At 69.1% G+C, this 44,317-nt stretch carries 45 protein-coding genes and 1 pseudogene; 17 read left to right on the forward strand and 29 right to left on the reverse strand.

The features are described from left to right. The 18 genes and pseudogenes from D187_RS35260 to D187_RS35345 form a co-directional block, all read right to left on the reverse strand. Nucleotides 1-705, reverse strand: a pseudogene (locus tag D187_RS35260) (hypothetical protein); the annotation flags it as partial. Between the two features lie 19 nt (nt 706-724). Next, nucleotides 725-1,528, reverse strand: coding sequence for a hypothetical protein (locus tag D187_RS35265; RefSeq protein ID WP_002630200.1), 804 nt, complete (start codon nt 1,526-1,528; stop codon nt 725-727). Continuing rightward, on the reverse strand, nt 1,525-2,562 hold the full coding sequence (locus tag D187_RS35270; RefSeq protein ID WP_002630201.1) for a protein-glutamate methylesterase/protein-glutamine glutaminase: 1,038 nt from the start codon (nt 2,560-2,562) through the stop codon (nt 1,525-1,527). Before D187_RS35270 ends, D187_RS35265 begins: the two co-directional genes overlap by 4 nt. Next, on the reverse strand, nt 2,559-3,428 hold the full coding sequence (locus D187_RS35275) for a CheR family methyltransferase (RefSeq protein ID WP_245591904.1): 870 nt from the start codon (nt 3,426-3,428) through the stop codon (nt 2,559-2,561). Before D187_RS35275 ends, D187_RS35270 begins: the two co-directional genes overlap by 4 nt. A gap of 26 nt (nt 3,429-3,454) precedes the next feature. After that, nucleotides 3,455-5,434 (reverse strand): HEAT repeat domain-containing protein, encoded by a 1,980-nt coding sequence (locus D187_RS35280; protein WP_002630203.1) that lies wholly within the window; start codon nt 5,432-5,434, stop codon nt 3,455-3,457. After that, complete coding sequence (locus tag D187_RS35285) at nt 5,431-6,006, reverse strand: chemotaxis protein CheW (protein WP_002630204.1); 576 nt, start codon at nt 6,004-6,006, stop codon at nt 5,431-5,433. The genes D187_RS35280 and D187_RS35285 overlap by 4 nt, the downstream gene beginning before the upstream one ends. Then, on the reverse strand, nt 6,003-6,569 hold the full coding sequence (locus tag D187_RS35290) for a chemotaxis protein CheW (protein WP_043433086.1): 567 nt from the start codon (nt 6,567-6,569) through the stop codon (nt 6,003-6,005). Before D187_RS35290 ends, D187_RS35285 begins: the two co-directional genes overlap by 4 nt. 38 nt (nt 6,570-6,607) lie before the next feature. Then, a complete protein-coding gene (locus tag D187_RS35295; protein ID WP_002630206.1) occupies nt 6,608-8,896 on the reverse strand; it encodes a chemotaxis protein CheA in 2,289 nt (762 codons plus the stop codon). After that, complete coding sequence (locus tag D187_RS35300) at nt 8,893-9,267, reverse strand: response regulator (protein WP_002630207.1); 375 nt, start codon at nt 9,265-9,267, stop codon at nt 8,893-8,895. Before D187_RS35300 ends, D187_RS35295 begins: the two co-directional genes overlap by 4 nt. Nucleotides 9,268-9,317: 50 nt before the next feature. After that, on the reverse strand, nt 9,318-9,806 hold the full coding sequence (locus tag D187_RS35305) for a M17 family peptidase N-terminal domain-containing protein (RefSeq protein WP_002630208.1): 489 nt from the start codon (nt 9,804-9,806) through the stop codon (nt 9,318-9,320). After that, the gene (gene nusB / locus D187_RS35310) at nt 9,803-10,222 is read right to left on the reverse strand and encodes a transcription antitermination factor NusB (protein WP_002630209.1); all 420 of its coding nucleotides are present in this window, start codon (nt 10,220-10,222) and stop codon (nt 9,803-9,805) included. Before nusB ends, D187_RS35305 begins: the two co-directional genes overlap by 4 nt. 1 nt (nt 10,223) lies before the next feature. Then, nucleotides 10,224-10,715 (reverse strand): 6,7-dimethyl-8-ribityllumazine synthase, encoded by a 492-nt coding sequence (gene ribH / locus D187_RS35315; protein WP_002630210.1) that lies wholly within the window; start codon nt 10,713-10,715, stop codon nt 10,224-10,226. A gap of 66 nt (nt 10,716-10,781) precedes the next feature. After that, a complete protein-coding gene (gene ribB, locus D187_RS35320; RefSeq protein WP_002630211.1) occupies nt 10,782-11,978 on the reverse strand; it encodes a 3,4-dihydroxy-2-butanone-4-phosphate synthase in 1,197 nt (398 codons plus the stop codon). 26 nt (nt 11,979-12,004) lie between these two features. After that, entirely contained in the window at nt 12,005-12,652 is a 648-nt protein-coding gene (locus D187_RS35325) for a riboflavin synthase (RefSeq protein ID WP_002630212.1), read from the reverse strand. Nucleotides 12,653-12,759: 107 nt separating this feature from the next. After that, a complete protein-coding gene (locus D187_RS35330) occupies nt 12,760-13,857 on the reverse strand; it encodes a terpene synthase family protein (protein WP_002630213.1) in 1,098 nt (365 codons plus the stop codon). Between the two features lie 19 nt (nt 13,858-13,876). Continuing rightward, complete coding sequence (locus D187_RS35335) at nt 13,877-15,313, reverse strand: FAD-dependent oxidoreductase (protein ID WP_063725065.1); 1,437 nt, start codon at nt 15,311-15,313, stop codon at nt 13,877-13,879. Nucleotides 15,314-15,359: 46 nt separating this feature from the next. Continuing rightward, on the reverse strand, nt 15,360-17,180 hold the full coding sequence (locus tag D187_RS50855) for a methyl-accepting chemotaxis protein (RefSeq protein ID WP_155893820.1): 1,821 nt from the start codon (nt 17,178-17,180) through the stop codon (nt 15,360-15,362). A gap of 240 nt (nt 17,181-17,420) precedes the next feature. Beyond that, nucleotides 17,421-18,671 carry a cytochrome P450 gene (locus tag D187_RS35345; RefSeq protein WP_051256686.1) on the reverse strand — a complete coding sequence of 417 codons (1,251 nt, stop codon included), beginning with the start codon at nt 18,669-18,671 and terminating at the stop codon, nt 17,421-17,423. Nucleotides 18,672-19,155: 484 nt separating this feature from the next. On the opposite strand from D187_RS35345, the gene D187_RS35350 reads away from it, so the two are divergent. After that, entirely contained in the window at nt 19,156-20,583 is a 1,428-nt protein-coding gene (locus D187_RS35350) for a cytochrome P450 (RefSeq protein ID WP_081713990.1), read from the forward strand. A gap of 8 nt (nt 20,584-20,591) precedes the next feature. On the opposite strand, the gene ribD is transcribed toward D187_RS35350, so the two are convergent. The 9 genes from ribD to plsX form a co-directional block, all read right to left on the reverse strand. Further along, on the reverse strand, nt 20,592-21,767 hold the full coding sequence (gene ribD, locus D187_RS35355) for a bifunctional diaminohydroxyphosphoribosylaminopyrimidine deaminase/5-amino-6-(5-phosphoribosylamino)uracil reductase RibD (RefSeq protein ID WP_002630218.1): 1,176 nt from the start codon (nt 21,765-21,767) through the stop codon (nt 20,592-20,594). A gap of 6 nt (nt 21,768-21,773) precedes the next feature. Next, on the reverse strand, nt 21,774-22,271 hold the full coding sequence (nrdR, locus tag D187_RS35360; RefSeq protein WP_002630219.1) for a transcriptional regulator NrdR: 498 nt from the start codon (nt 22,269-22,271) through the stop codon (nt 21,774-21,776). 8 nt (nt 22,272-22,279) lie between these two features. After that, nucleotides 22,280-23,536 (reverse strand): serine hydroxymethyltransferase, encoded by a 1,257-nt coding sequence (glyA, locus tag D187_RS35365; protein ID WP_002630220.1) that lies wholly within the window; start codon nt 23,534-23,536, stop codon nt 22,280-22,282. Nucleotides 23,537-23,568: 32 nt separating this feature from the next. Further along, nucleotides 23,569-24,009: a ribose 5-phosphate isomerase B gene (rpiB, locus tag D187_RS35370; protein ID WP_002630221.1), complete on the reverse strand. Its 441-nt coding sequence runs from the start codon at nt 24,007-24,009 to the stop codon at nt 23,569-23,571. A gap of 75 nt (nt 24,010-24,084) precedes the next feature. Next, nucleotides 24,085-25,341, reverse strand: coding sequence for a beta-ketoacyl-ACP synthase II (fabF, locus tag D187_RS35375; RefSeq protein WP_002630222.1), 1,257 nt, complete (start codon nt 25,339-25,341; stop codon nt 24,085-24,087). Nucleotides 25,342-25,416: 75 nt separating this feature from the next. Continuing rightward, nucleotides 25,417-25,659, reverse strand: coding sequence for an acyl carrier protein (gene acpP / locus D187_RS35380; RefSeq protein ID WP_002630223.1), 243 nt, complete (start codon nt 25,657-25,659; stop codon nt 25,417-25,419). 104 nt (nt 25,660-25,763) lie between these two features. After that, complete coding sequence (gene fabG / locus D187_RS35385; protein WP_002630224.1) at nt 25,764-26,510, reverse strand: 3-oxoacyl-[acyl-carrier-protein] reductase; 747 nt, start codon at nt 26,508-26,510, stop codon at nt 25,764-25,766. Nucleotides 26,511-26,513: 3 nt separating this feature from the next. Next, nucleotides 26,514-27,449: an ACP S-malonyltransferase gene (fabD, locus tag D187_RS35390; protein ID WP_002630225.1), complete on the reverse strand. Its 936-nt coding sequence runs from the start codon at nt 27,447-27,449 to the stop codon at nt 26,514-26,516. Nucleotides 27,450-27,580: 131 nt separating this feature from the next. Further along, the gene (gene plsX, locus D187_RS35395) at nt 27,581-28,663 is read right to left on the reverse strand and encodes a phosphate acyltransferase PlsX (protein ID WP_002630226.1); all 1,083 of its coding nucleotides are present in this window, start codon (nt 28,661-28,663) and stop codon (nt 27,581-27,583) included. 199 nt (nt 28,664-28,862) lie between these two features. Here plsX and rpmF point away from each other — a divergent pair, with 199 nt between their 5' ends. Further along, entirely contained in the window at nt 28,863-29,048 is a 186-nt protein-coding gene (gene rpmF, locus D187_RS35400) for a 50S ribosomal protein L32 (RefSeq protein ID WP_043433090.1), read from the forward strand. 113 nt (nt 29,049-29,161) lie between these two features. Here rpmF and D187_RS35405 read toward each other — a convergent pair whose 3' ends face one another. Beyond that, the gene (locus D187_RS35405) at nt 29,162-29,740 is read right to left on the reverse strand and encodes a YceD family protein (RefSeq protein WP_043433093.1); all 579 of its coding nucleotides are present in this window, start codon (nt 29,738-29,740) and stop codon (nt 29,162-29,164) included. A gap of 162 nt (nt 29,741-29,902) precedes the next feature. Here D187_RS35405 and D187_RS35410 point away from each other — a divergent pair, with 162 nt between their 5' ends. From D187_RS35410 to D187_RS35470, 13 genes are all read left to right on the forward strand, one after another. Next, nucleotides 29,903-30,826, forward strand: coding sequence for a tetratricopeptide repeat protein (locus tag D187_RS35410; RefSeq protein WP_002630229.1), 924 nt, complete (start codon nt 29,903-29,905; stop codon nt 30,824-30,826). Further along, nucleotides 30,823-31,317 carry a hypothetical protein gene (locus D187_RS35415; RefSeq protein WP_002630230.1) on the forward strand — a complete coding sequence of 165 codons (495 nt, stop codon included), beginning with the start codon at nt 30,823-30,825 and terminating at the stop codon, nt 31,315-31,317. The genes D187_RS35410 and D187_RS35415 overlap by 4 nt, the downstream gene beginning before the upstream one ends. Before the next feature lie 83 nt (nt 31,318-31,400). Next, a complete protein-coding gene (locus D187_RS35420) occupies nt 31,401-32,081 on the forward strand; it encodes a winged helix-turn-helix domain-containing protein (protein WP_002630231.1) in 681 nt (226 codons plus the stop codon). A 21-nt stretch (nt 32,082-32,102) separates the two neighbouring features. Then, entirely contained in the window at nt 32,103-33,467 is a 1,365-nt protein-coding gene (locus D187_RS35425) for a sensor histidine kinase (protein ID WP_002630232.1), read from the forward strand. 12 nt (nt 33,468-33,479) lie between these two features. Continuing rightward, nucleotides 33,480-34,424: a metallophosphoesterase family protein gene (locus tag D187_RS35430; RefSeq protein WP_002630233.1), complete on the forward strand. Its 945-nt coding sequence runs from the start codon at nt 33,480-33,482 to the stop codon at nt 34,422-34,424. Between the two features lie 96 nt (nt 34,425-34,520). Further along, nucleotides 34,521-35,213: a response regulator gene (locus D187_RS35435; RefSeq protein WP_002630234.1), complete on the forward strand. Its 693-nt coding sequence runs from the start codon at nt 34,521-34,523 to the stop codon at nt 35,211-35,213. A 47-nt stretch (nt 35,214-35,260) separates the two neighbouring features. Further along, complete coding sequence (locus D187_RS35440) at nt 35,261-36,082, forward strand: phosphate ABC transporter substrate-binding protein (protein ID WP_002630235.1); 822 nt, start codon at nt 35,261-35,263, stop codon at nt 36,080-36,082. Nucleotides 36,083-36,141: 59 nt separating this feature from the next. Further along, a complete protein-coding gene (gene pstC / locus D187_RS35445; protein WP_043433095.1) occupies nt 36,142-37,158 on the forward strand; it encodes a phosphate ABC transporter permease subunit PstC in 1,017 nt (338 codons plus the stop codon). After that, on the forward strand, nt 37,155-38,066 hold the full coding sequence (gene pstA, locus D187_RS35450; RefSeq protein WP_043433098.1) for a phosphate ABC transporter permease PstA: 912 nt from the start codon (nt 37,155-37,157) through the stop codon (nt 38,064-38,066). The genes pstC and pstA overlap by 4 nt, the downstream gene beginning before the upstream one ends. Nucleotides 38,067-38,115: 49 nt before the next feature. Further along, nucleotides 38,116-38,859 (forward strand): phosphate ABC transporter ATP-binding protein PstB, encoded by a 744-nt coding sequence (gene pstB / locus D187_RS35455; protein WP_245591905.1) that lies wholly within the window; start codon nt 38,116-38,118, stop codon nt 38,857-38,859. A 20-nt stretch (nt 38,860-38,879) separates the two neighbouring features. Next, nucleotides 38,880-39,572 (forward strand): phosphate signaling complex protein PhoU, encoded by a 693-nt coding sequence (gene phoU / locus D187_RS35460; protein ID WP_002630239.1) that lies wholly within the window; start codon nt 38,880-38,882, stop codon nt 39,570-39,572. Nucleotides 39,573-39,716: 144 nt separating this feature from the next. Continuing rightward, nucleotides 39,717-40,967 (forward strand): ceramide glucosyltransferase, encoded by a 1,251-nt coding sequence (locus D187_RS35465; protein WP_002630240.1) that lies wholly within the window; start codon nt 39,717-39,719, stop codon nt 40,965-40,967. A gap of 86 nt (nt 40,968-41,053) precedes the next feature. Continuing rightward, entirely contained in the window at nt 41,054-41,890 is an 837-nt protein-coding gene (locus D187_RS35470; RefSeq protein WP_002630241.1) for a metallophosphoesterase family protein, read from the forward strand. On the opposite strand, the gene D187_RS35475 is transcribed toward D187_RS35470, so the two are convergent. Then, a complete protein-coding gene (locus D187_RS35475) occupies nt 41,891-42,472 on the reverse strand; it encodes a GNAT family N-acetyltransferase (RefSeq protein WP_051256688.1) in 582 nt (193 codons plus the stop codon). Nucleotides 42,473-42,838: 366 nt separating this feature from the next. On the opposite strand from D187_RS35475, the gene D187_RS35480 reads away from it, so the two are divergent. Continuing rightward, nucleotides 42,839-43,270, forward strand: a complete 432-nt coding sequence (locus D187_RS35480) for a carboxymuconolactone decarboxylase family protein (protein WP_043433100.1) — start codon at nt 42,839-42,841, stop codon at nt 43,268-43,270. A gap of 1 nt (nt 43,271) precedes the next feature. Beyond that, nucleotides 43,272-44,159: an RNA polymerase sigma factor SigJ gene (gene sigJ / locus D187_RS35485; RefSeq protein WP_002630245.1), complete on the forward strand. Its 888-nt coding sequence runs from the start codon at nt 43,272-43,274 to the stop codon at nt 44,157-44,159. Nucleotides 44,160-44,317: the final 158 nt, after the last annotated feature.

Below are 44,317 nucleotides of genomic sequence, written 5' to 3' on the forward strand. Positions count from 1 at the left end.
CTTCCACCGCGCGGACAATTCGCTGTACCGCCCGCCGTCACTCATCTGGCTGGTGGCGAGCGCATCCCGGGCCGCTCGGCCCAGCCCCCGCAGCACGTCACCGGGCCGCTCGGCCCGCTCCGCATGGGCCGACAGCGGCAAGCCTCGCCGCTCCAACTCCTCGCGCACGGTGGGCATCAGCCCCAGCGTCTGTCCCAACTGCTTGTCCCGGGCCAGCAGGCGCAGCAACGCGCCCACCTCGTCGTCATGGGCCGAGTGCAGCACGAAGAGGGCGAACACCTCCGCGTGGTAGTGCCCATAGCGCTCGGTGGCCTCGAGCAGGAAGGCGGCGCGCTTGCGGGTGAGGAGGTCGGCGGCGTCCGCGCGTATGGGCCCCAGGGCCCCCAGCCGCACGGCGCTCCAGCCGTCCAGCGCCTCCACCACCCGGGGCATGTCCACCCGCTCCTGCAACGCCACGTAGTCCCCGGGCGAGGCACATCGCAGGAAGGGGGCCAGCAACGCCTCGGCATCCCCCGCGGACAGCTCGGGCCACCCCGGAGGCAGGGCCTGCTCTCCACACGCGACAACTTCTCCCGAGGCGGCGCCGGACCCGCCTGTCCCCTCGGCCAGGACGAGCGCAGTGCTCGCGGCGCACCCCGCCAGCACGGCGACGGCCAGCAGCAACAACGCCACCCCGCCGCCCCACGTCGTGTCAGAAGTCCTCACGGGCACCCCCGAGGGCACTTCAGCGCCGCAGCAGCACGGAGGCGGCCGACACGGGGGGCGGCTCGACGGCGGTGCCCTTGCGGCGCTGCACGGGCGCGTCCAGGAAGGTGCCGAGCAGCACCCAGCGCCGTGCGTCCTCGTCGCGACCCGGCCGGGCCATGAGCGGCGTGGTGTAGTGCCAGAAGGGCAGCCGGTACACGGTGATGCCGCCCAGCGTGTTCACGCTCTTCATCTCCGAGAAGTGTCCCTTCTTCGAGTAGATGAGCCACTGGTGCGCCACCGCGGGCGTGGCGAACGTGAGGTGCATGTCCACGTAGCCGTCGCGTGCTTCCTCGTCCTCGGGGTGGTGATCGTTGTGCGGCCCCGCGTAGTCCCCCGGGCCGTAGCACAGCACCTGGATGCCCCACTTGCGCCGCAACGGCCGGCCACTCACCGCCGCCGCGAACGCCGCGAAGCTGTCCGAGCGCATCATCTCCACCAGCCCCACCCGCTCCGCGGCCGCATACGAGCGCGAGCGTCGGCTCTCCAGCATCGCCGTGCTCACCCGCACCGTCTTGGGCAGCAGCTCCTCGTAGTTCTCCGTCATCCCGAGGATGCTCTCGGGGGGGATGGGGTCCTCCATGGGCGAGAGCGTGCCCGGCAGCGCCGCCTCCAGTGCGTCCCGGCAGGCCGCCGCCTTGCGCGCGTCGATCACCCCGCCGAGCGCCACGAAGCGCTGGCCCGGCTTGAGGAGCGCGCCGCACGCCTCGTCGTCCCGGCCCTCCAGGATGCGCCGCCCCCGGGGCGTGAGCAGATCCGCGAACTGCGCGGGAAAGGTCTTCATGTCACCCGTCTCTTCCGTGCCAGTTCCACCAGCGCCGGGCCAATCTCCCCCAGCGGCAGCACCCGGCTCACCGCTCCGGTGGCCACCGCCTCCTGGGGCATTCCGTAGATGACCGCCGTGCGCTCCGACTCCGCCCACACCTCGCCGCCCGCCTTGCGGATGCTCTTGGCGCCCAGGGCCCCATCCGAGCCCATGCCCGTCAGTACCACACCCACCGCCTTGGAACCGAACACCTCGGCCAGGCTCATGAAGAGCCGGTCCACCGAGGGCGCGTGCTTGTCCTGCATCGTCGGCGGCGGTGTCCCGAGCGTGTACTGCCCACCCTGCCGGTACACCACGAGCTGCCGTCCACCGGGGGCGATGAAGACATGGCCCGGCTGGAGCGTGTCGCCCTCCTGTGCCTCGCGCACCGTGAAGGGGCCGAGCCTGTCCAGGCGCTCGGCGAAGGCGCGGGTGAACTGCTTGGGCATGTGCTGGCACACCAGCAGGCTCATCGACGGCTCGGGCGAGAGCGACTCCAACAGCCGCTGCACCGCGGGCGGTCCACCCGTGGAGGCCCCCACGCCCACCACGAACGAGGGCTCCAGGGGAATGACACGCGAGCGGCGCACCGCGGGCTGGAGCTCCGCGCGCACCCGCCGCGCGGCGTGGACCTTCTCATGCAGCTCCCGGCGCAGCCGCTCCAGCGCATCGGGCGTGGGCTTGGAGGGCTTGGCGATGAAGTCGAAGGCACCCAGCTCCAGCGCCTTGAACACGTCCGCCTTGTGCGCATAGCTGGAGATGACGATGACGGGCGTGGGCGCGGCGCTCTTGAGCAGGCGCAGGAAGGAATAGCCGCCCAGCCGCGGCATCTCCAGGTCCAACGTCACCACGTCCGGGTGCAGCGCCAGCACCTGACGCAGGCCCTCGTTGCCGTCGGCGGCGGTGCTCACCACGCGCACGTCCGGCGAGGACTCCAGCAGCTCCGTGAGCAGCCGGCGGTTGGGCGCCGAGTCGTCCACCACCAGGACCTTCAGGGGTTCCTCGGCGCTCATGTTCCCCCTCCCCCGCCCAGCTCGGGCCTGCGGTAGACGAGATCCCCGCGCAGGTGCACCAGCTCGAAATCGGCGCTCAGGTTGATGAGGTTCTCCGAGTGGCCCAGCATGAGGTAGCCGCCGGGCACCAGCTTGTCGTAGAGCAGCCGCAGCACGCGCTGGCGCGCGGGCGCGTCGAAGTAGATGAGCACGTTGCGGCAGAAGACGGCGTCCACGCGCGAACTCAGGGGGACGGAGTCCACGTCGCGCAGGTTGTGGTGCCCGAAGGACACCATGGCGCGCACGTCGTCGCGCACGCGCACGCGGTTGGGACCCACGTGGACGAAGTAGCGCGCGAGCTTGTCCGGGGACGTGGAGCGCAGGGCACTCGGTCCGTACTCGCCCAGGCGCGCCGCGGAGAGCACCCGGCGGGAGATGTCCGTGCCGTGCACCTCGAGATCCCACCCCTCGAAGCGCCCGCTCTCCAAGAGGAGCATGGCCACGGTGTAGGCCTCTTCCCCGGACGAGCAGCCCGCGGACCAGATGCGCAGGCGCCGCGAGCGCGCGTTGCGGCGCTCGAGCACCGGCAACACCTCCTCGGAGAAGGCCTTGAGCTGGCGCGGCTCGCGGAAGAAGTACGTCTCGTGGGTGGTGAGCGCCTCGACGGCCGTCTCCAGCTCCGAGCGGCGCTGGGCGTCGAAGCGCAGGTAGCGGTAGTAGGTGCTGAAATCCGTCAGGCCCAGGGCTTCCAGCCGGGGCCACAACCGGCGCTCCATGACGTACTTCATGTCGTCGCGGACCAGGATGCCGCAGTAGGCATACACGAAGTCCCGCAACAGGCGGAACTCCTCCGCGGTCATCTCCGGTCTGCCTGTATCGAAAGGCATCACCCGCGCGGCCCTCCCCCTTCCACTCAACGTCCCGACAAGCGTTCCACCGCGTCCACCAGCGCCCGGCGAGCCAGCGCATCCGTCTCGGATACCAGCGCGTTCATCAGCGGCGGCAGCAACCGCTCCTCGCGGGAGTCCGCCAGCACCCGGGCCGCCGCGGCACGCACGTCCCAGTGGGCATGGCCGAGCAGGCCCAGGGCCAGGGCTCCGCCGACCCCGGAGGCCGCGCCCGCCAGCAGCGCCGCCTTCACCACCTCGTGGTCCTCATGCGCCACCGCGTGTTGGATGACCTCGTCGCGCAGCACGCCCAGGCGAGCCAGCGAACGCACCGCCCGGAAGGCAATGGCTCCGTCCGGATGTCGCACCAATGCCTCCAGGTCCTCCGCGAGCGCCACCGCTCCGCACTCACCCACGGCCTCCAGGGCGGCGAGCCGCACCTCCAACGCGTCATCGGCCAGGGCCCGTTGCAGCAGCGGCGCCAGGGAGACGTCCCCCACCTGGCCGAGCACCCGCACCGCGGCGGCACGCACCCGGGGGGCCTCGTCCACCAGCGCCACGCGCGTCAGTTCCAGGCCCCCGGCGGGATCCACCGCGGCGAGCACCTCCACGGCGGTGGCACGCAGGGGCTCGGACCCCTCCCGGGCGATGCGCCGCACCAGGGGGAGCTGGGCCGTGCCGCCCACGCGCACCAGGGCGTTGAGCACCACGGGCTGAGCCCCCTGCTCCAGGGACGTCTGCAGCGCCTGGAGCACCCGCGCGCGAAAGCCCGCCGACAGCGCCACCAACGCGCGAGCGGCCACCCCGGCGAGCTCCGGGTTGGACAGGAAGCCCGCCAGCGGCTCCACGGCTTCCAGTGCCCCCGTGCGTCCGAGCGCCCGCGCCGCCACGCCCTTCAAATCCACCTCGCCCCAATCGAGCATCTGGACGAGCTCGGGCACGAAGGACTCGTCCACCATTTCCACCAGGACCTGTCCGGCCGCCTCGCGCGCCGGGAAGGACAGCCGGTCCATGCTCGCGAGCAGCTCGCGTCCCGTCTCCGGGCCGAAGCAGGCGAGCGTGCGCATGACCTCGGGCACCAGCCGCTCCTCCTGGGCCACCTCGGCCACCAGGGGCGCCAGCCGGGGCTCGCGCAAGGCCGCCGCGGCCACGAGCGCGCCGGTCTTCACCTCGATGTCTCCGGACTCCAGCGCGCTGGTCACCCAGCTCACCGCCCCGAGCAGCCGCCGGAGCGCCTCGCCCACGGCCGCGTACATGGCGGGACGCGAGCCATCCGCCATCCGCGCGGAGTGCTGGCCGAGCGCCACGAGCGCCGACTCCCGGGTGGAGCGCGACTCGGACGCCGCCAGGCCCCGGCACACCAGCGCCACGACCTCGGTGCGCTCGATGAGGCCCAGGACCCGGTAGGCGCTGCGCTTGAGCAGGGGGTTGTTGAGCAGGGGCACCACGTCGGCGAGCGGGGGCGGATGGCGCAGCGCCGCGAGCGACTCCAGGGCGCTCAGGCGCAGCAGGGGCTCGGGATTGGACAGCACGCGCTCGAGCGCGAACGCCGCGCCACGTCCCCCCACCCGGCCCAGGGCCTCCGCCGCCGCCACCCGGACGTTGAGATCCCCGTCCTCCAGCAGCACGGCCACCAGCGCGCCCTCCGCTTCGGGCAGCGCGAGCTGGCCGAGGATGTCCGCGGCGAACTTGCGCAGGTCCGGATCCGCGTGCCCGAGCAGGTGCACCAGGGGCTGCACCGCCGAGGCCCCCATGCCCGAGAGGGCCTCCGCCGCGGCGTTGCGCGCGCCCGTCTCGTCGCGCTCGCCCAGCACGGCGATGAGCCGCTCCACCACGGCCCCGCGTTCCGGCAGCCGCACGAGCCCCTCGGCCGCCGCGCGGCGCACCCGCCAGCTCTCGTCGTGCAGGCCGGTCACGAGCTCCTCTCGGGCCTCCAGGCGCGACACGTCGAGTTCCAGCAGGGCCCGGTAACGCACCTCCTCGGCGTTCCGTCCCTCCTCGCTCATCCGTTCACCCTTCGGTTGGAGTTGGAGTTGGAGTTGGATTCGGCCAGCAGCTCCGCCAGCAGCAGGGCCTTCACGTCCAGCAGCAGCTTGAGGCGCTCGCCGCCGGGCGCCGAGGCGTCGCGGCCCTCGGGCTCGCCATAGACGCCCACCACGAAGGGCGCCGGGCCCACCGCTCCGAGCGCGGGTTTGATGTCACTTCTGCGCAGCCGCACCACCTCGGACACCCGGTCCACGGTGAAGGCCACGCGCCGGCGGCCCAACCAGCACACCAACAGCCGTGTCTTGGGGGTGTCCACGGGGGAGGGCTGGCCGAGCAGCCGCTTGCGCAGGTCCACCACCGGGAGGATGGCGCCGCGCAGCCGGATGACGCCCTCGATGAAGGGAGGCGCGCCGCGCAGGGGCGTGAGGCGCTGGGGCTGGAGGATCTCCTCCACCCGCATGATGTCCACGGCGTATTCCTCGGTGCCCACGAAGAAGGCGCACAGTTGCACGAGCGGATCCCGCTCCGCCGCGGCCTCTTCCTCGGCGCGCGACTGCGTCACGCGGGTGAGGACGTTGATTCGCTGTCTCATGAAAGGGCCTGCCAGAGATCGAGCAGAATGAAGAGTTCCTGTTTGCGCCGCCCGAGCCCCACCACGCAGTCGCGCTCTCCGCCGCCCACGCCGGGCGGGGCCAGCTCCAGCATCGAGGGGCGCAGCCGCACCACCTCGTTGACGGCGTCCACCCAGATGCCGGCGAGCCCATCGGAGGCCTGCACGACGATGATGCGCGTGCCGCGCGGAGGCGTCACGGTGGCGTCCGGACCCGCCACCAGGGGTGCCTTGTCGGCCAGGCGCAGCCTCACCTTGATGTCGTAGACGGGCAGCACCTCGCCGCGCAGATACATGACGCCCAGCAGGTTGGGCGCGGCGCGAGGCACCTCGGTCAGGGGCGGCACCTTGACGATCTCCCGCACGCCATGGATGGGGACCGCGTAGAGCTCGCCCTCCAGTTGGCAGGCCAGATACTCCTCGGGCACCTCTTCGGCGACGGGCTCGAGCGACTCATCGGTCCCGGCCACCACTTCCTGGATGAGGCCCACGTCCTCATCGGGGCGGTAGAAGAAGCTGTCGAGCAGGACGGACAAGGAAGGCACGGCGCCAAGGATAGCAGGCCCACGGCCCCGGGAGCGATTCAGGCCCGACGGCGCTCGGAGCTCATCCCCTCTTCGAGCAGGGCACCCACATCCAGCACCAGCACGGTGCGCCGGTTGGCGAGGTCGGCGGCCCCCGAGATCCCCCGCACGCCCTGCAGGCGTCCACCCAGCGACTTGACGACGATGTCCTGCTGGCCCTGGAGCTCGTCCACGGCGATGCCCAGGCGCTCCTGGGCCAGCCCCGCCACCACCACGAAGTAGCGGTCCGCGGGACGCTCGGGGTGGTTGAACACCCGGGCCAGGCGCATGAGCGGCAGCGTGGTGCCTCGCAGGTCCAACACCTCGCGCCGCTCCACGGTGCGGATCTCCGCCGGCTTGACGGAGAGGATCTCCAGCACGCTGTTGAGGGGCACGGCGTAGGTGCGCCCGCTCACTCCCACGACGAGCGCGCGGATGATGGCGAGCGTGACGGGCAGCGTGATGTGGAAGGCGGTGCCCTTGCCGCGCTCGCTCCACACGTCGATGATGCCGGACAGGTTGCCGATGTTGTTCTTCACCACGTCCAGGCCCACGCCCCGGCCCGACAGCTCGGACACGCTGCGCGCCGTGGAGAAGCCCGGCAGGAAGATGAGGTTGAGCAGCTCGCGCCGGCTCATCTCGCGCGCCTGCGCCTCGGTGATGAGGCCCTTGCGCAGCGCGAGCTCACGCACCCCCAGCTCGTCGATGCCCGCCCCGTCGTCGCTCACCTTGATGAGGACGTGGTTGCCCTTCTGCTCGGCCTGCAGGGCCACCCGGGCCCGCCGTGACTTGCCCGCCGCCAGCCGGGCCTCGGGCGACTCGGCGCCGTGGTCGATGGCGTTGCGGATGATGTGCATGAGCGGATCGCTCAGCTCCTCGACGATGAGCTTGTCCAGCTCCACGTCGCCGCCGCCGATGACGAAGTCGATCTCCTTGCCCACCTCGCGCGCGATGCGGCGCACCAGCCGGGCCAGCCGGTCGAACACCTGACCCACCGGCACCATGCGCGCCTCGAGCAGGCCCTCCTGGAGCGCGTCCAGCTTGCGCTCGAGCTGCCGCGTCTCGCGCGACAGATCCTGGCCCCACATCTTGGAGAGCGTCACCCCGGCGTCCACCCGGGCGCTCTCCGCCATGCGCTGCAGGTTCGCCTTGATGAGCAGCAGCTCGCCCACGGTGTTCATCAGCGCGTCCAGGCGGCTGATGTCCACGCGCACCGTCTGCGTCAGGCTGCGCGCCGACTCGCTCTCCGCCTTGGGGCCGCGCGGCGCCGTTGGCTCCTCGGTCAGCGTGCGCACCGCGGGCAGGGAGGAGGTTTCGGGCGCGGGGAGCGCCGGAGCGACCGGCTCGACGGCGCGCAGGGGGGAGGCCTTCACCAGCGGCGCGTCCGCGGGCACCACGTCCTCCGCCGACGTGGACGTCCCCGCGCCCGTCTTGGGAGCCCGGGGCTTGCGCCGGGTTGTCTTCTTCGCCGCGGGCGCCTCGGCGGCTGGGAGCGCGAGGGGGAGCGGCGCGGCCGGCGTCTTCGGGGCGAGCCCGGAGGGGACCAGGGCCGTGGCGCTCGGACGGACGGTGAGCGCGAAGAGCTGCGCGGGCGTGCCTTGCAGCTTCGCCGCCAGCTCCGCTTCGGACACCCGGGAGCCGAAGATGAGATCGAACGCGATGCCCGACAGCCCTCCGGGCTCCGACGAGGGCAGCGTGCTGACGACCTCGCCCAGGGGCTTGAGGCGCACGTTGAGTTCGGTGAGCCCGGTGTCGAAGTCGGACAAGTCGAACGCGGCCCGGATGCGGTAGAGCGCCACGCCCCGGCGCACGTTCTCGCGCAGGCGGTGCTCCTCGTACTCGGTGAAGACGGAGCGCACCTGCGCATCCAACTCCAGCCTGTCGAGCGGATCCTCGTCGGCCGTCGCCGAGGCGGTGCCCAGGTTGGACAGCCGATCTCCCAGCACCTTCACTCGCTCGTTCAAGGCGTCCGAGGACTCCTCGCGCGCGGCCTCCGCCAGCAGGGCCTGGAGCACGTCCAGCGACTCGATGAGCAGGTCGAGCACCTGATCATCCAGCGACAGCCGGCCCAGCCGCAGCCGATCCAGCAGATCCTCGGACTGGTGGGCGAGCCGGGCGATGCGCTCCTGGCCGAAGAGCGCCGCCAGTCCCTTGAGCGAGTGCGCCGCCCGGAAGATGCCGTTGATGATGTCCGGCTCGGGTTCCACCCCGCGCTGTTGATCCAGCACGAGCAGTTCCTTGCCCAGCGACTCGAGGATTTCCGTTCCCTCGGCGACGAACTCCGCCAGGGCCTTGCCCGCGGAGTTCACGCGAGCTTGAGGTAGCGCCGCACGAGCCCTTCCAGGCTCTGCGGGGAGAAGGGTTTGACGAGGTACTCCGCCGCGCCCAGCGCCAGTCCCCGATCGCGGTCCTTCTCGCGGCCCTCGGTGGTGACGATGAACAGGGGCGTGTCGCGCAAGGAGGGGTTCGTCTTGACGAAGCGGATGAGCTCCAGCCCGTTGATGTCGGGCATGTTGATGTCGGTGATGATGAGCGCGAAGGCGTGCTGGGGCAGCAGCTTGAGCGCCTCCAGACCGCTGCTGGTGGCGATGGCCTCCAGCCCCGGGATGGACTCCACCGTCGCGGAGATCAACTCCCGCGAGGCCTTGGAATCCTCCACGATGAGAATCTTGGACGTCATTCGTGCGACCGAGCCTCGCATCCTAACAGAAGGACGAGAGGGGGCGAGATTCACCCCTTGCGGCCGGAGAGGCGGCGAGCGAGTTCCTTGTCCGCCAGCACGGCCACCTTCCTTCCCCGGAAGGCGGGGAGGAAGTGTTCCTGGAGGGCGGAGAAGCGGACGGATTCGTCCAGGGCCTCCTGCCCGGGGACTTCCAGGGCGACCGACTCCACCTTGGCCCGGGTGAGCACCTTGCCCGCGGAGGCGAGCGCCTCGCCGAGGGAGGACGGCTCCAGGCCACGCCGCCGGCCCAGGCCCATGACGAAGACGCGGGGGACGCTGAAGCGGCCATCCGTGGGCAGGAGGAGCGAGTCGTCCTGGGCGCCCACGAAGAAGCCGGACTGGAGCACGCGCGACAGGGCGCCACACAAGCGCCAGTCCACGTAGCCGGCGGTGCCGGGCAGGGGCCGGTCGTCCTCGCCCACGAAGAGGCACAGGGCGTCCACGTCCGCCAGCGAGTCCAACCCGCCCAGGCCCAGTTCGTGCGCGGAGACGTTCACTGCTTCCCCAGGGCGACGGCCACGCGATCCAGCAGGCCGTTGACGAAGGCGCTGGACTCCTCGGTGCCGAAGTTCTTGCCGAGCTCCACCGCCTCGTTGAGCGACACCTTCTTGGGGATGTCCGGGCGGTACTTCAGCTCGAAGACGCCCAGGCGCAGCACGTTGCGGTCGATGCGCGACATGCGATCCAGGCGCCAGTTGTGGCTGTGCTGCTCGATGAGCCGATCGATTTCCGCGCGGTGCGCCATGACGCCCTCGGTGAGCTCGCGGGCGAACTTCACCGCCTCGGGCTCCTTGTTCGTCACCTCGGCGGCGGCCCAGGCCGCTTCCAGGGCGTCATGGATGGAGCCCGGCGTCATCTCCATCTGGTAGAGCGCCTGGAGGGCCCGCTCGCGTGCCGTTCTGCGCGCACCCATGTCAGCTCCTCTTCCCGTCCGTCAGCGTGGCGAGCTTCGCGTGGAGGTTGACCATCTCGATGCACGCCGCGGCCGCTTCCGAGCCCTTGTTGCCGGCCTTGACGCCCGCCCGGTCGATCGCCTGCTCCACCGTGTCGCACGTGAGCACGCCGAAGGTGACGGCCGCCTGCGAGGTGAAGGCCACCTGGCCGATGCCCTTGGTGCACTCGCCCGACACGTAGTCGAAGTGGGGCGTGCCGCCGCGGATGACGGCGCCCAGGGTGATGATGCCCACGTACGAGCGCGTCTCCGACACACGCCGGGTGAGCGCGGGCAGCTCATAGGTGCCCGGACAACGGAATACGTCGATATCCCCGTCGGCGACGCCGTGGCGGACCAGCGTGTCCAGCGCGCCCTTCACCAGCTCCTCGGTGATGAACGCGTTGAAGCGGGCCACGCAGATGGCGAAGCGGCCCTTGGGGGGGAGGAAGTCACCTTCGATGTAGCGAGGCATGTCCCGACCTCTCTACACCAGCCACCCGGCTGGCGTCCCGACAGAGTTTTCCCCGGCCCCCGGCACTCAGGAGGCCTGGCGGCCCCGGGGGGGACGGCGAGCGGCCACGCGCCGGGCCGGCGGAGCGCCCTGGGTGAGCGGCACCTGCTCCACCACCTCCAGCGAGTAGCTCTCCAACCCCACGATCTTCTTGGGATTGTTGGTGAGCAGGCGCAGCCGGGTGAGCCCCAGGTCCTTGAGGATCTGCGCCCCCACGCCGAACTCGCGCAGGCGCGTCTGATCCTTGTGCCCGGGCACCAGCTCCTCGTTGGAAACATGGGTGCAGCGCAGCCGGTTCTTGCGCGCCGAGTCCCCCTGCAGGAAGACGATGACCCCCCGCCCGGCCTCGTGGATGGCCTGGAAGGCCCGCTCGAGCTGCACGCCACACTCGCACCCGGCGCTGCCCAGCACATCCCCCACCAGGCAGGTGCGGTGGACGCGGGTGAGCACCGGCTCACGGCCGGACAGCTCGCCCTTGACCACGGCCACGTGCACCGCGCTGTCCACGTCGCTGCCGTAGGTGTAGGCCCGGAAGCTGCCCTGGCCACGGCGCTCCAGCGTCGTCTCCTCGAGCCGCCGCACCAGCCGCTCGCGCTCCAGGCGGTAGCGGATGATGTCGGCCACGGACAGCAGCACCATCTGGTGCTTGCGGGCGAACTTCACCAGGTCCGGCCGGCGCGACATGGTGCCGTCCGGGTTCATGATCTCGCAGATGACGCCCGAGGGGCGCAGCCCCGCCATGCGCGCCAGGTCCACGCTGCCCTCGGTCTGACCGGTGCGCACGAGCACCCCACCCTGCCGGGCGCGCAGGGGGAAGATGTGCCCGGGCCGCGCCAGGTCCGACGGCTTGGCGTTCGGCGCCACGGCCACCTGGATGGTGTGGGCGCGGTCCGCGGCGGAGATGCCCGTGGAGACGCCCTGGGCCGCCTCGATGGAGACGGTGAAGGCCGTCTGGAAGGACGAGGTGTTGTCCTGCACCATGAGGGGCAGGTTGAGCCGCCGGATGCGCTCCTCGTCGAGCGCCAGGCAGATGAGCCCTCGCCCATGGGTGGCCATGAAGTTGATGTCCTGGGGGGTCACCTTCTCCGCCGCCATGACGAGGTCACCCTCGTTCTCCCGGTCCTCGTCATCCGTGAGGATGACCATGCGGCCCTTGCGGATCTCCGCGAGCGCCTTCTCCACCAGGGTGATGCTGTCCGACTCGTGCTGCCTGCCGCGCGCCATGCGAACTCCTGAATGCTTCCCTGTGCTCAACCGCCGAAGCCCGCCGCCTTGAGGACCGCCTCGGAGAGGCCACCGCCGCCCGGCCCCTGGCGCAGCGACACGAGCCGCGCCACGTACTTGCCAATCATGTCGCCTTCCAGGTTCACCCGCTCGCCCACCCCGCGCGAGCGCAGCGTGGTGCGCTCCTGCGTCTCGGGGATGAGCTGGACGCTGAAGCGATCCGTGCCCACCGAGTTGACGGTGAGGCTGATGCCGTCGATGGCCACCGAGCCCTTCTCGATGAAGAAGGGGGCGAGCTCGGCGGGGAGGCCGAAGACCATCACCCACGAGCCGCCCTCGGCGCGCGTCTCCAGCACCTCGCTCACCGCGTCCACGTGGCCGGCGACGAGGTGGCCGCCCAGCCGGTCCCCGAGGGCGAGCGCCCGCTCGAGGTTGACGCGCGAGCCCGGCTGTCGGGCGCCCAGGGTGGTGCGCCGCAGCGTCTCCGGGGCGGCCTGGACGCGGAAGGAGTCTCCCGCGCGCTCCACCACGGTGAGGCAGGCGCCATCCACCGCGATCGATTCACCGAGCGCGAAGTCCCGCGCGCCCAGCGCCGTGCGAATCCAAAAGTCCGTCATCCCTCCGGGGATGACTCGCTCCACCACGCCGATGTCCTGGATGAGTCCGGTGAACATTGCGACGGGCTTATAACGGATCCCCGTCCCGGGTTCCGCACCTTCCCTCGGGACGGGCCACGAAAGCCCGGAGGTGCCCCGAACCAGGGCGCCAGGCAGGCGACGGCTCAGGCCGCGGGGGCCTCGGGGGTCTTGTACCGCTCGGACATCAGCGACCATTCCATGTTGGCGAACATCCAGGCCTGCAACACCCCGACGTAGCGCCGCACTTCGATGAACAGGGCCACCTTGTCCTTCTTGTACGCCTCGTGCTTCGCCCACTCCTCGATCTCGCCCTGGCCCAGTTCCGCCCGCTGCATGCGCGCCTGCAGCTCGCTCCAGATCTTCTCGAACTCCGCCACCGTGTTGTTGTGCCTCTTCACCACCTGCTGAATGGCGTCCTCCAGCGAGCACTTCTGCTTGTTCTGGATGATGAAGACGAGGTTGTGCATGTCCCCGACACGCATCTCCTTCTCCAGGGAGATGAGATCATTGAAGAGGGTGATCACCTGGTTGGCCAGGGAGCTGAGCTGCTTGATGCTGGGACTGTCCAGCATCACCGCCGGCATCTTGACGAGTCCGAGCACGCCCGCCAGCTCGAAGCTCGGCTTCACCCCGCCCGTCTTCTCGCGCTCGACGATGTACTCCTCCACGTCCGGCACGTGCTTCTTGAGCTTGTTCTCGGACTCCCAGAGACACGCATCGAAGTAGTCCCGCATGCTCCGGTGGAAGTGATCCCTCCACTGCCGGGTGGAGTGTTTGTACATCCGCCTGTGCAGGTCCATCAACGCCAACAGAAACCGGTGCTCTTGCTTTGGCGACGCGCCGGGAGAGAGCCGCTCCTTCATGGACAGCGCGAACACCCCCGCCATGCCCAACCAGTTCGCGGGGTCGCGCAGACCCCGTCTGGACATGCACAAGGCCATGCGCATCACGGGCTGCATCTTCCTGAGCTTCTCCGGCGGAGCATCGTCCCAGACCTTGTCGAACAGGTAGAACGCCGTCATGTAGTCGTTGACGATGCTCAACTGCTCGACGCTCGCCTCGGGGAAGGCATACGAAGACAACAAGTGGTAGTCGAGCGTGGGGAAGATTGCCATGTGCCTGGCGGACAGCAGCTCGAACCGCTGGACCCACTCCACCGTTTTGGCCCAGGCGTCCAGGTCATTCTTGTTGAGCGGCGCCTTGTACGGCATGTGGATGGAGGAGAAGTCAATCTTTTTCATGAAATCGTGATTCCGAGGTTCAACCGACACTGGCTACGGCGTTGGAGGCGGACGTCTCCGGGAACTCCATCACCGGAGCCGCTCCCGGCCCCTGGCCCTGGGGACCCCGCACCATGCGCAGCAGCATGGAGGGGTGCGCCAACACCAGCGGCGAGCCCGTCATGTGCATCACCTTGGCGAACGCGGTGGTGACGATCGGATCATACGCCGCGAGCGACTGCAGATGCCCGGAGGCCCCCTGCATCGCCTTCCACCACAGGGGGCGGGGTCCTTCCACCGAGGGGTAGACCAGGTCCGAGCCCGCGCCCATCGTCCAGGACATGTCGTGCATGCTGGAGAGCTTCGCCTGGAAGCGCCGTCCGAGCCCCACCATCGCCCTCGAGGGCTGCTCCGACAGACACTCATCCAGCAGGGAGGCGGCCAGCACGGACAGCGTCATGCCCTGCCCGTAGATGGGGTTGAGGCTGCACACGGCGTCTCCCAGCACCACGAGCCCCTCGGGAATGCCCGTCATGCGCTCATAGTGCCGGCGCATGTTGGAGGGGAACTTGTGGGCGGCCACCGGCGACACGGGCTCGCAGCGCCGGAGCATCTCGTAGACGTGCGGCTGCGGCAGGCGGCGGGCGAACTCCAGGAAGTCCGCCTCGTCACCCGGGGCGTGGTCCCCCAGGGCGCCGGCCAGGGTCACCAGCCACGCGTCCCCCTCCACCGGGGCGAGCGCGCCCAGGCGCGTCTCGTGCGGAGCCGTCGGGAAGATGGAGAGCGTCTTCCAGTTGGTGGTGACCCCCGGGAGCTTGCGCACCTTGCGGCTGGCGTAGCCCACGTCGATGCGCACGTGGGTCTCCTCCACCCGGGGCAGTCCCAGCTCCTCGAGCCAGCGGGGCATGCGCGAGCCGCGGCCACTCGCGTCCACGACGAGATCCGCCTCGAGGATCTCCGTGGCCTCCTGCTTGCGGCGGCGCACCTCCACGCCCCAGACGGCGACGCGGTTGCTCGTCACCACGGGCTTGACGACCTCGCACTCGTCCAGGATCTGCAGGTTGGGGAGCTCCCGGACGCGGGAGCGGATCACCGAGTCCAGCAGGGTCCGGGTCTGGATGTAGAGGGTCAGCCCCGGCGTGGCGCGGGCCTGCCAGACGCCACCCCGGTAGAGCGCCACGTCGGACATGTCCAGGACGTTGGAGCCCGCGGTCACCATCTGCTGCCACAGCCCGGGGAAGTACCCCTCGAGGATCTCCACGGCCTTGGCCAGGATGCCGTGGGCCTGTTGCTCCTGGGGCAGTCCCTTGCGCAGCTCGGGCTTCTCCGGGAGCCGATCCCGCTCGATCAGGGTGACCCGCTCGAAGTGCGACGCCAGGGCGCGACTGGCGGCCATGCCCGCCATGCTCCCGCCGATGACCACTGCATGCCGGCCTCCGAAACGCCTGGAGACCGACGAGGATGTGCCCTTTGACATGTCCTGATCCGAAGCTGAAGAAGTACGAGAAGACCGGCGCCGCGGCTCAGGTGGTGCGGTTCTGACGGGCGCGCTCGGCGGCTTCCTTCCAGCCGTACGAGGTGACCAGACCCGACACCTGATCCGCCACGTTCTGCACGACGGTGGAGGCCTCTTCCGAGGTCTGCATCTGGCCCATCGTCTGTTCCATCATGTTGTTGAGATCATTGACGGCCTGGAAGATCTGGCTGATGCCCACGTTCTGCTGGGTCACGGCCGCGGTGATCTGCCGGATGGAGTCCGCGTTGTCTCGCACGATGGACGACAGCTGCTGGATGCTGCCCTCGAAGCCCTTGATGCCCTTGAGGCTCAGTTCGACCTTCTCGTAGCCCTTGGTCGTCATGGCCGCCGTCGAGCGCATGGCGTTGCCGATGTCCAACAGGATGCTGTTCACGTTGTTGGTGGCGCGGATGGACTGGTCGGCCAGCGCGCGGATTTCACGCGCCACGACGCCAAAGCCCTTGCCGTGCTCGCCCGAGCGCACCGCCTCGATGGCGGCGTTGAGCGCGAGCATGTTGGACTGGTCCGCCAGGTCCTTCACCGTGCGGGTGATGCTGGCGATCTGCTGCGTCTTCTTCTCCAGCGACTGGATGGAGCTGGCCATCTTGGCCACCTGCTGGCCGACTTCCTGGATCTCCTCGAGACTGGTGCGCACGGCCGCCACCGCCTCGGTGCTGATCTGATTGGCGCGGGTGGTCTGCTGCAGCACGTTCTCCGCCTTCTGCGAGGCGAGCTCGGAGGTCTGCTTGATCTCCTGCGCGGTGACCTGCGTCTCCTGCAGCGCGGCGGCCTGGCGCGTGAGCACCGAGCTCTGCTCGCTCGCGGACGAGCCCAGCCGCTCGGCCGAACCGCGCAGCGAGTTGGCCGACTCACCCAGCGACAGCGAGAAGGCGCTGAGCTTCTCGAAGGCGCGCGAGGTGGAGCCCGCCAGATCGCCGATCTCGTCGGTGGAGATCCAGTCCGGCAGCTTGGGCGAGCCGGACGCCAGACCCTCGATGGCCTCCTGCACGCTCAGGGCGCCCAGTTCCTGCCGGCGCGCCAGCAACCACGCGGCGATGGACGAGATGGCGAGCAGGTAGCCACCCATGAGCGACAGCGGGAACGCGGCGCGCTTGACGACCACATCGACGACCTGGCTGATGTGCTCGCCGATGCGCGCGGGATCCGTCCGCATCACCTGATTGAGGTCGTCGAAGGTGATGATGACCTGCTTGGCGATGATCGTCGTGCTGAGCATCAGCGTGGAGGCGACGAAGACGCCGAAGGCGTAGGGCAGGTACCACTTCATGCGCGGCCAGAAGAAGCCCGTTCCCCGGATGACCGCCTTGGGGTGCTTGTGGAACTCCTCGATGGCGAAGGGGCGCAGGATGCGCTCGTAGATCAACCGCTCGTTGATGAAGTTGAGCATCAACACGAGCAGCGTCGTGCTCAGCACCCACGGGATGGGCGCCAGGCTCTTCTTGTGGAAGAGGATGGGAACGGTGATGTAGAACGTCGACCCCAGGATGGCGCACAGGATCATCAGCGCCTCGAGCTGGCCGGGAATCTTCAACAGCCGCTCGATCTTGGACCCCTCGTGATCCCCGCGCAGGGTGGAGAACGCCCGCCGGATCGTATAGTTCATCACCAGGTAGGGGATGATCAGGCTGAAGAGACCGAACACGATGGGCATCGTGAACTTGGTCGTCTTCGACATCTCATCGTCCGTCAGCCCCGAGAGGTTGTTGATGAGGTAGGTCGTCGCGGGGGACAAGATGATCGATCCGAAGAACTGTCGGATGATGAAGATCTTGTTGATGGTCTGAGTGATCTGTTTGTCGGCGGGCATGGCGTTCTTCCAGGTCTGCACCTGCGGCAGGAATTCCCAGGTCAGGGTGAGGGCTCAGGCACCATTCGTGTGGCCGTGGGGAGGTTCATGCACCGGTACGCCCCCCCATCATCAATCGGACGGGGGTCCGGGAGCAAGTCGCCAGCCCGATCCATCCCGCTCCGCCCGAAAATCCAGCCCCCTTGGTCGCTCACCCGGCATGGAGCCCCCCCGCCGGTCCGAGCCACCCGCCAGCGGCCGTCACCACTCCAGGTGGAGCGAGTTGAAGCTGCGGAAGACGAGGCCGACCTTGTACTCGGGCTCCTTCGTCTTGTCCAAGCGCACCTCGGGCAGACGATCCAGGAGCATCTCGGTGGCGATCTCCATCTCGCGGCGGGCCAGACCCGCCCCCAGGCAGTGGTGCGCGCCGAACGCGAAGGTCAGGTGCTTCTGCTGGACGCTGTCCCGGGTGATGTCGAACGTGTCGGGATCCGTGAAGACCGAGGGATCGCGGTTGGCCGAGGCCAGCCCGATGAACACGGTGTCGCCCTTGCGGATGTTCTTGCCGTGCAGCGTGAAGTCCTCCGCGGCGACGCGGAAGGCGAAGGGGACCGCGGGCGAGAAGCGCAGCATCTCTTCCACGGCGGAGCGCAGCAGCGTGCGATCTTTCTGCAGCTTCTGGCGCTGCTCGGGATGGGAGAGCAGATCGTAGACGCCATTGCTGATCTGATCCGTGGTGGTCAGGTGACCCGCGGTGAGGATGAGCAGCGTGTTGGCCGCCAGATCATCCTCCGTCATCCGGCCCAGCTCCTGGGCGTGGATCATCAGGCTGAGCATGTCGTTGCCCGGGTGGTGACGACGCTCCTCGATGCGCTCGGCCAGGTAGGCGTTCATCTCCACGGTGACCCGGCTCGCCTCACGGGCCACGTCCTGCATGTTCACGCCCGGCTTCGGATTGGCGAAGTCCGCCAGGGGCCGGGCCCAGGCCTGGAAACGCTCCCGGTCCTGCGGGGGGATGTTGAGGAACTCGGCGATGACGAGTGGCGGGAGCTGGTACGAAATCTCCTTCACCACGTCCATGTGCCCCCACTCCTGCACGCGATCCAGCAGCATGCCCATGAACTGGCGGATGGCGGGACGGTAGGCGTCGAGCCCCTGCGGAGTGAAGCCCGGACTGGCCTGCCGACGCACGCGGATGTGGTCCGCGCCATCGCGCATGGTCATCTGCAACCGGGCCGACTTGAGGAACTCGCCGGCCACGTCCCCTCCCAACCCCTGGAGCTGTTGCTCGTAGAAGTTGGTGCGATTGGCGCTCAACCGCGGATCGCGGAAGCACCCCATCACGTCCACGTAGCGCGTGACGAGCCAGGCATGCAGCGTGTCCGACCAGTACACCGGCTCCGTTTCACGCAGCGCCTTGTAGAGCGGAATCGGGTTGACGAGGTTCTCGGGGCTGATGGGATTGAGCGAGAGCCCCTGCAGCGACGAGTCTGAGTTGGTCGGACTTGGCACGCGGCCGACACTAGTAGTCGGCCTCTCGGCTGTCGAGAACAACTCCGAGGGCAGCTCCGCGTCATCCACCCCACGACAAACCCCGGACCAGCTGCTTCGCCCGCCACGCGGCTCACCTCACGCACGCGGCACGAACAGCGGGACGGCCAGGACCACCTCCACGCTTCGCGTGACGTGCGACCCCCGCGTGCCCGGATAACCGCCAGATTGAAATTCTTCCGTGAGATTGACTCCTCCCTCGGCCGAGGCGGCTTGTCCGAGGAGGCGTGGGGGACAGGACGCGATTGGGCACGGACGCGAGAGAAGAGGAGGCACCGCGTCCGGGCGGTGGCATCTGCTTTCTCGGATATCGAGACCCCCCTGTCTCATGGGGACTGTTGACCATGTTAAGGTGCGAAGACCTGAACTCCGGGAGTGGCTCAAGGGGCCCTCCGGACACTCTTCCGCCACCCTTGATTCGGAAAGGCGTTGCAGGGGGACACGCATGAGCGAGACCACATCCCAAACGACATCAGATCGACCACTGCCCCCACGGGTTTCCTCCCTCCCCCTGGTGGGTAGCCTGCCTCGCTTGATTGCCAACCCGCTGGCCTTCATGGAGCAAGCCCAGCGCGAGCAGGGCGACATCTTCAGCTTGGACCTGGGCTTCACCCAGGTGATTGGCCTGTGCCATCCCCGCTACGTCCATCACGTCCTCGTGGAGCACGCTCACAAGTACTCCAAGGGCGGACCCATGTGGGACTCGATGCGGACGTTCATGGGCAACGCGCTGCCCATGAGCGAGGGAGCCTTCTGGAAGCGGCAGCGGCGCATGATCCAGCCCTCGTTCCATCATCAGCGCGTGAGCATGATGACGGACACGATGGTGGAGGCCATCGACGAGTGCCTGCTGGAGTGGGATCTGGCGGCCCTGGAGGGCAAGCCCTTCGACGTCTCGGTCGCCCTGTCCCGGGTGACGATGACCGTGCTGGTGCGCACCCTGTTCGGCTCCGGGATGGACAAGGAAGACGCGGAGAAGGTCGCCCAGGCGTTCTCCTTCATCCTCGAGTACTTCATCGCGGGGATGGTGACGCACTCCCTGCCGGAATGGATGCCGGTCCCTGGCCGGCAGCGCTACCGCGAGTCGATCAAGATGATCGACGAGATCATGCAGCGGCTCATCGAGCGGGGACGCGAACAGGCCTCGGGCGAGGACAACCTGCTCTCGCTGTTGCTGCAGGCGGTGGATGGTGAGTCCGGCGAGCGGATGACCAACGCGCAATTGCGCGACGAGGCCCTGGGCTTCTTCATCGCGGGCTACGACACGACCGCGGCGGGCATGACCTGGGTGTTGCACGCGCTCACCCAACACCCGGAGGTCACCGCCAAGGTGCGGGTGGAGCTGGATGCCGTCGTGGGCACGCGCAGGCCTGGCTTCGCGGATCTGATGCGGATGCCCTACACCCGCAACGTGTTGCAGGAGGCGCTGCGCATCCACTCGCCCTCGGTGTGGCTGCCACGCCTGTCGGTGGTGGAGGATGAGATCGACGGGTACCGGATTCCGCCGGGCGTCATGATGGTGATCTTCACGCGCCTCATCCACCGCCACCCGGACATCTGGAATGATCCGCTGACGTTCGATCCGGACCGCTTCACTCCGGAGCGCTCGGAGGGGCGGCACAAGCTCGCGTGGCTGCCGTTCGGCTCGGGCCAGCGCCAGTGCATCGCCAAGGAGTTCTCGCTGCTCGAGGGCATGCTCATCATGGCCCGCATCGTCTCGCGCTACGAGCTGTCGTCCGTCCCGGGACGCGTGCCCCAGGAGCGCGTCAGCACCAACCTGCGCACCAAGGACGGCATGTGGCTGAACCTGCGGCCACGCCTGCCCGAGGCCAAGGCGCAGGTGCCGCGGATCCCGCTCTCGGGCACGGCCTGAGCGGAAGCTCACCGCGCGGGGTCGAGCCGGGCGCGCAACAGCAGATCGGTACCGACCTGCTCCATGGACAGCGCGCCCACGGTGAGCGCCCGCGCCATCTGCTTGACGCCCAGCGAGCCCGACCAGGACAGGCCCTCGCCCCCAATCAGTTTGGGGGCGACGAAGAGCAGCAGCTCATCCGCCAATTCCTCGCGCAGGAACGAGCCGTACATCTCCGCGCCCCCCTCCACCAGGACGTGGTTCAGGCCCTCCCGGGCGAGGCGGCGCATGAGGGCCTCGAGATCCACGCGGCCCTGCTTCTCCGGGAGCTGCCAGACGTCGGTGCCCGTCGCGAGCAGACGTTTGGCCTTGCGGGCCGAGGGCTCCTCCAGCGTGGCCACCACGGTGCGCGCGGGGGAGCGCTGGGTGAAGACCTGGAGCGTCGAGGGCAGGCGCAGGTGCGAGTCCACCACCACGCGCACCGGATCCTTCCCCCCTCCCCCGGGCAGACGCGTGGTGAGCTGGGGGTTGTCCCGGCGGGCGGTGGTGGCCCCCACGAGGATGACGTCCACCTGATCCCTCAGCCGGTGCACCCATGCGCGGGCTTGCTCCCCCGTCACCCAGCGAGAGTCACCCGTGGCCGTGGCCAGCTTGCCGTCCAGTGTCACCGCCGCCTTGAGCGTGACGAAGGGCAGGCCGGTGCGCATCGCCTTGAAGAAGGGGCGGTTGAGTTGATCCGCCTCGTCCTTGAGCACCCCGGTGAGCACCTCCACGCCGGCGCGCCGCAGCCGGGCGACGCCCTTGCCATTCACCTTGGGGTTGGGATCCGACGAGGCGGTGATGACCCGGCGCACGCCCGCGTCGATCAGCGCCTGGCTGCACGGCGGCGTGCGCCCGTAGTGATCACACGGCTCGAGCGTCGTGTAGAGATCCGCGCCGCGCGCCTTGGCTCCCGCGGCCTCCAGCGCCACCACCTCGGCGTGCGCCGTACCGGCCCGGCGGTGATAGCCGCGCGCGATGATGCGACCGCCCTTCACCAGCACCGCGCCCACCACCGGGTTGGGGCTGGTGCGGCCGAGCCCCTTGGCGGCCTCTTCCAGCGCCAGGCGCATGAAGAACTCGGCCACCGCCCGATCGAAATCCGCCGTGCGCTTGGCCCGGGGGGCGCGCCCCGCCTGCAACCGTGCTCGCGTCAAGAGCCGCATCGCCCGTTACCCGTCCTTGTCCGGTGGACGCGGCGGCCTCTGCTCGCGCGTCCGGTCCGACAGCAAGTCCTTGAGCTCCGCCATGAACTCGGTGATGTCACGGAAGCTCCGGTACACCGAGGCGAAGCGCACATAGGCCACCTCGTCCAGCGCGTGCAGCCGGCGCATCACCTCCTCGCCGATGACCGACGAGGGCACTTCCTTCTCCCCCACCCCTTGCAGCAGCCGCTCCACGGCGACCAGCGTCTCCTCGAGCTGGTCCGCCGACACCGGCCGCTTCTCGCACGCCTTCTGCAACCCCGCGAGCAGCTTGTCCCGATCGAACGTCTCGCGCCGGCCGTCCTTCTTCACGATGAGCGGGTAGATTTCCTCCACGCGCTCGTACGTGGTGAAGCGCCGCTTGCATTGCAGACACTCGCGGCGCCGGCGGATGACGGACCCCTCATGCGACTCGCGCGAGTCGATGACCTTGTTCTCGGGGTCCTGGCAGAAGGGGCAACGCATGGCACGCGCTACTTCAGGCGCGAGGCGTAGAGCGGATAGCTCCGGGTGAACTCCTGGATGCGGCCCCGGATGCTCGCCAGCCGCTGCTCGTCCGAGGCGTTGTCCAGCGCCTCGACCACCAGCGCGCCCACGGTGGCCATCTCCGCCTCCTTCATGCCGCGCGTGGTGAGGGCCGGGGTGCCGATGCGCACGCCCGACGTCACCGTGGGCTTCTCCGGGTCGAACGGAATCATGTTCTTGTTCACCGTGATGCCCGCCTTGCCGAGCACCTCCTCGGCCACCTTGCCCACGAGCTTCTTGGGACGCAGGTCCACGAGCATCAGGTGGTTGTCCGTGCCGCCCGAGCACAGCCGCAGGCCGCCCTTGCGCAGCGCCTCGGCGAGCGCCTGGGCGTTGGCGACGATCTGCTTCTGGTAGGCCTTGAACTCGGGGCTGAGCGCCTCGCGGAAGGCCACGGCCTTGGCGGCGATGACGTGCATGAGCGGGCCGCCCTGGATGCCCGGGAAGATCTGGCTGTTGAGCGCCTTGCCGTAGGGCTCCTTGCTCAGCACGAGGCCGCCGCGCGGGCCGCGCAGCGTCTTGTGGGTGGTGCTGGTGACGATGTCCGCCAGGGGCACCGGCGAGGGGTGCAGCCCCGCGGCCACCAGCCCCGCGATGTGCGCCATGTCCACCATGAGCGCCGCGCCCACGCTGTCGGCGATCTCGCGGAACTTCGCGAAGTCGATGATGCGCGGATAGGCCGAGGCGCCCACCACCACCACGCGCGGCTTGTGCTCCTTGGCCAGGGCGGCCGCCTGCGCGTAGTCGATCGTCTCGGTGTCCTGGGTGAGGCCGTAGTGCACGGCCTTGTACAGCTTGCCGGAGAAGTTGAACGCGGAGCCGTGGGTGAGGTGGCCGCCCGAGTTCAGGTCCAACGCGAGCAGGGTGTCACCCGGCTTCATCAGCGCCATGTAGGCACCCATGTTCGCCTGGCTGCCCGAGTGGGCCTGGACGTTGGCGTACTCGGCGCCGAAGAGCTCCCGGGCGCGGGAGATGGCGAGCGACTCGGCCACGTCCACCACCTCGCAGCCGCCGTAGTAGCGCTTGCCGGGGTAGCCTTCCGCGTACTTGTTCGTGAGCACCGAGCCCGCGGCTTCCAGCACCGCGGGGCTGACGAAATTCTCCGAGGCGATCAGCTCCAGGCCTTCTTCCTGGCGCCGCGTCTCGTCCTGGATGGCACGGGCGATCTCGGGATCGACCTCGGCCAGAAGACGGGTGTTCTCCATGGATTGTGTCTCCTCGGTTGGAAGGCCGGCCGTCACCGGGACTCGGCCTCTCGAATCTTGTCCAGACGCCGCTGGTGCCGCCCCCCTTCGAAGGGGGTGGCCAGGAAGGCCTCCAGGATGCTGCGGGCCAGTCCGGCGCCCACCACGCGCTGACCCAGGCACAACACGTTGGCGTCGTTGTGGGCGCGCGCCATGCGGGCCACGAACTCGTCCGTGCACAACGCCGCGCGGATGCCCGGGTGCTTGTTGGCCATGATGGCCATGCCCATGCCCGTACCACACACGAGCACGCCCCGGGTGTCACTTCCCTCGGCCACCGCCCGGGACACCAGGCGGGCATAGTCCGGGTAGTCCACGGACTCGGCGCTGGTGGGGCCCACGTCATCCACCTCGACGCGCAGCTCCTGGAGCGCCTTCACCAGCTCACGGCGCAGCTCCAGTCCCGCATGATCCGACGCGATGATGACCTTCATGAGAGCCCTCCTCCACCCGGGACTGGATCGGACACGAGCCGAGCCCCCTCTCAACGAGCGAAGGGGGCGCGGGGACTACCGGAAGCGCTTGAACACCAACACCGCGTTGGTGCCACCAAAACCAAACGAGTTGCTCATCACCGAGTCCACGCGCTGCTCGCGCGCCTGGTTGGGCACGTAGTCCAGATCGCACTCGGGATCCGGCGAGGTCAGGTTGATGGTCGGCGGGAGGACCCCGCGCGACAGCGTCATCACGCTCACCACGGCCTCGGCGCCACCGGCTGCGCCGAGCATGTGGCCCGTCATGGACTTGGTGGAGGAGACGGGCAGCTTCCTGGCGTGCGCGCCGAAGACCGTCTTGATGGCCTTGGTCTCGTTGGCGTCGTTGAACGGCGTCGAGGTGCCGTGCGCGTTGATGTAGCCCACGTCCTCGGGGTTCATCCCCGCGGAGGCGAGCGCCAGGCGCATGCAGCGCGCCGCGCCCTCACCCTCGGGGGCCGGCTGCGTCACGTGGTGCGCGTCCGAGTTGGCCCCATAGCCCACCAGCTCCGCCAGGATGTTGGCGCCGCGCTTCTTCGCGTGCTCCAGCTCCTCGAGCACGATGATGCCCGCGCCCTCGCCCATCACGAACCCGTCGCGCTCCTTGTCGAACGGGCGGCTGGCGCGCGTCGGATCATCGTTGCGGTTGGACAGCGCCTTCATCACCGAGAAGCCGCCCATGCCCAGCTGCGTGATGGCGGCCTCGGCCCCACCGGCGATGACCGCGTCGCACTCGCCCAGGCGGATGGACTTCCACGCCTCGCCGATGGCGTGCGCGCTGGTGGCGCAGGCGGACACGGGCGACCAGTTGGGCCCCTTGCACCCATAGCGCATGGAGATGAGGCCCGGCGCCATGTTGATGATCATCTGGATGATGAAGAAGGGCGAGAGCCGGTCGAATCCCTTCTCCAGGCCCTTGCGGTGCTGCTCCTCCAGCGAGGAGATCCCACCGATGCCCGAGCCGACGATGACGCCCACCTTTTCGGCCTGGTAGCCGTGGGGGGCGTCCGGCCCGATGGGCAGCCCGCTCTCCTTCACGGCCATGTCCGCCGCGGCGAGCGCGTACTGGGCGAACAGATCCATGCGGCGCACCTCGCGCCGGTCGATGAACTGTTCGGGCTGGAAGTCCTTCACCTCACCCGCGAAGCGGGTATCCATCTTCCCCAGTTCGAAACGGGTGATGGTCGCGATACCGGATTGACCGGCGAGCATCGCCTGCCAGTTCTTCTCGGTGCCGGTTCCCAGTGCCGTGATGATTCCGGTCCCGGTGATGACGACTCGTCGGTTTGACACGTGACTCTCCAAATACCGCGCTGCTGCGTTGGAACGCTGGGCGGGACCAGCGCTCCCCGGCCCTTCGACTGCTGCCTACTTCTTGTGGGTGTTGACGTAGTTGATGGCGTCGCCGACGGTCTTGATGTTCTCGGCCTCCTCGTCGGGAATCTCGACCTCGAACTCCTCCTCCATCGCCATGACCAGTTCCACGATGTCGAGGCTGTCAGCGCCCAGATCCTCGATGAAGGAGGACTCGGGCTTGATCTCCTCCTCACCCACGCCCAGCTGGTCGGCGATGATGGACTTGACCTTGGTCTCGATAGCAGAAGTCGACATAGGTGTTGATTCCTCCGGAAACCGCGTGACGGGCCAGCATACTCCCCGGACCCTGTTAAGGCGGGCGCGGTATACTCCAGGCTCCGCGCCGATCCAACCCTTGGCTACATGTACATGCCGCCGTTCACCTTGAGGACTTCTCCGGTGATGTAGGTGGCGGCGTCGCTGGCGAGGAAAAGTACCGCCTGGGCGACCTCTTCGGCGGAGCCCAAACGGCCCAGGGGGATGGCGCCCAGCATCTTCTCGCGCGTCTCACCCTCGAGGTAGGCCGTCATGTCCGTGGCGATGAAGCCCGGGGAAACCGCGTTCACCCGGATGTTACGGCTGGCCAGCTCCTTGGCCACCGACTTGGTCAACCCGATGAGGCCCGCTTTGGACGCCGAGTAGGCGGCCTGTCCACCGTTGCCCATCTCCCCCACCACGGAGGTGAGGTTGATGATGGCTCCCCCCTTCTGCTTCATCATCGGCCGACTGGCGGCGCGGATCAGGGCGAAGGCGCCCCGGAGGTTGGTGTCGAGCTGCCGGTCCCAGTCCTCGTCCTTCAAGCGCATCACCAGGCCGTCCACCGCGATGCCCGCGTTGTTCACGAGCACGTCCAGGCGGCCATGCGTCTTGACGATGTGCTCCACGGTGCTCGCGCACGCGGCGGTGTCCGCCACGTCGAAGCGGATGACTTCCCCCTGGGCGCCCGCGGCCTGGACGAGCCCCAGGGCCTCCTGCGCCGCGGCCTCGTTGCCCGCGTAGCCAATCACCACCCTGGCGCCCTGCTTCGCGAAGCCCACCGAGATGGCCCGGCCGATGCCGCGCGAGCCTCCCGTCACCAGCACCACCTTGTCCTTGAACGTGCTCATCTCTCAGGCTCCCAGGGCCGCGAGGACCTTCTCCAGGCTCGCGGAGTCTTCGACGTTGAACGACTCGAGGTCCTTGCTGATGCGCTTGGTGAGGCCGCTGAGCACCTTGCCCGGGCCCAGCTCGACGAGGCGCGTGACGCCCTCGGCCTTGAGCGCCTCCACGCACTCGATCCACCGCACCGGCGCGCTGACCTGCTCGAGCAGCAGCGGCACCACGCGCGCCGCGTCCGCGTTGGGGCGCGCCTCCACGTTGGTCACCACCGGCACGCTCGGGGCGGACACCTTCACCCCGGAGAACACCTGCGCCAGGCGCGGCTTGACCGGATCCATCAGCGCGCAGTGGAAGGGGGCGGACACGGGCAGCGGCATCACGCGCTTGGCGCCCAGCTCCTTGCACTTCGCCCCGGCGCGCTCCACCGCCTGGGCGTTGCCCGCGATGACCGTCTGCTCGGGCGAGTTGTAGTTGGCGGGCGACACCACCTGGCCCTGCGCCGCCTCGTCACACGCCGCCTTCACCTTGTCCGGCGTCAGGCCGAGGATGGCGGCCATGGCCCCCACGCCCTCGGGCACCGCCTCCTGCATGAAGGAGCCACGGGCGCGCACCGCCCGCACCGCGTCCGGCAACGACAGCGCGCCGGCCACCACCAGCGCCGAGTACTCGCCCAGGGAGTGTCCCGCGACGAACGCGGGCGCCGGGCCCCGCTTGGAGAAGACGGCGTGCGCCGCCACCGACACCGTGAGGATGGCCGGCTGCGTGTTGGCCGTCAGCTTGAGCCCGGCCTCCGGGCCCTCGAACATGAGCCGGGTGAGCTTCTCGCCCAGCGCCTCGTCAGCCGCCTCGAAGACGGCCCGGGCCTCCGGGAACTTCTCATACAGGTCCTTCCCCATACCGACCGTCTGGCTGCCCTGGCCGGGGAAGATGAACGCGATCTTCGACATGCGGCTTGCTCCCTCCCGAATGACTCCCGCTCCCCGCGCCTGTCGCCCTCCCGAAGGGGGCGCGTCCTCGGACGTCGTGGCAGGGTGGCGGAAACGCCCTCTTGCCGCATTCGCCTGCCTTGGGCCAGCACTTAACGTCTCAACCCCCCCGGCTCTCTGGAGGACCCCTTCCACCCCCTCGTCCCCCCGCGCTGACGCACGGGGAGCCAGGAGGCCGCCTGGGCGATGCATCGCGTCAACTCGGCCCGCACGCCCGCCTCGGCGTTGCGCAGGGCGGCAACCAGGGCCTGTTGGATGGCACGAGGCGAGCTGCGGCCATGGGCCACGATGCCCACCCCCTCGATGCCGAGCAGCGGGGCGCCGCCCACTTCCGCGTAGTCCAATCGCGTCTTGAGTCCCGCGAAGATGGGCCGCAACAACAGGGCCCCCAGCTTGAGCGGCAGCCCTCCCCGCTCGATCGCCGAGCGCAACAGGCCCGTCACCCCCGCGGCCGCTCCCTCGGTCGTCTTGAGGACCACGTTGCCGGTGAAGCCATCGGTGACCACCACCTCCACGTCCCCGGAGAAGAGACTCCGCCCCTCGACGTAGCCGGTGAAGCGCAGATCCGAGCGCCGGAGCAACGCGGAGGCCTCGCGCGTGAGCGCCGTGCCCTTGGAGGGCTCCTCTCCATTGGAGAGCACCGCCACACGGGGCCGCTCGATGCCCAGCAGGGCGCGCATGTAGGCCCCACCGAGCACCGCCCACTGCGCGAGGTGGACGGGGCGGCACTCCACGTTGGCCCCGGAGTCCAGCAACAAGCAGTGCCCCGGGCCCTTGAGCGTGGGCAGCAGCGTGGCGATCGCCGGGCGCTCCACCCCGGGCAGGCGTCCGAGCAGCAACAGCGCCCCGGCCATCACCGCGCCCGAGTGCCCCGCCGACACCAAGGCCTGGGCCTCGCCCCGGCGCACCAGCTCGAACCCCACCCGCAGGGAGGAGTCCTTCTTGCGGCGGATGGCGGCGAAGGCGTCCTCCTCCATCTCCACCACCTCGGTCGCGGGGTAGGGGTGCACGTTGCCCGGCGCCCCTCCCTCCCGGGCCAGGCAGGCGCCCAGGCGCGCGGGGGCCCCCACGAGCACCACCTCGTGCTCCGGGTGCTCACGCGCGAACAGGAGGGCGCCCCGCACGGGGGCCTCGGGGGCATGGTCACCCCCCATCGCATCCAGGACGAGCCTCATCGCGGGTGCATCCTTCCATGGACGCTCCGGGGCGAGGGGGTCAGAATGGAGGGGGCCCCCGCCGGGATTGTATGGATCCACTGTCGCGTTGACTCACACGTCTTGAGCGGCTAGGGTCCGCCGCCTTCCGAGCTTTTGCCGGTCGGGACCGGTGGGGATGCCCCGGTGGTCCAGGGCCGTGACGATATAGAGGTGAGCCGTGGGTGTTCCCAAGAAGCGTACTTCCAAGATGCGTCGTGACCGCCGCCGTGCGGCCAACAACAACCTGCGCAGCGCGGTGCAGGTGATTCAGTGCTCCAACTGCAAGGAGCCCATCCTTCCCCACCGCGCCTGCTCGGCGTGCGGCCACTACAAGGGCCGCGAGACGATTCCCGCCCAGGCCTGAGTTCCCCTTTCTCGGAACCAGGAAGGCAAGAAGGCCGCTCCCTCCATCCAACGGAGGGGCGGCCTTTCTGCTTTGGACTCCCGGCCCGAGGCCAGGAGCCCCCCGCACCGGGTTCAGCCCTGGAGCTTGATGTTCTTGAGCGCCGCGAAGCGCGGATCCACGTACTTCTCCGCGCAGTCGCACTGCTTCTCGTTGAGGTTCTGACCGCACTGCGCGCACAGGCCCTTGCAGTCCTCGCGGCACACGGCGTTCATCGGCAGCGCCAGCTGCACCTGCTCGCGCACGATGGGCTCCAGATCGATCACCTTGCCGTCGAACAGCTCCTCGTCGGCGTCATCCAGCCCGAACGAGCCACCGCTCTCGCCCTGGCCCCGGTCCTTCTCCTCCTGCTCGTCCTCGTCCAGGACGTCATCGCCCCGGGCCAGGGACTCGGGCACCAGGTTGATCGTGAAGGAAGTGGGCAGCTCCAGCACCGCGTCGGCCAGGCAGCGCTTGCACGCCGCCGTCACGCGCGAGGTGAACTGGCCCTGCAACAGCACGCCCCCACCCACCTTGCGCAGGCTGGCTGAAACAGCCAGGGGCTCGGTGGCACGGAAACCAGAGCCCTCGAGCGCGGTGCCGAGCTGCTCCAGGCTCATCCGCTCGTTCAACTTGAGCCCTTCGTCTCGAATCTCTTCAATCTTTACGCGCATCGACACAGCTGTTCGTCCTGTCCAAAAAGGGGCGCGCATCATGGGGAGGCCCCCTCCCGCAGTCAACGCGCCAGAACACCCATAGATGTCGACAGGCGCCCGGGGTTTCACCCCCGGTCCCAAACTAGAGCGGGGCCTGACCGTCTGCTAGGGTGGCGGCCAATGTACGTTCGGTGGCAGCGCGTGGTGGCGAGCATCTTGATGGCGAGCCTGCTGACTCCCGGCGCCTCGCTGGCGAAGCCCTTGTTCCCAGGGCCCTTGTTGTTCCAGACGGCCCCCGCCCGCCCGGAAATCGCCCGCGCGCAGGCGCAGATCGAAAGCGGTGAGTTCGAGGAAGCGGTCCGGACCCTGGAGGCCGGACTGGACGCCCCCGACGTCACCGATGATCAGCTCGTGGAGCTCTACCGCCTGCTCGGGCTCACGTCCCTGTACCTGGGGGACGAGGCGCGGGCGCGCGAGGCCTACGAGATGCTCCTGCAGGCACGTCCGGACTACGAGCTGCCGCGCACCGCGCCTCCGAAGATCCGCTCGCTCTACGCGCGCATCAAGGAGGACATCAAGAACCGGCGCGTGCGGCCCGTCACCCTCCAGGTGGATCCGCTGCCGGACACCGAGGGTGGCGCGCCGGAGACAGCCGTCGCGTACATCCAGGACATGGCGCTCGGGGCCCGGGCGCGGCTGTTCTACCGGCGCGCGGGCGCGCAGGCCTACAGCTCGGTGGACTTCACGCGGGACAGGACGAACAAGGAGCGCTTCGTCGCCACCCTGCCCGCCTACGAGATTCCCGCCAGCGCCTCGGCCTACGAGGTGGAGTACTACTTCGAGGTGGCGGACGCGGCGCAGCGGCGGCTCGCGGGCCGGGGAGATGCCTTCAACCCGCTCGTCTTCCAGGTGGCCCCCTCGCCCGGCGCGGTGGCCACGCCCGGCGCGCGTCCCTGGTACAAGAGCCCCTGGCTCTGGGTGGCCGTGGGCGCCGTGGTGGTCGCGGGCACCGCGGGCGCCGTCGTCTACGCCACCTCCGAGGAGCGCGGCAGAGTTCCCATCACCGTCCGCGTCCGCGTCGAGCCGGATGCCCCCACCCCATGAGCCCTCGTCCCTTTCTCTCCTCGCTGTTGGGTGCCACGCTCGCCCTGGGCTGCGGCGCCCCGTCCGATACGGGCCTCGGCCTCGAGCTGCGCATGTCGCAGGCGGTCGCCTCCGAGGTGGGCGCCTTCCAGGTGGTGGTGCTGCGCGAGGGCCGGGAGCGCCGGTGCGCCGACCTGCAGCGCACCTGTGTCCAGCAACAGGTGAAGTCGGATGAGCTGGTCGTCATCCAGGGGCCGGACGGCAAGAAGGGGCGCGCGCTGCGCTTCTCCGCGGCGCTGTCGGACGTCGGCACCCAGGAGATGAGCGCGGACATCCCCGTGGGCCGCGACTACGTCGTCATCATCGAGGCGCTCTCGCGCGCCAACCCGCCACGCTTCCTCGGCAGCTCCTGCAACTACCTGGACTCCGTCAGCGCCACGCGCAACGAGCCCCTCATCGCCGCCGCCATCACCCTCACCGCGGCGGAGTGCGATCCGACGATCGCTCCGTGAACGCTTGTCACGAAAGCGTCACGACCTCGTCACCTTCCATCTGGTAGGCCATGCGGCGTGAAAGCCTGGAGCCTGGAGGAGCGATGGCGCGCATCCTGATCATCGAGGACGAGCAGGATCTGGCCGGACTGGTGGAGTACAACCTCCGTGCCGCGGGATTCGAGGCGGAGGCGGTGGGCTCGGGCGCGAGTGGTCTGGCCCGGGCACGCGCCCAGCTGCCGGACCTGCTGCTGTTGGATTTGATGTTGCCGGACCTGGCGGGCAGCGAGGTATTGCGCCTGTTCAAGAGCGACGGCGAGCTGCGCAAGGTGCCCGTCATCATCGTGAGCGCCAAGGGCCAGGAGTCCGATCGCATCCAGGGCCTGGAGCTGGGCGCGGACGACTACGTGGTGAAGCCCTTCTCCGTGCGCGAGCTGCTGCTGCGGGTCAAGGCGGTGCTGCGGCGCGCGGACGCGGAGGCGGGACCGGAGGCCCAGCTGTCCGTGGGTGAAATCCAACTGGACACCTCGCGCCACCAGGTGCGCGCCCGGGGCCAGGACGTGGCGCTCACCGCGCTGGAGTTCCGCCTGCTGCGCACCCTCATGGAGCGCATCGATCGCGTGCAGACACGCGAGGTGTTGCTCTCCGATGTCTGGGGCATCCAGGCGGAGATCCACACCCGCACGGTGGACACCCACATCAAGCGCTTGCGCGAGAAGCTCGGCCCCGCGGGCGACATCATCGAGACGGTGCGCGGCGTGGGCTACAAGCTCACTCCCCCCTGAGCAACGGAGGCCGCTCCGGCCATGCCCCCGCGCCTCTTCTTCTTTCCCCTGCTGGTGCCCGCGCTCGCGGCGTTCGTGCTCTTCCTGCTGCTGGGCTGGAAGATGGACGCCGTCTACGTGGCCTTCACCGCCCTGGTGAGCTCCGTGCTCACCCTGATGGCCGTGCGCGAGCTGCTCCAGCGCCGCCTCGCCCGGCTCGCCCGGCAGATCCTCCAGCGTCCCGAGGGCAGCGCGTCTCCACTGACCAGCGAGGACCAGCGGGAGCAGTTCGACGAGGTGACGCTCTTCCAGCGGTCCCTGGAGTCGCTCCACCAGCGCATGTCCGCGCGCAACGCCGGCCTGCACCAGGAGGCACGCACCCTCACCGCCGTGCTGGACGGCATGGCCGAGGGCATCTGGGTGACGGACGCCGAGGGCACCGTGGTGCGCCACAACGACGCGCTGCGCGCCATGTTGCGGCCCACCGGGGAGATCGTCGGCCAGCGCCCGCTCGCGCTGCTGCGGCATGACTCGCTCAACGAGGCCGTGATGCGCGCGTGCCACGAGGGCGCCTCCACCCGGCTCGAGCTGACGCTGGAGGGCTTGCTCCCCCTCACGCTGGCCATCCGGGTCACTCCCCTGGGAGGCGACCTGCCAGGCAGCGCCGCGGTCTTCCACGACGTCACCGAGCTGCGCCATCTGGAGAAGGTGCGCAAGGACTTCGTCGCCAACGTCTCGCACGAGCTGCGCACCCCCATCACCGCCATCCGCGGCTATGCCGAGACGCTCCAGGGCGGCGCCCTGGGGGATGCCCAGGTCGCGGCCCGGATGGTGGACATCATCCACCGCCAGTCCGAGCGCCTGTCGGAGTTGGTCGAGGATCTGCTCGAGCTGTCCCGGTTGGAATCACGCGAAGTGAAGCTGCGGGTCCAGGACGTCTCCATGGCGCTCGTGTCCACCCGGGCCGCGGAGGTCGTCCGGCACAAGGCCCAGGGCAAGCGCATCGCGCTCGAGCTGAACGTGCCCCCGGATGTCGTCGCCCGAGGAGACGAGCGAGGGCTCGAGCAGGTGCTGCTCAACCTGCTGGACAACGCGGTGAAGTACACGCCCGAGGGCGGGCGGGTGACGGTGAGCGGCGGCCGGGAGGACGGGCGGTGCGTGGTGCACGTGCACGACAGCGGGGTGGGCATCGAGTCGCGGCACCTGGCGCGCATCTTCGAGCGCTTCTACCGGGTGGACAAGGGCCGCAGCCGGGACATGGGGGGCACGGGCCTGGGCCTGTCCATCGTCAAGCACCTGTTGAGCGCCATGGGCGGAGAGATCCGGGTGGAGAGCCAGCCAAACGAGGGCTCCACCTTCACGATTTTCCTTCCAGCGACGGTGCCCTCGGAGGCGGCGGCGGGTTAGGATGCCGCAGCCATGCGGGTCGCCATCCTCGCCGACATTCACGGGAACCTCCCCGCCTGCGAGGCCGTCCTCGAGGACATCGCCCGCGTCGCCCCCGATTACATCGTGGCCGCCGGGGACCTGGCCCTGCGCGGTGCCCATCCGCGCGAGACGGTGGAGCTGCTCTTCGACCGCTGCCATGCCCTCATCATGGGCAACACCGATTGCTACCTCGCAGGCCACTACCTGGGCGGCGCCTACCGCGAGCGCGACCACTGGAAGACGGAGCTGTTGCAGTGGACGCGGGATCAGCTCGGTGAGGCGTGGCTCAAGCGCCTGGGCGCCATGCCCTTCTCCACGCGCTACTCGCCGCGCCGCGGGCAGGATCTCTTCGTCTGCCACGCCAACCCGCGCAACCTCGAGGACTCGCTGGACCCGACGCTCGACGAGAACACCGTGCGCCGCTACTTCCAGCACCTGGACGCGGCCGCGTGTGCCTTCGGCCACCTGCACTTCCCCTACCGCCGCCGCGTGGGCCGGCTGCTCATCGCCGACGTGGCCAGCGCCGGCATCCCCCGCGATGGAGATCTGCGCCCGGCCTACGGCGTCTTCACCTTCACGCCCCGGGGCTGGCGCGTGCAGATCCGCCGTGTGCGCTACCCGGTGCGCAAGGCCACCCAGGCCCTCACCGCGCGGCGCGTGCCCGGTGGACCGCTGCTCATCCACAAGCTCGTCGAGGCGCGCTACCGCCACCACAAGGCGCTGATGGAGGCCGCGCGCCGCCACTCGGGGCTGCCCCCGCCCGGGCCGGTGCTGCGTCCGCCCCCGGGCGCCAACCTCCCGCCCCGGCCCCTGCCCCAGGACATGCCCGTCGTGGAACCCGCCCTGCCCCATCACCTCGCGGGCGAAGACGGTCCGAACATGCCCATCGACGAGGAGCCCCTGCCGCTGTCCACCGTGCAGGATCTGGACGGCTGAACCGCTCACCGCGCCGCGTCCAGGGGCGGATGTCACGCATTTGTCGCAAGCGTGCCACGGGACCGCGAACAGCACGGTCCAGAGTGCGCCGCCGTCATGCCCCACGTCCTCATCGTCGATGACGAGCGAGACCTCGCCGAGCTCATCGATTTCAATCTGCGCTCCGCGGGCTTCTCCACCCGCGTGGCCACCACTGGGGAGGCCGCGCTCCAGGCCTCCCGCGAGCAGCCATCGGATGTCGTCCTGCTGGACGTGATGTTGCCAGACATGTCCGGCGTGGAGGTCTGCCGGCAGCTGCGCTCCACCGCGTCCACGCGCGACGTGCTCATCGTCATGCTCACCGCGCGCGGCGAGGAAGCCGATCGCGTGCGCGGCTTCGAGGTGGGCGCCGACGACTACGTCACCAAGCCCTTCAGCGTGCGCGAGCTGGTGCTGCGGCTCAAGGCCATCCTCCGCCGGGGCAACCCGGGCCGGGAGGACACCTCCGCGGCGCTCAAGCTCGGCCCCCTCACGCTCGACACCCACGCCCACCGCTTCTACGTGGACGACAAGGAGGTGCCGCTCACCGCGCTGGAGTTCCGGCTGCTCGAGCACCTGCTCAGCCGCGTGGGACGGGTGCAGTCCCGCGAGCACCTGCTCGAGGAGGTCTGGGGCCTGTCCAGCCACCTGGAGACGCGCACCATCGACACCCACATCATGCGCCTGCGCGACAAGCTCGGCGCCGCGCGCGCCTACCTCGAGACGGTGCGGGGCGTGGGCTACCGCATCGTCGCCCCGGACGCGGCCTGAGCCCCGTCCTTCCACCTTCCGCAAGCCTTCCCAAGGAGACGTACCTCATGAAGACGTTCATCGCCTCGCTCGCCTCGCTCCTGCTGCTCGTGCTCCCGGGCTCGTCCCGCGCCGGCACGGTCACCGTGAAGGGCTCGGACACCCTGGTCATCCTCGGCCAGCGCTGGGCCGAGGAGTTCATGAAGAAGAACCCCAACACCAAGCTGCAGGTGACGGGGGGCGGCTCGGGCGTGGGCCTGTCCGCCCTCATCAACGGCACCACGGACATCGCCATGTCCAGCCGCCCCATCAAGGACACGGAGAACCAGCAGCTGAGCGCGCGCACCAAGGCCAAGGCCACCGAGATCGCCGTGGCCAAGGACGGCGTGACGTTCTACGTCAACGAGTCCAACAAGCTCGACGCGCTCACCGCCGAGCAGCTGCGCGACATCTACCTGGGCGACATCACCAACTGGAAGGACGTGGGCGGCCCGGACGCCCCCATCGTCGTCTACTCGCGTGAGAACTCCTCGGGCACCTACGTGTTCGTCAAGGATCACGTCCTCAAGGGCGAGGACTACACCCCGAGCGCCCAGACGCTGCCGGGCACCGCCGCGGTGGTGAACGCCGTGGCCAAGGAGAAGCACGGCATCGGCTACGGCGGCGCCGCCTACGCCAAGGGCATCAAGGAGCTCAAGGTGCTCCAGGGCAAGGAGGCCATCGCCCCGAGCGAGGCCAACATCAAGAGCGGCAAGTACCCGCTCTCGCGCGAACTCTACTTCTACCTGCGCGCCAGGCCCGAGGGCGAGGCCAAGGCCTTCCTGGACTACATCCTGTCGCCCGAAGGACAGGCGCTCGCCACGAAGGTCGGCTACTTCCCGGTGAAGTAGTCCCCCAATCCACGCTGCCCTTCGCGTCACGCGATTGTCACAAGAGTCCCGAGGCAAACATGGATAGACAAGTGAGCATGCAGGGTCAGGGACTCGTGGGAATGGTGGCCGTGGCGCCAAAGCTGTCCTCCGCGGCCCGGCGCAGACAACTGCGCGAGAAGGTCATCGCCGGCGTCATCACGGCCATGGCCTTCACGGGCATCGCCGCGCTGGTGCTCATCCTCGTCTTCGTGGCCAAGGAGGCGCTCGCGCTCTTCCTGGACGCCGAGGCCCGGCACGAGGCGAGCCTCTCCAAGATGTTCCTGCCGCAGGTGACGCGCGCGGGCCGGCCCGCCACCTTCATGTGGCAGCCGGTGTCGTCGGTGCCCAAGGTGAGCATGATTCCGCTCTTCATCGGCACGCTCAAGACGACGCTCGTGTCCATGGTGGTGGCGGTGCCCGTGGGCGTGGCGGGCGCGCTGTTCGCGGCCGAGTTCGCGCCGCGGCGGCTGCGCGAGGTGCTCAAGCCCACCATCGAGCTGCTCGCGGGCATCCCCTCGGTGGTGCTCGGCTTCTTCGTGCTGATGGTGCTCGCCAGCTTCATGCAGGACACCTTCGGCGTGAGCTCGCGGCTCAACGCGCTGGTGGCGGGCCTGGGCCTGTCGCTCGCCATCGTCCCCGTCATCTTCACCGTCACCGAGGACGCGCTCACGGCGGTGCCGCGCAGCTACCGCGAGGCCTCCCTGGCCCTTGGCGCCACGCCCTGGGAGACCGCGTGGAAGGTGGTGTTGCCCGCCGCCGCCCCGGGCATCCTCGCCGCGTGCGTGCTGGGCTTCGGCCGCGCCATCGGCGAGACGATGATCGTCCTGATGGCCTCGGGCAACGCGGCCATCGTCTCCGCGTCGCTCACGGATTCGGCGCGCACGCTGTCGGCCACCATCGCCGCGGAGATGGGCGAGGTAGTGGTGGGCAGTCCGCACTACTCGCTCCTGTTCTTCCTCGGGGTGGAGCTCTTCGTCTTCACCTTCGTCCTCAACATGTTGGCGACCACCTGGACCCGGCGGGTCCTCAAGCGCTTGTCCGGAGCCGGAGCATGAGACACACCTGGCGCAGGGCCGTGGGCGGAGCGCTCACGTCCCTCACCGGCCTGGCCGCGCTGCTCATCGTGGCGATGCTGGCCGTCATCCTCCTGGACGTGGTGCGCGGCGGCGCGGGCCATGTCACCTGGAGCTTCCTCTCCGAGCCTCCCTCCGACGGCATGATGGGGGGCGGCATCTTCCCGGCCCTCTATGGCACGGCGGCGCTCACCCTGCTCATGACGCTCGCGGTGATGCCGGTGGGCGTGCTCACGGCGGTGTACCTGCACGAGTACGCTCCCCCGGGCTCGCTGCTGGCGCGCGCGGTGCGCGTGGCCGTGGTGAACCTGGCGGGCGTGCCCTCCATCGTCTTCGGCCTGTTCGGCGTGGGCTTCTTCATCCACTTCGTGGGCGGCAACATGGACCGGCTGCTCGGCTACCAGGAGCTGCACTGGGGCCAGCCGGGCATCCTCTGGGCCTCGCTCACGCTGGCGGTGCTCACCCTGCCGGTGGTCATCGTCTCCACCGAGGAGGCGCTCCGGGCGGTGCCGATGGATCACCGCACGGCGAGCCTCGCCCTGGGCGCCACCCAGAGCCAGACGCTCGCGCGCGTGGTGCTGCCGGGCGCGCTGCCGGGCATCCTCACCGGCGCCGTGCTGGCCATCTCCCGCGGCGCGGGCGAGGTGGCTCCCATCCTCTTCACCGGCGCGGCCTACTTCCTGCCCGATCTGCCCCGCGCGATGAACTCCCAGTTCATGCACCTGGGCTACCACTCCTACGTGCTGGCCACGCAGTCACCGGACGTGGAGGCCACCCGGCCACTGCTCTACGCCACGGTGCTGGTGCTGCTCGCGCTCACCTTCGCCCTCAACCTCGTCGCGGTGCTCATCCGCGCCCGCACCCGCCGGCGCGCCGCCGCGGGACACTGACGCAAAGCGTGCCATGCCCCTCTCCTCCCCTACTCCCGCGCGCATCAAGATGGAGTCGCGCGCCCTCACGCTGCGCTACGGCGCCAAGGTGGCCGTCCGCTCCGTGAGCCTCGCCCTGCCCGAGCACCAGGTGACGGCGCTCATCGGCCCCTCGGGCTGCGGCAAGTCCACCTTCCTGCGCTCGCTCAACCGGATGAACGATCTCATCCCGGGCTCCAGCCACGAGGGCACCGTGCTGCTCGATGGCATGAGCATCCATGACCGGAACGTGGACGTGGTGGACCTGCGCCGCCGCGTGGGCATGGTCTTCCAGAAGTCCAACCCCTTCCCCAAGAGCATCTTCGAGAACGTGGCCTACGGCCTGCGCGTGGGCGGGATGAAGGACAAGGCGGAGCTGGACGCGCGCGTGGAGAAGTCCCTGCAGGGCGCGGCGCTCTGGGACGAGGTGAAGGACCGGCTCGGCGACAGCGCCCTGGGTCTGTCCGGCGGCCAGCAGCAGCGCCTGTGCATCGCGCGCGCCCTCGCCGTGGAGCCCGAGGTGCTCCTCATGGACGAGCCGGCGAGCGCCCTGGATCCCATCGCCACGGCGAAGATCGAGGAGCTCATCTACGAGCTCAAGGCGCGCTACACCATCGCCATCGTCACCCACAACATGCAGCAGGCGGCGCGCGTGAGCGAGCTCACGGCGTTCTTCTACATGGGCGAGCTGGTGGAGTGTGGGCCCACCGAGCAGATCTTCACCAACCCGCGCGAGAAGCGCACCGAGGACTACGTCACCGGGAAGTTCGGCTGAGGGCCGGGGGAAGCGAACACATGCCGTCAGTGCATACCGACAAGGCGTTCGAGGCGGACCTGCGCGAGCTGCGCGAGAAGCTGCTGGCCATGGGCGCCAAGGTGGAAGCGCTCATCGCCAACAGCATGCGCGCGCTCATGGAGCGTGACACCCCCCTGGCCGAGGAAGTGACTTCCGGCGACAAGGAGGTCAACCGCCTGGAGGTGGAGATCGACGAGGCGTGCCGCCGCATCCTCGCCCTGCGCCAGCCGGCCGCGAGCGATCTGCGCCTCATCACCACCGCGCTGAAGATCGTCACCGACCTGGAGCGCATTGGCGACCTGGCGGTGAACATCGCCGAGCGCACCAAGGACCTCAACCAGGTGCCTCCGCTCAAGCCCTACGTGGACATCCCCCGGCTGTCGGACCTGGCCCTCCAGCAGGTGAAGAAGGCGCTGGATGCCTTCGTGTCCGCGGACCCCGTCAAGGCCGAGGAGGTCCTCAAGGCGGATGATCACCTCGATGCCCTCTACCTGAAGATCTTCAACGAGCTGCTCGGCTTCATGATGGAGGACTCCAAGAACATCCGCCGCGCCACGGCCCTGATGTTCATCGCCAAGCACCTCGAGCGTATCGGGGATCATGCCACAAACGTGGCCGAGATGGTTGTCTATATGGTGCGCGGCACCGATATCCGACATCCACGCAGCCGCAACCTGCCCTCGGGGCCCTGAGACGGGGTGGCATGGGGGAGTGCTCGCCTGGGCGCCCACCAAGACATCACGGGGGCGTCAAATTGTCGTCACGTACGGTTTGGTAGCATCCTGCGCGCACCGCGCCCCAACCCCCGGGGTGACCCTCCTGCTCAGGAGCACGACGTGTTCTCGACTCACGCCCTTGGTCTCGCCCTCCTCGTCGCAGCGGCCCTCGGGAGCTTCGCACTGAGCGTGCAGCTCTTCTGTGTCTGGCTCCACCACTGGCGCACGGCCCGCGCGGCCCCCAGCACTCCCTCCTCGCGTCCCCTCAAGAGCATCTCCATCCTCAAGCCCCTCTGTGGGGTGGATGACGACCTCGAGGCCAACCTGGAGTGCTTCGCCACGCTGGACTATCCAGCCTACGAGCTGGTGCTCGGGGTGAAGGACACGAGGGATCCCGCCTATCCCGTGGCCCAGGCGGCGGTGGCGCGCTGGCCGAAGCGGGTACGCCTGGTGGTGCAGCAGGGCGAGCCCGGCCTCAACCCCAAGGTGAACCAGCTCGTCACCCTGGCGGCGGCGGCCCGCAACGAGCTGCTGCTCATCAGCGACTCCAACACCCGCGTGGAGCCGGGCTACCTGGAGGAAATCTCCCACACCTTCGAGGATCCCCGCGTGGGCTGCATGTCGCACCCCATCAGTGGGTTGGGCGAGCAGACGCTGGGCTCGCTCATGGACAACCTGTACCAGTGCACCTCGGCGGGCGCGGGGCAGATCTCCGCCAAGCTGGCCGCGGGCCAGGATCTCGTGGTGGGCAAGTCCATGGTGCTGCGCCGCTCGGTGGTGGAGGCGCTGGATGGCTTCCGCGCGGTGGCCAACGTGCTGGCCGAGGACTTCGTCATTGGCCAGTGGGTGACGCGGCGCATGGCCCTGCGCTCGGTGGTGGCGCGTGCCCCCGTCTACAACGTGTCCCAGAAGAAGAGCGTGAAGACCTTCTTCAAGCGCTATGTGCGCTGGAGCATCATCCACCACACCTGCATCCCCACGCCGCTGTACCTGGCGCAGTCCATCCTCAACCCCACGCCCTGGGCCCTGCTGGGCGTGATGCTGTCGCCCTCGGCGCAGACGCTCGAGGCGGCCGGCGCGGTGGTGGGGGTGAAGCTGATCCACGACGTGGCCGTCTTCCGGATGATGCGGCCCGGACAGCGCACCCGGTGGGTGACGGTGCCCGCGGTGCTGCTCAAGGACATGTTGCTCTTCGCCGCCTGGGTCAACGGGCTGTTCGCCCGCTCGGTGGACTGGCGAGGCCACTCCCTGCGGGTCATGGCCGGCTCGCACCTGGTCGCGCCGCCCTCCGCCCTGCCCGCCCCCATCCCCCTGCCGGCGCCCCTGGCCGCGGCCGAGTCCGAGGACCGGGGCGAGCTGCTCGCGGGCTGACGGGTTCACCGGGACGTCACCGGCCGCCCCCACAAGAGTTACCTGGGGGCCATGGCCGTGTTTCAGCGGGTGGGTACATCCCCACCATGCACCTGCGAACCCTGGCGCATCTGTCGGATCTCCACCTGGATCTCACCCCCGAGAGTGACACCACGGCCCGCGCGCTCGTGGAGAGCCTGCTCGCCGAGAGCGTGGACCATGTGGTGGTCACCGGGGACCTGACCCACCAGGGGAGTCAGCGTGAGTACAAGCGCTTCCGGGAGCTCTTCGCCCCGCTGCTCGACGCCGGGCGGCTCACCTTCATCCCCGGCAACCATGATCGCACGGGCGAGGACGCGGGGAGCCGGTGGATGAACGGGCGCAAGGTGCGGGTCGAGCACGCCGAGGGCCTGTACCTGGTGTGCGTGGACTCCACGGGCCCGCACAACCGCAACTACTTCGCCTGCCACGGCGTGTTGACGCCCGGGGTGCTGGACGCCGTGGACGAGGCCCTGTGCGCCGCGCCGCGCGACGTGCTCACCGCGGTGCTGCTGCACCACCACGTGCTGCCCCTGCCGGAGGAGAGCTTCCCGGAGCGGCTGGCCACGCGCATGGGCTGGCCCCACGCCTCGGAGCTCGCGCTGGGCGCCGAGCTGGTGCAGCGGGTGCAGGGCCGGTGCGATCTCATCCTCCATGGACACCGGCACGTGCCCCGCGAGTTCGACCTGGGGACGCCCCGGGGACGAGGGCTGCGCATCTACAACTCGGGCAGCTCCACGGAGATGGGCCGCTTCCGTGTCTTCTCACATGCGACGGGCCGGCTGACGGGGGCTCCGGTCTGGTACCGGGCCGCCCTGCCCCCCTCGCGCAAGCGCTCGTCGGCCCCCAACGTGGGACCGGCGTTGCAGTACCTGGCCTCGCAGCTGACGATGGCGCTCCTCTAGCTACTCCCGTGCGCCCTCGCGCAGGCCCAGCACGATGACGGCCCACTCGTCCGTGGCGTCCCGGTACGTCTCGATGCGCTCGAAGCCGACGCGGGTGTGAGCCCTCATCGAGCGCGTGTTGCGCGTGGCCACCTCCGTCACCGTGCAGTCGAAGCGCGCCCCGTAGCTCGCGCGGTGCTCGCGGTAGAGCGCGTCGAACACGCCCTGGCCCCGGTACTCCTCGGCCACGCACACCTGGCCCATGACGTAATACGAGTACTCGCGCAACGGACGTCCGCGCCAGCTCAGCTTCTCCAGGAGCTGGAACATGGGTTCCAGGATGGGGACGAAGGTGCGCGCCTCCACCGGCATCACCAGGGCATAGCCCGCGAGCCTCTCCCCGTCCTTCGCGATGACGCTCGGTGCGAGCGCGTGCATCCGCTCCAGCACTTCCAGCGTATGGGCCACGGTGACGAAGCCCTCTCGCACGGCCTGAGAGGGGGAGACGTGGTCGCGCAGATTGGCCACCTGGAGCTGGAGGATCTCCTCCAGTTCCTCCCGGCGCGTGACGAGGCAGGTCCGAATCGGCGTTGACGGAGTCATGGTGACCGGGAGCATAGGAGCGCGGGCCCCTCGGGTCACCGCTGTTGGCAGCCGTAGCTCGCGTGTACACCAATGGGCCGCGCGGCTTCTCCACCCGCCTGACGCACGGCTCGGCTGGCCCCCGTCCGCGGCCCTCCTCGGCCCCTCCGCTCCAGTCCGCCATCTCTCCACAGATGCGCTCGGTGACGGTGCCATCGGAGTGGGAGGGCCCCCCCTCCGTCCTATGCTCCAAACACCTGAAAACACGTGGGAATCCACCAAGTCTGGCACCGACGGCCGCGAGGCGCTCGCCGCACGTCACAAATTCCGGCGCTCGATCGCTCGATGGTTGTCGCGGCACATCGCCGCCGAATAAAGGAGCACACCTTGAGTGAAACAAGCGCCGTCAAGTATGAGCGGGAGATCCCGAAGGTCTTGCAGGCCATGACCGACGTGCACCGTGCCATTGACACCCACGGTTTCGATCGACTGCTCCATCATCTCGTCCAGCTGCGCGCGTCGCAGATCAATCGATGTGCCTATTGCGTCAAGATGCACACCCAGGAGGCGCGGCGGGACGGCGAAACCCCCGAGCGACTGGACCGTTTGATCGTCTGGGAGCAGGTGGACGACTTCAGCGAACGCGAGAAGGCGGCCCTTGCCTGGACGGAAGCGCTGACCGTGCTCGACGGGAAGACCGACCTCGGAGCACTCCGGGCCCGATTGAGGGCGCACTTCACGGACCAGGAGATCGGGGTTCTGACCTCGATCGTGGCCATGATCAACCTGTGGAACAGAGTCCAGGTGTCGAGGCACTGAAATGCCGAATCGTGACGACGTCGCCATCTTCGAGCAGTTCAGGCCCACACTCCTGGGGCTGGCCTATCGCATGCTTGGGTCGCGGGCCGACGCCGAGGATGCCGTCCAGGACACGTTCATCAAGTGGCGGAATGCCGACAGGGGCAAGATCGAGAATCCGGCGTCGTGGCTCACGGCCCTCTGCACGCGCCGATGCATCGACCTGGCCAGGTCCGCCCATAGAACCCGGGTGGACTACCTGGGACCCTGGCTGCCCGAACCGCTCCATACACCGAGCGAAAACGAGGCTGAAAACGCCTTGTCGATGGCGTCATCCCTGACGACCGCGTTCTTGTTGATGCTCGATCGGCTCACGCCGAAGGAGCGGGCCGCCTATCTGCTCCACGAGATCTTCGACGTCTCCTACACGGAAGCCGCGAAGACCCTCGATATCCAGGAGAGCACCTGCCGCAAGCTGGTTTCCAGAGCCCGAGCCAGCATCGAGCAGGCGAAGGTCAGGCACATCACTCCGGTCGACAGGCAGGAGCAGCTGCTCGCCGCCTTCAAGGCGGCCGTGGTCGGCGGCAACACGGATCAACTGGCGATCCTGCTCTCGGACGATATCGAACTCAGCGCCGACGGGGGAGGCAAGGTGCCCACTGTTCTCCGTGTGCTGCGCGGCAAGGCGGAAGTGCTGGAGTTCATCACGCAGAAGCTCCGCCAGTATTGGAGCGCCTACCAATGGAGTGCGTCGGAAATCAACGGTGGCCGAGGAGTCATCCTTCACGAAGAGGAGCTGGCGACGGTGGCCGTCTCTTTTGCCTACGACGAAGCAGGCAGGACGACGAACATCTACATCGTGCGCAACCCCGACAAGCTCTCCCACCTGAATGGATTGCTCAAGCAATAGCCCTGCTGGGCGTGAGAAGAGGCCGAGGATGACAGCCAGGTACAGCCAACCCTGCCTCGTCCACACGTAACTGCTGACCGTGGCCCAGGTACTATTGGGCTAGAAAGGTGTCAAAGGACTCGTTCCGACATCTCGTCTCCTGTCGGGTAGACCGGGGC

It is taken from the genome of Cystobacter fuscus DSM 2262, from assembly GCF_000335475.2.
Taxonomy (GTDB): domain Bacteria; phylum Myxococcota; class Myxococcia; order Myxococcales; family Myxococcaceae; genus Cystobacter; species Cystobacter fuscus.

What these genes read in the sequence shown, in the direction of transcription:
- D187_RS35425 (WP_002630232.1), top strand. Translation starts at nt 32,103, where the DNA reads ATGCCCCCGCGCCTCTTCTTCTTTCCCCTGCTGGTGCCCGCGCTCGCG.
- D187_RS35420 (WP_002630231.1), top strand. Translation starts at nt 31,401, where the DNA reads ATGGCGCGCATCCTGATCATCGAGGACGAGCAGGATCTGGCCGGACTG.
- nrdR (WP_002630219.1), bottom strand. Translation starts at nt 22,271, where the DNA reads ATGCGTTGCCCCTTCTGCCAGGACCCCGAGAACAAGGTCATCGACTCG.
- D187_RS35300 (WP_002630207.1), bottom strand. Translation starts at nt 9,267, where the DNA reads ATGACGTCCAAGATTCTCATCGTGGAGGATTCCAAGGCCTCGCGGGAG.
- D187_RS35280 (WP_002630203.1), bottom strand. Translation starts at nt 5,434, where the DNA reads ATGAGCGAGGAGGGACGGAACGCCGAGGAGGTGCGTTACCGGGCCCTG.
- nusB (WP_002630209.1), bottom strand. Translation starts at nt 10,222, where the DNA reads ATGGGTGCGCGCAGAACGGCACGCGAGCGGGCCCTCCAGGCGCTCTAC.
- D187_RS35270 (WP_002630201.1), bottom strand. Translation starts at nt 2,562, where the DNA reads ATGAGCGCCGAGGAACCCCTGAAGGTCCTGGTGGTGGACGACTCGGCG.
- ribD (WP_002630218.1), bottom strand. Translation starts at nt 21,767, where the DNA reads ATGCGGCTCTTGACGCGAGCACGGTTGCAGGCGGGGCGCGCCCCCCGG.
- phoU (WP_002630239.1), top strand. Translation starts at nt 38,880, where the DNA reads ATGCCGTCAGTGCATACCGACAAGGCGTTCGAGGCGGACCTGCGCGAG.
- D187_RS35475 (WP_051256688.1), bottom strand. Translation starts at nt 42,472, where the DNA reads ATGACTCCGTCAACGCCGATTCGGACCTGCCTCGTCACGCGCCGGGAG.
- D187_RS35275 (WP_245591904.1), bottom strand. Translation starts at nt 3,428, where the DNA reads ATGCCTTTCGATACAGGCAGACCGGAGATGACCGCGGAGGAGTTCCGC.
- ribB (WP_002630211.1), bottom strand. Translation starts at nt 11,978, where the DNA reads ATGGCGCGCGGCAGGCAGCACGAGTCGGACAGCATCACCCTGGTGGAG.
- D187_RS35335 (WP_063725065.1), bottom strand. Translation starts at nt 15,313, where the DNA reads ATGTCAAAGGGCACATCCTCGTCGGTCTCCAGGCGTTTCGGAGGCCGG.
- sigJ (WP_002630245.1), top strand. Translation starts at nt 43,272, where the DNA reads ATGCCGAATCGTGACGACGTCGCCATCTTCGAGCAGTTCAGGCCCACA.
- D187_RS35325 (WP_002630212.1), bottom strand. Translation starts at nt 12,652, where the DNA reads ATGTTCACCGGACTCATCCAGGACATCGGCGTGGTGGAGCGAGTCATC.
- D187_RS35470 (WP_002630241.1), top strand. Translation starts at nt 41,054, where the DNA reads ATGCACCTGCGAACCCTGGCGCATCTGTCGGATCTCCACCTGGATCTC.
- ribH (WP_002630210.1), bottom strand. Translation starts at nt 10,715, where the DNA reads ATGCCTCGCTACATCGAAGGTGACTTCCTCCCCCCCAAGGGCCGCTTC.
- glyA (WP_002630220.1), bottom strand. Translation starts at nt 23,536, where the DNA reads ATGGAGAACACCCGTCTTCTGGCCGAGGTCGATCCCGAGATCGCCCGT.
- D187_RS35405 (WP_043433093.1), bottom strand. Translation starts at nt 29,740, where the DNA reads ATGCGCGTAAAGATTGAAGAGATTCGAGACGAAGGGCTCAAGTTGAAC.
- acpP (WP_002630223.1), bottom strand. Translation starts at nt 25,659, where the DNA reads ATGTCGACTTCTGCTATCGAGACCAAGGTCAAGTCCATCATCGCCGAC.
- D187_RS35435 (WP_002630234.1), top strand. Translation starts at nt 34,521, where the DNA reads ATGCCCCACGTCCTCATCGTCGATGACGAGCGAGACCTCGCCGAGCTC.
- D187_RS35410 (WP_002630229.1), top strand. Translation starts at nt 29,903, where the DNA reads ATGTACGTTCGGTGGCAGCGCGTGGTGGCGAGCATCTTGATGGCGAGC.
- D187_RS35330 (WP_002630213.1), bottom strand. Translation starts at nt 13,857, where the DNA reads ATGAAAAAGATTGACTTCTCCTCCATCCACATGCCGTACAAGGCGCCG.
- D187_RS50855 (WP_155893820.1), bottom strand. Translation starts at nt 17,180, where the DNA reads ATGCCCGCCGACAAACAGATCACTCAGACCATCAACAAGATCTTCATC.
- pstA (WP_043433098.1), top strand. Translation starts at nt 37,155, where the DNA reads ATGAGACACACCTGGCGCAGGGCCGTGGGCGGAGCGCTCACGTCCCTC.
- plsX (WP_002630226.1), bottom strand. Translation starts at nt 28,663, where the DNA reads ATGAGGCTCGTCCTGGATGCGATGGGGGGTGACCATGCCCCCGAGGCC.
- fabD (WP_002630225.1), bottom strand. Translation starts at nt 27,449, where the DNA reads ATGTCGAAGATCGCGTTCATCTTCCCCGGCCAGGGCAGCCAGACGGTC.
- D187_RS35415 (WP_002630230.1), top strand. Translation starts at nt 30,823, where the DNA reads ATGAGCCCTCGTCCCTTTCTCTCCTCGCTGTTGGGTGCCACGCTCGCC.
- rpiB (WP_002630221.1), bottom strand. Translation starts at nt 24,009, where the DNA reads ATGAAGGTCATCATCGCGTCGGATCATGCGGGACTGGAGCTGCGCCGT.
- pstB (WP_245591905.1), top strand. Translation starts at nt 38,116, where the DNA reads ATGGAGTCGCGCGCCCTCACGCTGCGCTACGGCGCCAAGGTGGCCGTC.
- pstC (WP_043433095.1), top strand. Translation starts at nt 36,142, where the DNA reads ATGGATAGACAAGTGAGCATGCAGGGTCAGGGACTCGTGGGAATGGTG.
- D187_RS35440 (WP_002630235.1), top strand. Translation starts at nt 35,261, where the DNA reads ATGAAGACGTTCATCGCCTCGCTCGCCTCGCTCCTGCTGCTCGTGCTC.
- D187_RS35265 (WP_002630200.1), bottom strand. Translation starts at nt 1,528, where the DNA reads ATGAAGACCTTTCCCGCGCAGTTCGCGGATCTGCTCACGCCCCGGGGG.
- D187_RS35285 (WP_002630204.1), bottom strand. Translation starts at nt 6,006, where the DNA reads ATGAGACAGCGAATCAACGTCCTCACCCGCGTGACGCAGTCGCGCGCC.
- D187_RS35350 (WP_081713990.1), top strand. Translation starts at nt 19,156, where the DNA reads ATGAGCGAGACCACATCCCAAACGACATCAGATCGACCACTGCCCCCA.
- D187_RS35430 (WP_002630233.1), top strand. Translation starts at nt 33,480, where the DNA reads ATGCGGGTCGCCATCCTCGCCGACATTCACGGGAACCTCCCCGCCTGC.
- fabG (WP_002630224.1), bottom strand. Translation starts at nt 26,510, where the DNA reads ATGAGCACGTTCAAGGACAAGGTGGTGCTGGTGACGGGAGGCTCGCGC.